The sequence below is a fragment of the Flavobacterium cupreum genome (genome assembly GCF_003996965.1).
GTDB classification, from domain to species: Bacteria; Bacteroidota; Bacteroidia; order Flavobacteriales; family Flavobacteriaceae; genus Flavobacterium; species Flavobacterium cupreum.
In genome coordinates this window covers 1-57671 of sequence record NZ_QWDM01000002.1, presented here as the reverse complement: position 1 = coordinate 57671, position 57671 = coordinate 1, and the positions used below count along the sequence as shown (strand labels likewise).

The window sequence follows — 57671 nt, the reverse complement described above, 5'->3', positions numbered from 1 at the left end:
ATTATCTAAAATTCCGTTGATAAAAATACTGCTTTTTGGCGTAGAATACTCTTTAGCAATTTCTAAATATTCGTTCAGTGTTACTTTTACCGGAATAGAAGGGAATTTTAAAAATTCGCAAATTGCCATTTTTAAAATAATCGTATCAATCTCTGCAATACGATCGCTGTCCCAGTTTGGTGTTTTGTCTTCGTATTCTTTGGCAAAGAGCGTTTCGTTTAAAACCGTTCTTCTGAACAAATCTTTCGCAAAATCCTTATCTTCCACATCTTTGTACAATTTCGGCACTCTGAAATCGTCCGGATCTTCCGTTTTGATAGCTTTCAATTGTTTGATAATATGCGTGTTTACAACCGGAATATCATCAACCCAGGTTAACTTATCGTCCTCCAGGTATTCATACAATTTATCATTCGGAACAATAACATCAGCAAACAGATCTACAATAAATTGTCTGTCTTCCTGAAAAGTATTGACAGAAGTCTTCATGTAGTTGGCATACAATTCGCTTGACTTGATATCATTTAAAAGCAATAAAATATAATCATCATTTAATGACCAGTTATTGATTTTACGATTTTCCAAAGCGATACTAAGGGAGTTGCTTTCGGCAAGCAGCTGAAAAATTTTGTTTTTGACAAATTTTTCATTTGGATTACGTTCTGCGGCAGTGGCAAGATGTTTTTTACTTGAAAGATGTAAAAAAACAGATTCTTTTTTACAAATCTCTATCAGTGAAGATAGCATTATTAAATATAAATCCTGAATATTATCAATACTGTAAAAAAGAAATTTCTCCTCTTTTTCCATATTGTCAGAACCGCTTTGATGCATTGCATAAATGGATTGCATTACCTTAACGCGTATGTGTCTTCTATTTACCACCTTGTAAGAACATTTAAAAATTAGTCTGCAAAAATAAGTATTTAAGACCTGATATTAAAATTTAAACCAATTATTTTTCCAAGAAATCAGTCGCAGCGTATAGTATAAAAAAAGTCTCAGTCGCAGTCGCAGTTTTCGCTATAAGTTGAAAACGTGACTGAGACTGAGACTGAGACTCTAAACTGAGACTCTAAAAAATTACTTCTTAGCTGCGTTTTCGATTTTTCTCAAATCGATACGATTCTGAGCAATGGTAAGCGCTGCTTTATGCGTGGTCATTCCGTTTTTCACGGCATAGTCGATAATTTCTAAAGTAGTATTATAGATATTTTCGGTTTTACGCATGATTTCTGCTTTGCCATAATGCTCTAATTCAGCATAAACATTGATAATTCCACCAGCGTTGATCAGAAAGTCTGGTGCATATAAGATACCTCTTTCTGACAATCTTGCACCGTGAATATTTTCATCTGCCAATTGATTGTTGGCAGCACCGGCAATCACTTTCGCTTTTATTTTGTTTACTGTATCATCGTTGATTGTAGCTCCCATGGCACATGGTGCATAAATATCAACGTCAGCGGCATATATATCTTCACCTGTAAATATTGTCGCGTTGTATTTTTGAGCTACTTCATATAATTTTTCTTCGTTGATGTCGGTAATAAAAACCTTTGCTCCTTCTTTGGTTAAGTATTCCACCAAAGCTTCACCAACGTGTCCAATTCCCTGAACCAAAACTTTTTTTCCTTCTAAAACATCAGAACCAAACTGGCTTTTTGCAGCGGCTTTCATTCCCAGGTAAACACCATAAGCGGTTACCGGAGAAGGATTTCCTGAACCACCTCTTTCTTCTGAGATACCCGTAACATAAGGCGTTACATCTCTCACAGTGTCCATATCTTTAGTTTCCATTCCGACATCTTCAGCTGTAATATATCTTCCGCTTAGCGAGTGCACAAATTCACCGAATTTACGCATTAGCTCCGGTGTTTTTTGTGTTTTGGCATCACCAATGATTACTGCTTTTCCACCACCAATATTAAGTCCGGTAATTGCAGATTTATAAGTCATACCTCTTGAAAGACGCAAAACATCGTTTAAAGCTTCCCATTCCGTATTATAATTCCACATTCTAGTACCTCCTAAAGCTGGCCCCATAACTGAATTATGAATACCAATAATTGCTTTTAAACCTGTATCTTTGTCATTGCAAAATACAATTTGTTCGTGATCGTTAAAAGATAACTGACCAAAAACAGGATCCATTTTTTGAAGTTCCTTTCCAGTTGCGAAAGTTGCATCCATAGCGTTACTATTTATTTGTTAAAATTATGAATTTGTCAAAAAGACATCTCAAACATAAACAAAAAATACACATGTGCTAATATTTTATCTTTATAATAACAAATTAACAATCGATTTATATTGAGCAAATTACACTTTCTATTGCTTTTAATTGAAAGTAATTTATAAAATCAATATCATTTCAACATTGAATATCTTAAAAAAATGAAAGAATTACGCTATTTAAACAAATATTTCATTAAATATAAATATAGTTTTTCACTTGGAATTTTAATCACCATAATCGCACAAATATTTTCATTATTTACTCCAAAGCTGATTAGCAAGTCGTTAAATGCCATCGAAAAGTTTGACAAACTACCCAAAGCCGATCAGACATCGAAAGTAATTATCGCATCTTACCATCAGGATTTAATTCATAACGTATTGCTAATCATAGCTACTACCATTGTTGCGGGTTTCCTGACTTTCCTAATGCGCCAGACTTTGATCGTGATGTCGCGTCATGTGGAATTTGACCTGAAAAACGAAGTTTTCAGGCAATATGAAAATCTGTCCCAAAATTTCTACAAACAAAACAGGACGGGTGATTTAATGAACAGAATCAGCGAAGACGTTTCAAAAGTCCGCATGTATGTTGGTCCTGCGGTTATGTATACCATCAATACCTTTATTCGTTTTGCGATTGTGATCATCTATATGTACAATGTATCGCCCTTACTGACCCTATATACGATATTGCCGTTGCCGATACTTTCGTATTGTATTTTTAAACTGAGTTCAGAAATCAACAAAAGAAGTACTATTTTCCAACAATACTTATCTAAAGTTTCCAGTTTCTCTCAGGAAATATTTTCGGGAATTCGTGTAATTAAAGCCTATTCTTTAGAAAATCAGCATCAAAATAACATGATCGCCCTTGCCGATGAAAGCAAAAGCAAAAGTCTGAACCTGGCAAAAGTGCAGTCGCTGTTTGGTCCATTGATGATTGCGTTAATCGGAATCAGCAATCTGGTGGTAATATACTTTGGAGGGATGATGTACATCAACGGAACAATTCAGAATATCGGAACAATTGCAGAGTTTATTTTATATGTAAACATGTTAACGTGGCCTGTAGCCTCCCTGGGGTGGGTTTCTTCAATGGTACAGGAGGCAGAAGCTTCTCAAAAACGTCTGAATGAATTTTTGAAAATTGAACCGGAAATCACAAATAATAATGAAAATGCCTCCGATATCCAGGGCTCTATTTCTTTCGAAAATGTAAGTTACAGATATGAAGACACCAATATTGAGGCTTTAAAAAATGTAACTTTTACCGTCAAAAAAGGAGAAACTTTAGCGATTCTCGGAAAAACAGGTTCCGGAAAATCGACCATATTGTCCCTTATCTCGCGTTTGTATGATGTTACGGAAGGACGAATTACCATTGACCAGAATGAAATAAGCACTTTAAACCTGAATGACTTGAGAAACAACATCGGAATTGTGCCTCAGGATGCTTTTCTATTTTCGGATACAATTAAAAACAACATCAAATTCGGCAACCGGAACGCCACTGATGAACAAGTAATTGAAGCAGCACAAAATGCTGTAGTGCATGACAATATCATGGCTTTCAACAAACAATACGACACCATTTTAGGAGAAAGAGGTATCACCCTTTCCGGTGGCCAGAAGCAGCGTGTATCGATTGCAAGGGCCATTATTAAAAATCCGGCCATTTTACTTTTTGACGATTGCCTGTCTGCGGTGGATACAGAAACAGAGGAAACGATCCTGAATAATTTGTTCGAAATCTGTAAAGACAAAACTACGATAATAGTAAGCCATCGGGTGTCTTCCGCCAAAAATGCCGACAAAATAATCATCTTAGAAGACGGTAAAATCATTCAACAAGGCTCTCATAATCAATTAATAAATCAGGACGGTTATTATGCCGCGTTATATTTAAAACAACTTTCGGAAAAAGAATTACTTTAATTGTTGCGTAATAGATAAATTTTTATGATTTTTGAGTACTATTAATTCCAAAAATGATAGAACGTATTATGAGAGAAAATGACATGTTAGAAAAAGAAGAGATCTTTTCTAAAGTATTACGAGCAGGGAGAAGAACGTATTTCTTTGATGTGAGAGCTACTAAGGCTGACGATTATTATATCACGATTACTGAAAGCAAAAAATTTACTGAAGAAGACGGTTCTTTTCACTTTAAAAAACACAAAATTTACTTATACAAAGAAGATTTTGGTGCTTTTGCCGAAATACTCGAAGAAATGACTTCGTATGTCCTGAATCACAAGGGCGAGGAAGTAATTTCTGAAAGACATCAGAAAGATTTTAAAAAAGAATACGGTTCTGATAAACCGGAAGGACAAAGATCCAGCTTTACTGATATCGATTTTGACGATATTTAGTCCTACATAACTTTTTAAAAAGTACGAGTCCAACATGTCCTGCATTTTGGACTTTTTTTATATATTTAAGTTTAGATTTTCAGATTTTAGACTATTCGATTTTTAGAATCCTGCTACAACCGCCATTACTGGTTAATACCTTATAAAAATGAAAAAAATATTTCTTTTACTTAGTTTCTTCTTATTTGCAATTTCTTCTTTTGCTCAAAAATCAACATATGAAACCAAACTAAATATTCAATATTATAATGCGGCTGTCAATAAATCTGATGCTTATATTAGCGAACGCTGTGTTCTGGACATTTATTACCCAACGAATACTAAAAATTTCGCCACTATTATCTGGTTTCATGGCGGAGGGCTGACCGGAGGAAACAAGGAAATTCCGGAAGCCTTAAAAAATAAAGGTTTCGCTGTTATTGGCGTAAATTACAGATTATCCCCCAAAGCTAAGGCTGCCAAAAGTATCGAAGATGCCGCAGCAGCAGTTGCATGGGCTTTTAATAACATTCCGAATTACGGAGGTGATCCTTCGCTGATTTTTGTTTCCGGGCACTCCGCAGGAGCCTATTTAGGTTTAATGATTGGCCTGGACAAAAAATGGCTGCAAAAAGAAGGCATTGACGCGAATAAAATTGCAGGTCTTATTCCGTTTAGTGCCCAATGCATCACCCATTTTGAAATCAGAAGAGAAAACGGAATTCCGGATACACAGCCTACAATTGATGCTTTTGCACCACTTTTTTATGTACGTGCTGATGCTCCGCCCTTATTACTGATAACGGGAGACCGTGAACTCGAAATGTTAGGCCGTTACGAAGAAAACGCCTATCTGGCGCGCATGATGAAACTTGTCGGCCACAAACAAACCAAACTTTTTGAACTGGACGGCTACGGTCACGGAATGACTGAACCTGCTTTTCCGTTACTTGAAAACGAGATAAACCGAATTATAAAAGAACACCAGAAATTAAACTAAACTTAAAATCCACGGCAATGGAAACCAATTTATTAATACTACCGGGACTCGGAAACTCAGGCGAAAAGCACTGGCAAACTTTCTGGCATGAAAAATTCAAAAACTCCAAAAGGATTGTTCAGGACAATTGGGATGAGCCCATCAGAGAAGAATGGCTTGAAAGATTAAACGAAGAAATTTCAAAATTAGACGGTCCGACGATTCTTGTGGCGCATAGTTTAGCTGTTTCGCTGGTTTTACACTGGGCAGCTTCACATACCAATAAAAACATTGTGGGAGCGCTATTGGTCGCTCCGGCCGATGTAGATTCCCCTCAGCATACTCCTGAATCGGTTCGGAATTTTTCACCTATCCCAACTTCAAGGTTACCTTTTCCCTCAATTGTTGTCGCAAGTGAAAACGATCCCTACGCCTCTTTCGAGAGAAAAAAATATCTGGCAGAACAATGGGGAAGCGATTTCATCAATGTGGGACAGCAAGGGCACATCAATTCCGACTCCGATTTAAAATACTGGGATGAAGGGCAGTTGATCTTACAACAATTAGTTGCAAAAATTAATACTCTCTAGTTTAGTTTACAGTCACAATTTACAGTCGCAGTCTCAGTTTACAGTCGCTGCGACTGAGACTGCGACTGAGACTGCGACTGTGACTGAGACTGAGACTGAGACTGAGACTGAGACTAAACACTGTGACTAAAAACTACCCAATCCGCAGCCCATTCTCTATTTTAAAATCGGGAGCCAGTAAAATAACGTCTCCTTCTTCGCCGACTGCACCCAGAACCAGACATTCACTCATGAATTTTCCGATTTGTTTTTTGGGGAAGTTGACGACCGCAACTATTTGTCTGTTTAGCAAATCTTCTTTTTGGTAGCGTTTCGTAATTTGGGCCGATGATTTTCGGATACCTATTTCGGAACCGAAATCAATCGTAAGCTGATAGGCCGGTTTTCGGGCTTCGGGAAAATCGTTAACTTCGAGTATTGTTCCGACACGCATGTCAGTTCTTTCAAATTCATTCCAGGACAAATTCATAGTACACTTTTTTTAGTATTTACAAACCTATTAATTTTGTAAGTATTGCCACTAATTCTATAACCCTTTTTTTAGTGTAGCTTCTAAATTTACATTACAGATTATCATGCTAACGTTAAAAAAGATAAAAATGGAAAATAATGTCATCAACTCAACACTTTCAGAGAAAAATTTTGAGTCAAACCTAAAACAAGTTCATACCGATAAATATATAGAAACAGCCCAAAACGTAAGACTTTATGTAAAAGATTACGGTCAGGGTAAACCTATAATTCTTATTCACGGCTGGCCGCTTTCTAATGAAATGTGGGAATATCAGATTGAATTCCTGGTTCAGAATGGTTTCAGGGTGATTGCCTATGACCGTCGTGGATTTGGTAAATCATCACAACCCTGGGATGGTTACGATTACGACACTTTATCTGATGACTTGCAGGAAATTATCGAACAATTAGAATTAACTGATGCTACACTTGTCGGTTTCTCAATGGGTGGTGGTGAAGTAGTTCGTTATTTTAGCCGTCATGGCGGAAAAGGAGTTACAAAAGCTGCCCTGATCTCGTCTATTATTCCTTTTTTATTAAAAACGAATGACAATCCTGACGGACATCCGAGAGAAAAAAGTGAAAATACGGCAAACGCTATCAAGGAAGACCGAATTGCTTTTATAGATAATTTCGGAAAAACCTTCTTTGGCGTAAACATTATCAACAAGCCTTTAAGTACTCCTTTATTGGAATATTACAGAAATCTTTGTTCTGTTGCATCTCCAAGAGCGACTTTAAAATGTGCTGAATCTTTTTCGTTTACGGATTTCAGGGATGAACTGAATTTTGTAAAGGTTCCAACTTTAATTATTCATGGTGATGATGACAAAATAGTTCCAATTGATCTGACGTCAAAAAAAGCAGCTGAAGGTATTCGCGATAATACTTACATCGTTTATGAAGGCGCACCGCACGGCTTATTTTACACCGAAAGAGAAAAACTAAACAATGATTTACTGAATTTCCTTAATTCATAATCTACATATAACAATATCCAAAGCGCCTTTTAAGTTTCTTCTTAAACGCTTTGGATATTTTTTTTTAAACCTCTTCTGCTTTTTTTTAAAGAATATTAAGGTTATTTTTGAGTAATCAATTCTTTATAAAAATGTCACAAACTTCTTCAAACATGCTGGCTCTTGGAACGACTGCTCCGGAATTCAGGCTGCAAGACACCAATTCTAATTATACCTATTCGTTTGAAGATCTGAAAGGATCGAAAGGGACTCTTGTGATTTTTATGTGCAATCACTGTCCTTATGTACTTCATGTAATCAATGAAATCGTTATGATTGCGAATGATTACCGTGTACAGGGAATCGGTGTAATGGCCATTTCAAGTAATGATATTGAAAAATTTCCTCAGGACGCACCCGAAATGATGACTGAATTTGCTTTTCAGAACAAGATTGATTTTCCGTATTTATTTGACGAGACCCAGGAAACAGCCAAAGCTTTTGATGCTGCCTGTACTCCGGATTTCTTTTTATTTGACAATAGAGACCGTTTATTTTATCGGGGACAATTAGATGATTCAAGACCCAATAACGGTATTCCTTTAAACGGAAGTGATTTACGCAGCGCGATAGATGCGCTTATTTACAACAGGTCCTTAAAAGATCCTCAAAAACCAAGTGTGGGCTGTAATATCAAATGGAAATAACATTTTGTACACCTCATCTGTGAGATTATTTTTTCTACTTTATTATAAAAAAAAAAGCATCCTGATTCAGAATGCTTCTTCTATTTTTTTTTTACAATTGCGAATTAATGTAGTTCGTAATCGATGTCATTTGTGCAGCATCTAAATGTGCTTTTTTACCCATTCTGACAAGAATTGGTGTCCATTCTTCTCGTGTGAATTTTTTCGGCTCAAACAATTTGTGGCATTTTGCACAATTGTTTTCGTATAAATTCTGACCCTCTGCAAGTTCAGGCGTTAGTGTTACAGCTTTAGCAGTTTCAGTAGCCGTTGGTGCTGCTGGCTCAGCTGCTGCAACCGGAGCTGCCTTTTGAGTACCGCAGGAAACCACGAATAAGGCTGCCGTTGCAAGAGTAATAATTTTTGATTTCATTCCGCTTTGTTTTGGAGTAAATATAAAAAAAAACCCATTCGGCAAGCGAATGGGATTCATTATTTAAGACTATTTAGACGTTGTCTAATTACTTATTTTACTTCCATTAATTCAACATCAAAAATCAAAGTTGCGTTTGGCGGAATAACTCCTCCTGCACCGGCAGATCCGTAAGCTAAATGTGACGGAATAACAAAACGTGCTTTGTCTCCAACCTGCAATAAAGCGATACCTTCGTCCCATCCTTCGATAACCTGACCCTGACCTAATCTGAATTCGATTGGTTTTTTACGTGGGTAAGAAGAATCGAAAACTTTTCCGGTTTCTAAAGATCCCTCGTAATGAACCGCAACTGTTTTACCGGCTTCAGCTCTTTTACCATCTCCTTTTTGAATCATTTTGTAACGTAAACCACTTTCTGTTTTATCAAAACCGGCAGCAAGTTCTTCCATTTTAGCTTCAGCGACAGCTTTTTCAGCAGCTTCACGTTTGGCACGGGAACCTTCAAAAACCCTGAAAGCTTCGATAGCATTCCATTTTTCAGCTTCTTCTCCTACTCTTACGATTTCAACAGTTTCAAGAGCATCGCCCTGAGCAATTGCATCAACGATATCCTGTCCTTCCACTACGTGACCAAAAACAGTATGTTTTCCGTCTAACCATGAAGTTGGAACGTGTGTAATATAAAACTGAGAACCGTTTGTTCCCACACCTGAATTCGCCATGGCTAAGACTCCCGGACGATCGTGTTTCAGACTTGGGTGGAATTCATCATCAAATTTGTAGCCAGGACCACCTGTTCCTGTTCCCTGAGGACAACCTCCCTGGATCATGAAATCAGGAATTACACGGTGAAATGATAATCCGTCGTAATATTTGTTTCCTTGTGGTTTAATTTTATTTTCTAAGTTTCCTTCAGCCAGTCCTACGAAGTTACCCACTGTACCCGGTGTTAAGTCGTGTGCCAATTTTACTAAAATAGATCCTTTGCTAGTATTGAATTTAGCGTATATTCCGTTTTCCATTGTTGTTATTTTTAATTTTGAATGCAAATTTACAAATTAATTTTATATCAATTTGTGCTTTCTATTTTTTAGATTTTGATTTATAAGTAAGTCCGTAAACCAGCAATGCCAGTACCGCCAGAATCGCGCATCCAATCGTAACGCCATGCCATCCGCCTAACTTCCAAAGTAATAATCCGTAGGCAGATCCGGCAGCTGTCCCTAAAAAACTAAAGGACATGAATACCGTATTAAGCCTGTTTCGGGCTTCCGGTAAAAGCGAATATACCCTCGTCTGGTTGGAGATATGCACCCCCTGAATTCCGATATCGATAAAAACGATACCTATCACTACTCCGATTACACTTTCGATTGAAAAGTAAAAAGTAATGAAACTGATCAGCATCAGTAAACAGCCGTAACCCACTGCAACCCTTGGATTTCCTTTATCTCCCATTTTACCAACCAACGGTGCTGCCAAAGCTCCTGAAGCGCCTACAATTCCAAAAAGGCCAATTGTCGCGCTATTGAAATTAAACGGTTCTCCTGAAAGCAACAATACCATCGTGGTCCAGAAAGCACCAAACTGTGCAAAACAAAACACATTGATTAAAGTGGCTTCACGCAAAACTGGCTGGGTTTTGATGAGGGTAAAAAGTGATTTTATAAGCTGACCGTAAGAACCCTGAAATTGCGGTTTATTGACCGGGAATTTCTTCTGAATGGCAAAAAAGATTAAAAGGCAGATTCCGGCTGCAATCCAAAACATGGAGCGCCATCCAAAAAGCTGACCGATAAATCCGCTTAACGTTCTGGAAAGTAAAATCCCTACCAGCAAACCGCTCATAATAGTTCCTACTACTTTTCCCCTTTGTTCCGGGGCTGTTAATGAAGCTGCCAAAGGCAAAATAAGCTGGGGTACTATCGAAGTAATTCCTAAAAGTAACGAAGCAATCTGCAATATAAGAAAGCTTTTGGCCGTAGCGGCAATAATTAAAGCGATTACTGAGGCAAAAGTGGTCATCAGGATTTGTTTTTTACGTTCGATCTTATCACCAAGCGGCACCATAAAAAACAAACCAATCGCATAACCTGCCTGGGTAAGATAAGTAATCGTACCGGCATTGGCTTCCGGAATTTTAAATTCGTTGGCGATTAAAACAATAAGGGGCTGGCAGTAATACAGATTGGCAACTATAAGTCCAGTGCAGGCTGCCATAAATAAGACATTCGTTTTGGATAGATTCATTTTGCAAAAATACTATTCTAATTGTAACCTAAACTTTAAAAAAAGCATAATTTTCTCAAATTTAAGATCAAATCAGCTGCTTCATTTATCAATTCTATTGCGATTCAAAACGTTATAGTTTCAAAAAATCCTCACGCATCGGACTGAAAACATCGGTCAAAGTACCGCTTTTCAGGCATAAGACCCCATGAATTGCATGCGGCGGAATATAGAAACTGTCTCCTTCTTTTAAGGTCTCTGTAACCCCACTGATCGTCACATCAAATGCACCACTGGAAATATAAGTGACCTGCGTAGATAATGTTCGTGCAAAACACCGATGGCGCCTTTTTCAAAATGAACATTCACCAGCATGGCCTGATCGTTATACGCCAGAATTTTTCGTTTAATGCCTTCTCCGACAACTTCCCACTCTATTTCGTCTCCTTTTATAAATTCTTTGCTTGTCCCTGAACTTTGCATATCTTTTTATTTTAATTTAACTTCCCGATTTCTTTTTCAAAATTACTGATGAATACTATAAGATCATGTAACGTTTTTTCATCTGTAATAGTTCCTTCAGCATTTAATTTTCCTCTGATTCCCTGTATTAAAAGTTGGGTCTTATCCGTAAATTTAGCTTCAATGGTTTTCATGATTAAACCTAATTGCTCGTGCCCTTTTTCCCCTGATGCCGAAGCCGTAATCAAACCCACTTTTTTATTCGAAAAAACCGTTGTTGAAACACACCATTCCAATGCATTTTTCAGGCTTCCCGGCAAACTGAAAACATATTCGGGCGTGCAAATCAATACACCTGCTGCCTTGTCAATTTTATCCCTGAAAGCCCTTACTTCTTCCGGTGGATGTTCGGTATCTAAGTCAGGATTAAAATGCGGAAGCTTTTCGAGCTCTTCAAATAGTTCAATCTCAAATTCCTTATTCATATTTTCAGAAATAAACTTCAGAATTTTAAAATTGCTGGAATCCTTTCGCGTACTTCCTGAAATAGCCAGTATTTTTTTCTTTTGCTCCGTCATTTCGATTTACTCTGCTGAAACAGCAAAATCTACGGCTGCCTCTGAATGAATTTTAGTGGTATCAAAAACCGGAACCGAAACATCTTCCTGACTGATTAACAACGGAATTTCAGTACAGCCCAGAATAATTCCCTCAGCACCGTTCTCAATAAGTTTTTCAATAATAGAAAGGTAAGCTCTTTTGGTTTGCTCCTTGATGATTCCGCGTCCTAATTCTTCTTTCAGGGTCTGCTGAATAAAATCTCTTTCGTCCTGAAGAATAGGAACAATGGCCTCTATATTGTTTTCTGCCAGTTTTTTGATGTAAAACTCCATTTCCATGGTGAATTTTGTTCCCAGCAAACCTACTTTTTTTAGTCCCTGTTTATTAATGGCGTTTGCCGTTGCGGTCGCTACGTGAATAACAGGCAATTTAATTTCCTTTTCCAGCCGGTCTGAAACCGCATGGGCCGTGTTGGCGCATAAAACAATGGCATCAGCACCGCTTTTTTCCAGGCTTTTACAGGCATTTAAAAGCAATTCAAAAGTGGCATCCCAATTTCCATTGGTGTTATTTCTTTGAAAATCATCAAAATTTAAAGAATAAATAAGGCATTCGGCAAAATTAAGCCCTCCTAATTTTTCGTTGATTCCTTCATTTATAAATCGATAATAATCAATGGTCGAAACCCAGCTGATTCCTCCTACAAGTCCTAGTTTTTTCATATTTCTGTCCTCTGTTACGAGTTTTATTTTACATTATTTTGTCTTGCTTTCTGGCCACTTACTATCATTTTCAGCCCCTAAAAAATCGCTGAAATGGTAGATCAAATAATAACGATTGCTTCAGGTGTTATTTTTTTTTTGAAAATTTTATTATTGACGGATTAGGTTATTCGAAATAAAATCACAGCTTTTCTTTATGGAATCGAAAGAATTACCAGCAAAATTATTCTCCTGTTCTACAAAAAAATATTTCATTCCTGCCCGTTTAGCTTCCTTAAAAATGGATTTAAAATCAATAGATCCGGAACCAACTCCTGTATTCAAAGCCGGATTAAGTTTATCCATGTCTTTTACATGCCACATGGTAAACCGCCCCGGATTTTCCCTGAACAGCTGCAACGGATCTTTTCCGGAACGCACCACCCAGTATAAATCCATTTCGAAATGTACGAGGTCCTTATCAGTTTCTTTTAGCAGAATTTCATAACCTGTAACTCCGTTATGACTTTCAAATTCGAAATCATGATTGTGATAGGCTAATTTCAGACCTGCCTCCCGGCACATTTTTCCGGCTTCGTTTAAGCGTCCTGCAATCTTTTTGTAATCATCACTGTTTTTTCTAAAAGGCGGATCGACCCACGGAATGGTGAGATAGGCACTTTCTAAGGTTTTCGAAGCAGCAATGGCGGCTTTAAGTTCTGTTGTATCTCCGTCATCCAGAAAAGAACCTATCCCATAATGACCACTCACTGCTTTTAAATCGTTTGCGTCCAGTATTGCTTTGAACTCAGCGGCTGATACTCCCCAAAACTGATCCCTGATTGAAAAACCATAGGTCTCGACAGTCGTAAATCCGGCTGAAGAAACTTTTGCCAAAGTTGCTTTGATATCTTTTGGAAGTTCTTCCCGCAAGGTATACAATTGCAGACCAATTTCTTTTTTGTTCATCGCAAAAGCGAATGACGGCATAGCTAAAACCGCCGCAGCAGCGAGGCTGCTATTGATTATAAAGGTGCGTCTGGAAGTCATTTGTTGTTTTGTAATTCAGAAAGTAAAGCTAGCTTTATTTATTAGATTTTGAATCATCAAAATTATCGAAGTATGTAAAATCTTTCGTTATTTTTCCGTCCTCAATCGTAAAGATGGTACAAATGGGCAGCTTAAATTTCGAGCCGTCCGAAGCTGTTCCGGTGGAAACAAACTCAACAATGATATGTTTCTCATCTGAAGGATAGATATTGACAATTTCATCATGAAGGTCCGGAAAAACAGTCTGAAGTGATGTATATTTATCAATAGTCTGTTTTCTGGTCTGCGTAATCATTTCTTTTCCGAAAGACGGATCTTTAAAATCGGATACCGGAGCATACATAGCTGCCAGTTCTTTCCATTGGTGTTTATTGAAATATTCAAAATACTGTTTTACTATTTTTTCTTTTTGAGTTGGATCTAAATTGGGTGATTTTACCTGATTATTACAGGACGCAACTAATAGTGCTGTGCTTAATACCAAAAATATTTTCTTCATCATTTCAGGAGTAGAGGAATTTATATGTGATCCTAAATTAAGTAAAAAAAACAAATCATTCAGCAGAATATTTTTTTCATTTGGCACTAATTGAATTTGTCAAATTTAGTAAGGTGGCATCAATTTGCTGTGGTGGAAAATTTTGCTTTTCATTTCTCAGGGACGTGACTTTTCCTTCGCTATTTATATACACAAACAGATATTCCCAATAGTTTGAGGCAGTCATTGGGGATCCATTTGTATTATCTGCTTTTTTATAAATCTGATCGGCATAAATAAGTATCTCTCCGTCATCATTACGAAAGGTACGAACAGGCGGTCCGGAATCCTTAATAAAAGTTTGTTTTGTTTTTCCGACCCAGCTATCCATGGAATTTTTAGTACTGGTACAGGCTGCAGTAATCAGCAACATAACGGACAATAAGTATAGCTTTTTCATGGGTGATACTGATTTTTTAGTGAAATTCCGGTTTTCTTACGTAAAAGTAATATTTTTTCGGCAATCAAAATACAACACAATGTTTATCAACCTGTTAATTTTTAATTAAAAAGACGTTTCTCACAAAAAAAAGATATTCTGTTACATCTAAAAATGCCTTTTTATCTGTTATTCCCCGAATTTTCAAAACTTTAAAATTCACAAATATTTACTTTGTATCTTTGCCGCTTACACTATTGAAGAGAAAAAATGCGAATTGACATCATCACTATTTTACCTGAATTATTAAAAAGCCCGTTTGAGGCTTCGATCATGAAACGTGCCATTGACAAAGGCCTGGTAGAAGTTCATTTTCATAATTTAAGGGATTATACGACCAACAAACAAAAAAGTGTCGACGATTATCCGTTTGGCGGCGGTGCCGGAATGGTCATGACCGTTCAGCCTATTGATGCCTGCATCACGCACCTGAAAAGCGAGCGGGAGTATGACGAAATCATCTATATGTCACCAGATGGGGAAACACTGAACCAAAAAATGGCCAATACCATGTCGATGTATGAAAATATAATCATTTTATGCGGTCATTATAAAGGTGTGGATCAGCGTGTTCGCGATCATTTTATTACCAAAGAAATCTCGATTGGCGATTATGTATTATCGGGCGGCGAATTAGGCGCTTTGGTTTTATCTGATGCCCTAATCCGATTAATTCCGGGTGTTCTAAGCGATGAAACCTCAGCTTTGACGGATAGTTTCCAGGATAATTTACTTTCAGGACCTATATACACAAGACCCGCAGACTATAAAGGATGGAAAGTCCCGGAAGTTTTAACCAGCGGCCACTTTGCCAAAATCGATAAATGGCGTGAAGATATGGCGTATGAACATACCAAGAACAGGCGACCGGACTTGTTGGAGGGACAGGAGTAGTTTTCAGTCGCAATGAGTTCAGTCGCAGTCTCAGTTGTAGGAATGTGAAAACCGAGAATGAAAACGAGACTGAAAACCGAGGCTAACAATCACCAAAAAGTCAGCTAGTTAACAAATTGGGATTTGGAATTTAAATTTATTGGAATTTAACTTTTTTTAATTACATTTGCACCCGAATTAGACTAACCTCTGGCGAGATCCGTGAATGTTGCTCTATAATAAAAACCATAATTAAAGATATCATGGCAGATTTAATGAAATTCGTTCAAACCGAATTAGTTGCTAAAAAAGATTTCCCTGTTTTTGGAGCTGGAGATACTATCACAGTTTTCTACGAAATTAAAGAGGGTGAAAAAACAAGAACTCAGTTTTTTAAAGGAGTTGTTATTCAAAGAAGAGGTTCTGGTAACACAGAAACTTTTACTATTCGTAAAATGTCTGGTGCTATCGGAGTTGAGCGTATCTTCCCTGTAAACTTACCAGCTTTACAAAAAATTGAAATCAACAAAAAAGGAGCTGTTCGTAGAGCGAGAATTTTCTACTTCAGAGAACTTACTGGTAAAAAAGCTAAGATTAAAGATAAAAGAAGATAATCAATTATCTCTTTGTTATAAAAAAGCTCGTTTCATTTATTTGAAACGAGCTTTTTTTGTGCCTGTTTGTGAATAAAAACTCTCCTTGAATGCTTTTATTTTACACCAAATAGAAATTTGAATTAATTGCCTCCAGCTTTAGCTGGAGGTAAAAATGAATTCCTTTGAAGGCTTTAGCCAAATTACAATACAGATTTGAATCCCTTTTCGAAAATTTGGCTAAAGCCAGTGCACTGGCTTTATTATTATAACCTCCAGCTAAAGCTGGAGGCAATTTATTTTATAGAACACTGATAATTAAACATTATATCCCAAAAAAAATAGTTGTAAAAATGAATTTACACAACCGAAAAGCTTTCTCTTTTTCAAAATCGACGACTTTTATCTGTGATTCATCAAAACTGTAATTTTTTAATACCAAAATCATCGATTTGATAATTAAATGAGTTCGAAATAACAATCTGATAATTTCGGTAATTCTTGGTAAAACTATACCGTTTTCGCAGTGATTTTATTATATTTGCTCCGCTCATTCTGAGCCGAATATATCTTTTACATCACCATCCCTTGGCGATACGATTATAAAAAAAAAAAAAAAATGACACAGAATTCAAAAATTTTTTACACCTTAACTGATGAGGCGCCATTATTAGCGACCTATTCTTTGTTACCAATTGTTCAGGCTTTTACTGCTACTGCCGGTATCGCTATTGAAACCAGAGATATCTCTTTGGCTGGTAGAATTTTATCTAACTTTCCTGAAGTTCTTACCGATGCTCAGAAAACGGGAGATGCATTGGCAGAATTGGGTCAGTTAGCGACACAACCTGAAGCTAATATCATCAAATTACCAAACGTTTCAGCATCAGTACCACAATTAAAGGCTGCTATTACTGAATTGCAATCGCACGGATACAATATCCCGAATTTCCCGGAAGATCCACAAAACGATGCCGAAAAGGAAATTAAAGCAAAATATGCTAAAGTTTTAGGTTCTGCCGTTAATCCGGTTTTACGTGAAGGGAACTCAGATCGTAGAGCTCCAAGAGCGGTTAAGAATTTTGCAAAAGCAAATCCACATTCGATGGGTGCCTGGTCTGCTGACTCAAAAACTAAAGTAGCTTCAATGCCAAACGGTGATTTCTACGGAAGTGAAAAATCGCTTACTTTGAATGAAGCAGATGATGTAAAAATCGAATTCGTAGCCAAAGACGGTACTACCACTGTTTTAAAAGCAAGTACCCCTCTAAAAGCCGGTGAAATTATTGACAGCTCTGTTTTGAGTGTAAAAAAATTAAAATCTTTTGCTGCTGAAGCTATCGCTGATGCAAAAAAAGAAGGACTTTTACTTTCTGTGCACCTAAAAGCTACTATGATGAAAGTTTCAGATCCAATTATCTTTGGCGCTATCGTTGAAGTTTATTTTGCTGACCTTTTCAAAAAATATGAAACTTTATTTACTGAATTAAATATTGATACCCGTAATGGTTTAGGTGATATCTATGCAAAAATTGCAGGAAGACCGGAACAGGCTGAAGTTGAAGCTGACATTACGAAAGCAATCGAAAACGGACCGGCTTTGGCAATGGTAAATTCTGATAAAGGAATTACTAACTTACACGTTCCGTCTGATGTTATTGTTGACGCTTCTATGCCGGCAATGATTCGTACTTCGGGACAGATGTACAACAAAGAAGGAAAACAGCAAGATACTATCGCTGTTATCCCGGATCGTTCTTACGCCGGAATTTATACCGCTACTATCGACTTCTGCAAAAAACATGGTGCTTTTGACCCTAAAACAATGGGAAGTGTTCCTAACGTAGGTTTAATGGCTCAAAAGGCAGAAGAATACGGATCTCACGACAAAACTTTCCAACTGAGTGCTGACGGAGTTGTTCGTGTAGTAGACAATAAAGGAACTGTTTTAATGGAACAAGACGTTGAAGCGAATGACATTTTCAGAATGTGTCAGGCAAAAGATGCTCCGATTCAGGACTGGGTTAAACTGGCTGTAAACAGAGCACGTTTATCTGATACTCCTGCGGTTTTCTGGTTAGACGAAAACAGAGCCCACGATAGAGAATTAATCGTAAAAGTTCAAAAATACCTTAAAGATTACAATACTGTAAACTTAGATATCCGTATTTTAAACCCTGTTGCTGCCACTGAATTTACTTTAGACAGAATCATTAAAGGTTTAGACACTATCTCTGTAACAGGAAACGTTTTACGTGATTACCTGACTGATTTATTCCCGATTTTAGAATTAGGAACTTCAGCTAAAATGCTTTCTATCGTTCCTTTGATGAATGGCGGTGGCTTGTTCGAAACCGGTGCAGGAGGTTCTGCTCCAAAACACGTAGAGCAATTTACAGAAGAAGGATACTTACGTTGGGATTCATTGGGAGAGTTTTTAGCGCTTGGTGCTTCTCTGGAGCATTTAGGACAGACTTTAGACAATTCTAAAGCTATTATCTTATCTGAAACTTTAGATCAGGCCAACGATAAATTCCTCGCAAATGACAAATCCCCGGCTCGTAAAGTAGGACAGATTGACAACCGTGGTTCTCATTTCTACCTTGCTTTCTATTGGGCTCAGGCTTTGGCTGCTCAGGATAAAGATGCTGAATTAAAAGCTATTTTTACTCCTATTGCTGCTCAGTTTGAGGCGAATGAAGCTAAAATTAACGAGGAATTAATCGGAGCTCAGGGAAAACCACAAACTCTTGGCGGTTACTATCAGCCAACTCCTGAGTTAGTGAGCAAAGCAATGCGCCCTAGTGCAACATTCAATGCAATCCTTGCTGAAATTAAATAATACCCTAGTATTTTTTACTTATATATTTAAGGCAGCCCTCATCGGCTGCCTTTTTTTCTTAACTAATGTTTAACAATCGTTCCGCAGTAATATTTCGTAAGAATTCCTAACTATGTAATTCAAAACCAATACAATGATTTCAAAAAATAGTTTCATATTTCTTATCATTATCCTATCTTCACTTACCTCATTTTCCCAGGAAAAATTCACACTAAGCGGCACTATTACGGACCATAAAAACAACGAAACCCTAATTGGCGTCAACATTTATGTTCCGGCATTAAAAATAGGAACTACCACAAACGAATATGGTTTTTATTCGTTAACTATTCCTGCCGGGGAACAACAAATTGAAATCAGTTATGTGGGTTACCAATCTATTCAGGAAACAATTCTTTTAAATCAGAATACCAAAAATAATTTCTCCCTGAATGAAGGCGGAGAAGAACTTCAGGAAGTAGTCATTACCGATAACAAAGGAAAAGCCAATATCAAGTCTCCTGAAATGAGTACTAACAAACTCTCTATTGCAACCATCAAAAAGATGCCGGTGGTTTTAGGAGAAGTCGACGTTTTAAAATCAATTTTATTACTTCCGGGTGTTACGAATGCGGGTGAAGGCGCTTCCGGATTTAATGTTCGTGGCGGCGGTGCCGATCAGAATTTGATTTTACTGGATGAAGCGACCATATTTAACTCTTCCCACGTATTTGGCTTTTTCTCGGTTTTTAATCCGGACGCTATTAAAGATTTGAAATTGTATAAAGGCGGGATTCCTGCGCGTTACGGAGGAAGAGCATCCTCTGTTTTGGATATTTACCAGAAAGACGGAAGCAGCAAAGATTTTCATATGAATGGCGGAATCGGATTAATCTCCAGCCGTCTTCTGGCGGAAGGACCACTCGTAAAAGACAAAGGTTCCTTTTTAATTGGCGGAAGAGCTTCCTACGCTCATTTATTTTTAAAATTATCCGAGGACAACAAAGATAATGCGGCCTATTTTTATGATTTAAACACCAAATTAAGTTACAAGGTAAACGACAATAACAGTTTATACCTGTCCGGCTATTTTGGCCGTGATGTTTTCAGTATCAACAAAAGTTTTTCCAATACTTACGGAAATGCCACACTGAACCTGCGCTGGAATCATTTGTATTCTGATAAATTATTCTCCAATTTATCGCTGATTTTCAGCGACTACTATTATGGACTGGATCTGGATTTCGTGGGTTTCAAATGGGATTCCGGAATCAAGAATTACAATATTAAATATGATTTCAAACATTATATTTCAGACAAATTCAAACTCAATTACGGGTTAAGCGGTATTTATTACGAATTCAATCCGGGAACGATCAAACCAACCGGAGAGGTTTCGGGGATTAATCCGGATCAGTTGGATAAAAAATATGCTTTTGAACCTTCTGTCTATCTCGATGCCGAAAGTCAGCTTTCTAAAAAAATAACCGTTTCGTATGGATTGCGCTATAGTTTATTTTATCGCCTGGGTTCTTCCACGGTTAATTATTATGCGAATAACAATCCTGTTGTTTTTAATAGCAACACAGAAATTTACGAAAAAGGCAAGCCCAATTCGACAGCCTATTTTGGCAAAAACAAAGTAATTCAGGATTACAATAATTTAGAGCCGAGGTTTGCTGTTTCCTATCAGTTAAATGATGATGAATCTTTTAAAGCAAGTTATAACAGGATGGCACAATATCTTCAGTTAATTTCGAATACCTCATCCCCCACTCCGCTGGACGTCTGGATGCCGAGTGACAAATACATAAAACCTCAGATCGCAGATCAGGTCGCGCTGGGTTATTTCAGAAACCTCAATAACGGGGCTTATTCGCTTGAAGTGGAAACGTATTACAAGGAAATTCAAAACAGACTGGATTATATTGACGGTGCCGATTTAATTGCCAACGATGCTATCGAACAGGTACTCCTAAACGGACAAATGAGAGCTTACGGTCTGGAAGTTATGTTTAAGAAAAATGAAGGCAAATTTAACGGCTGGATCTCGTACACCCTCTCAAAATCAGAACAGCAAACTCCGGGAAGAACTCCTGAAGAAACCGGAATCAACAACGGGCAATGGTACAGTTCTGCTTATGACAAAACACATAATTTAGCCGTTACATCTGCCTACAACTTAAACGACAAATGGTCCTTTGGCGCTAATTTCGCCTTGCAGTCGGGACAACCGGTCACCTATCCGAATTCGCAATATGAATATTTGGGAATCAAAGTTCCGAACTACGGATTAAGGAATGAAGACCGTCTTCCGGCTTATCATCATCTGGATGTCTCCGCTACTTTGACTTCAAGAAAAAACAAAAACAGAAATTGGAAAGGCGAATGGGTTTTCAGCATTTACAATTTGTACAATCGCCAAAACGCTGCTTCGATAAATTTCAGGCAAAATGTGGATAGCGGAGCAAATGAAGCCGTACAGACCTCCATTTTCGGAATTGTACCGGCAGTTAGTTATAATTTTAAATTTTAAAAAAATTCTTCCGTAAGAAGAAAGAAAAAATACAGCATGAAAAAAGCAACCTTATTAATCGTATTTTTTATCTCCCTATTCTTTACTAGTTGTGAAGAAGTAGTCGATGTCGATCTGGATACTGCTCCTCCTAAATTGGTTATTGAAGCAGCAATCAACTGGCGAAAAGGAACAAATGGTGCACAGCAATCCATCAAATTAACCACAACTACCGGTTATTTTGAAAATAAGATTCCGGTTGTTTCAGGCGCAGTTGTTTTTATAAGAAACAGCCAGAACGAACAATTCAATTTTACTGAGGTTTCTAAAACCGGACGTTATGTCTGCAATAATTTCAAACCTGTAATCAACGCACTATATACATTGACCGTAGTGACAAACGGCCTAACCTATACGGCAAGTGAAACCATGAAATCGGTAGCACCGATTAGCCGAATTGAACAAAACAACGAAGGCGGTTTTACCGGAAAAGACATTGAAGTCAAAGCGTTTTATAATGATCCGGGAAATGAAGATAATTTCTATTTATTCAAATACACCTATTCCAGTAAAGTGACCTCTACTTTTTATGCCACTGAAGATAAATTTTATCAGGGAAACGAAATCTACAGCAGTTCCGATGATGAGGACTTAAAAGCAGGCGATCAGATTGAGATCATCCATTATGGCATATCTGAACAATATTACAATTATATGAATATCTTAGTAAGTATTGCAGGAAACAATGTTGGCGGTCCATTTCAGTCCCCTCCGGCAACTGTAAAAGGCAATATTATAAACAGTACTGATAAAGCCAATTATCCGCTGGGGTACTTTTCCCTTAGCGAAACTGATGTCAGAAAATATATTATAGAATAATACAAACAAAAAAGAGTTATGTTAATCGAAACCTTAAAATCGCTTTTTGACCGCGATCTTACCAAATTGAAGCTGGAGATTGCGTCGTATCAAAATGAAACCCAAATCTGGGCAATTGATAAAAACATTTCCAATTCGGCCGGAAATCTTTGCCTGCACTTAATCGGAAACATCAATACGTACATTGGGGCAGAAATCGGCAAAACCGGTTATATCAGAAATCGTGAACTGGAATTTTCGTTGAAAGATATTCCGAAAGCCGAATTGATTCAAAAAATTGAGGACACTATTTTAGTAGTCCGTCAGGCACTTGACACACTGACCGAGGCTGATCTGGACGCTGTTTATCCGTTAATTGTTTTCGAAAAAGAAATGACAACAGAATTTTTCCTGGTACATCTTTCCACCCATTTAGCCTATCATTTAGGGCAGATCACCTATCACAGGAGATTATTAGATTAGCCTTTCACGGACTAAGTTTCCGGGATTCCATATCTTTGAATTCAAAATTAAAATTAAATTAAAAAATGTCTTCACACCATATCGTACGCGACGACCAGGAACCTGCTTTAATCATTGCCAACGGAGCCGCCTGCGATCCGGAATTATTAGGTCAGTTACTCGAATGGTCACCCCTGGTCATCGTTCTCGATTCGGCTATCGAAAGAGTTATTGATCTCGGGATAAAGGTTGACGTGCTTCTGGGCGATTTCGATCATGGCTTTGATCCTGAAAGCTACAAAACAGCCCAATATCCGATTGAAATTGTATATGCACCGGATCAAAACAAAACCGATTTAGAGAAGGCTTTTGATTATTTGATTGATCGCAAAATTCCCGCTGCCAACGTGGTTTGGGCCACCGGAAGACGTGCCGATCACACGATAACGAATTTAACAAACATCGTTCGTTACCGAAATTTACTTAAAATTGTCATTCTCGACGATCATTCGAAAATATTTTTGCTTCCCCGTAAATTCGAAAAGTGGTATACGGCCAAAACACCGATTTCATTAATTCCGATTGGAGTGGTAAACGGTATTTTCTCTACCAATTTAGAGTATCCGCTGGAAAACGACACGCTTACCATTGGCTACAGAACCGGCAGCAGCAATTCGGTGAAAAACGATGGTCTCGTCACAATTACACATACTGACGGCGATTTACTGCTGATGGAGTGTATGGATTAGTCAAGGGACATTTATCGAGTTTGGAATTTGGAATTTGGAATTTGGAGTTTGGAATTTGGAGTTTGGAATTTGGAATTTGGAATTTAAAAAAATTGGATTTTCAATAACCCCCATTCCTCCAAAAGGAATGCCTATCTTTGCACCCAAATTCACAAAATGAAAGCAACAGACAATTCCGAAAAAAACAGTTTACATCCCAGAAATCTGCATCGTTTCCGCTATGATTTCGAACTTCTTATTTCGAATTGTCCGGAATTAAAGAACCATGTCGCGATAAACGTTCATGGTATCGAAACTATTGACTTTAGTGATCCAAAAGCTGTAAAAACGCTTAACAAAGCCTTATTACAAACCTATTATGACATTCAGGGCTGGGATATTCCGGCTAATTATCTTTGCCCGCCGATTCCCGGACGCACCGACTATATCCATTATCTCGCCGATTTATTAGCAGAAACCAACAACGGAATTATTCCACAGGGAAATTCTGTTTTAGGCCTTGATATCGGAACAGGCGCTAATTGCATCTATCCGATATTAGGAAATGCGATTTATGACTGGAGTTTTGTAGGGACAGATATTGATGCGAAAGCAATTGAAAACTGCAGCAAAATTATTGAAGCCAACCCGAAACTAATTGATGCGATAAGTCTGCAACAGCAAACCGAAGCACGTTTTATTTTCAAAAATATCATAACGCCCGAAGATCGTTTTACGTTTACCATCTGTAATCCGCCTTTCCATGCCTCGGCTGAAGATGCCAATCAAAGTACGGTAAGAAAAGTTTCCAACCTGAATCCAAAAGAAAAGAAAAAAACAAATCCTGTTTTAAACTTCGGAGGCCACAATGCCGAATTGTGGTGTGACGGTGGTGAAATTGGTTTTGTAACCCAAATGATTTACGAAAGCGCCAAATACCCAATGCAGTGTTTGTGGTTCACTACCCTGGTTTCCAAAAGAGAAAATCTTTCGAGTATTTATAAAACTTTAAACAAAGTAAATGCTGCTTCCATAAAAACGATTGACATGGCCCAGGGCCAAAAAACAAGCCGGATTATAGCATGGACTTTCTTAACAGAAGCCCAGCAAAAAAGCTGGAAAATTTAAATTATCTCGTTGTGGTCATTTAAAATTGGTGTCAGGCTGAGCGAAGTCGAAGCCCTTTACTATAACAAGCCTTCGACTTCGCTCAGGATTACATTCATTAAAAAAAATAAGAGTTTTCAGTGAATTATATCCGACACTTTAAATGGTCAAATTTTTAAACTACACAACATTGTAATTTTGATACTTTAAAATAAAATTCTAATACTAATTCAGACCCTTTCGAAGTACCTTTAGTGTAAATTGAATTTTATGAATATTTCAAAATTACTCTTCAGGTTACTTTTTTTTCTTGTGCTGGCTGGCTGTTCTTCAACAAAACAGGCAAAATTTGACGATTACATTTTTCAAACCAGAAAAGACAGAAACGCCTACATTACTACCTACGACAAGTCCCTGAAACTTTGGGGAATTCCGTATACAGAAGAAAATATAAAAACCTCGTACGGCACCGCCCATGTTGTAATGGCGGGCCCAAAAAACGGTAAAGACCTGGTTTTGCTTCACGGTATGGACGCCAGTTCTACGATGTGGTATCCCAATATTAAAGCTTTAGCCAAAACCTACCGCGTCTACGCCATTGACTTTCTAATGGAACCCGGAAAATCAACGATGACCTCAAAACCGCTTTCATCAGAAGAAATTGCAATTTGGTACAATGAGATATTCAAGTATTATAAGTTAAAAAACTTTGATATTATAGGCGCTTCAAGAGGCGGCTGGATTGCGACTTTACTGGCGACTCAAAAAACAAATTCAATAGACAAAGTAGTTTTACTAAGTCCGGCGCAAACCTTTAAATTTATCGATAAAGTCGGTAAAACCTCTTCTGCCCTAATGCTCAAATTGTTTCCGAGTGAAAAGAAATTCGGAAAAACATTAAAAACTTTTGCTACGCATCCTGAAAAAATTAGTCCGGTTTATAAAAGACAATTTTATCTGGCCAATAAATATGCAAAATCGAATTCGAGCATGCTTAAAATGCATCCTTTTTCAGGCGATGAACTCAAGTCTATTTCAAATCCGGTTTTAGTTTTAATTGGCGATACGGATGTTATCAATTCTGAGGAAAGCCTCGAAAGAGCCCAAAAATACTTGGTTAACGGTAAAACAAAAACAATAAAAGATGCGGGACATTTTTTAACCATAGATCAACCCAAAATTGTAAACGATGCGATTGTTGATTTTTTGAAATAGTCTGAATTTTTAATTTCAACTCACTATTTTATAGGATTCAAACTTTGTATCTTTACAAAACTAAAATTTTCATCCCTCAAAAATGGAGTTTCAAGTTTCCTCAGATTATAGTCCAAAAGGCGATCAGCCGCAAGCCATTCAAAAATTAGCACAAGGAGTTGTTGATGGTGAAAAATACCAAACCTTACTCGGTGTAACGGGTTCCGGTAAAACATTTACGGTAGCCAACGTTATTCAGGAAGTGCAGAAACCAACTTTGGTTTTAGCACACAACAAGACTTTGGCCGCGCAGCTGTACTCGGAGTTCAAACAGTTTTTTCCGAATAATGCGGTAGAGTATTTTGTTTCGTATTACGACTATTATCAACCGGAAGCTTTTATGCCGGTAACAGGGGTTTTCATCGAAAAAGATTTATCGATCAATGAAGAACTTGAAAAGATGCGTTTAAGCACTACTTCTTCCCTGCTTTCCGGTCGCCGTGACATTTTGGTGGTTGCCTCTGTTTCCTGTTTGTACGGTATCGGAAATCCGGTAGAGTTTCAGAAAAACGTAATCGCCATCGAAAAAGATCAGGTTATTTCAAGAACGAAATTATTACACAGTCTGGTGCAAAGTTTATATGCGAGAACAGAAGCCGATTTTACACCTGGAACTTTCAGAATCAAGGGAGACACGGTTGAAGTCTATCCAAGTTACGCTGATGATGCTTTCAGGATTCACTTTTTTGGAGATGAAATTGAAGAAATAGAATCTTTTGATGCCAAGACTTCACAGGTTATTGAGAAATTCAAAAAGCTGACCATTTATCCTGCCAATATGTTCGTCACTTCTCCGGAAGTTTTACAGGGCGCCATCTGGGACATCCAGCAGGATCTCGTCAAACAAGTCGATTATTTTAAAGAAACAGGCAAACATCTGGAAGCAAAACGTCTGGAAGAACGCACCAATTTTGACTTAGAAATGATTCGTGAACTGGGATATTGCTCGGGAATCGAGAATTACTCAAGATACCTTGACGGAAGATTACCCGGCACGAGACCTTTCTGTCTCTTAGATTATTTCCCTAAAGATTATTTGATGGTCGTTGACGAAAGTCACGTAACCGTTTCGCAGGTTCATGCCATGTACGGAGGTGACCGCAGCCGAAAAGAAAACCTGGTAGAATACGGTTTCCGTTTGCCTGCCGCAATGGACAACAGACCTCTGAAATTTGAAGAGTTTGAAGCATTGCAAAATCAGGTAATCTATGTATCTGCAACACCGGCCGATTATGAATTAGAAAAAACCGATGGCGTTTACGTCGAACAGGTGATTCGTCCGACGGGATTATTGGATCCGATTATAGAAATCCGTCCGAGTTTAAATCAGATTGATGATTTAATTGAAGAAATACAGGTGCGTTGCGAATTGGATGAAAGGGTTTTGGTAACTACTTTAACCAAAAGGATGGCCGAAGAATTAGCCAAGTATTTAACGAAAGTAAATATCCGCTGTCGCTATATTCATTCTGATGTCGATACACTAGAACGTATCGAAATCATGCAGGATTTACGAAAAGGTCTTTTTGATGTTTTGATTGGTGTGAATTTACTTCGTGAAGGTTTGGATTTACCAGAGGTTTCCCTTGTTGCGATTCTCGATGCCGATAAAGAAGGTTTCCTTCGAAGCCACAGATCTTTAACCCAAACCATTGGTCGTGCGGCGAGAAACCTGAATGGAAAAGCGATTTTGTATGCCGACAAAATTACGGCCAGTATGCAAAAAACGATTGACGAGACTGATTATAGAAGAACCAAGCAAATCAATTACAATACAGAACACAATATTACACCGCAGGCCCTAAACAAAAAAATTGAAAGTGCCTTTACCAAAAACCCTTTGGTGGACTATGAATTGGGACATACTTTGACAGCAGCTGCCGAACCGGATACCAAATACATGTCTAAGCCGGATCTGGAGAAAATGATTCGCGAGAAACGAAAATCTATGGAAAAAGCTGCTAAAGATTTGGACTTTTTACAGGCCGCGAAATTACGTGATGATATTAAAAAACTACAGGAACAATTGCCTTAAAAACATCATTTTAAAACAATTGAATAAAAAACAAAGAGGAATTTATTCTTAAATTTGTCTGTGAAATATTTTATAAAGAATTTCAAATTCATTAGTTTTAACAAAATTTAAAACTCTGAAATGAAGCATTCTTTACTCCTTTTTATTTTTTTTGTTTTTAGCTGCCACGCCATAGCACAATCTGATAACAACGATTTTTGGAATAAAGAAATGGAAAATTCTTCAGACATTATAAAGCCTTATATACTTTCTACTCATCCATTTGGAATTTATATTTCCAGATTAAATCACAATTTTAATGTTCGGTCTCCTGATAAATATTTTTTTTTATTTGAGGTTTCAAGTGGAAATATTGTTCTTCCTTATGTAAAATCATACGAACTAACAGATCCAAACGATCAAAAAACAGCCGAAAATTTACCGTGGCATGATCGTGAATATTCATTTGATTTAAATAAAGTTCCTTCTAAAATTAAAGAATTTGCAGCAGACGGAGTTATTCGATCGTATCGATTCACTTTTACATTGCCTATTACGGTTCACCACGAACTTAATTTCAGTTTGCGTGCTAATTCTCTTGATGGTGGAAAATATCCTTATTCTATTTTTACTTCAGATGAAACAATAGAATGGTTTCATCGCAACATTGCCGGTGGAAAAGATCCATTTTCGAGACAATATTATGGTCTAAATAAAGCTGGAATATCCTATAAAGATGAAAACGATAAAGTTTTGACAATGAATAATGGTAATTTTACGATTCCCGGAATTGATATCAATTACAACTATTATCCTAAATTAGAGATGAATGAAAAACATTATATTTATCTAAATTTTGGTGCTCAGCTTGGTATTAATACTTCTCGATATAATCCTGTTGCTGATTTTGGAATTTCTTCTTCTATTCTTAAAAAAATGATTATCAAAGATAAAAACATTCTAAGTTTTGGTGCCAGTGGAGGAATTTTACGTCAGCATTTTATAGAATACGGAGATCGGGTAAATATAAGCAATCAGGATTTTTTATACAGCTTTGAAGCCCTTGTTCAGTACAAAATAAAACTCAAAAACAAGAACCATCTTTCGTATGGCATTAATTATAATTTTCAAACTTCCTATTTTAAAAAGAAAGATATCGATCATATTGTGCTAACGGGAGAAAGAATAAATACACATTGGCAAAAAACGATATCTCATTTGTATGACAATTTAGAAGGATGGAATTTTATCTGTACGTACTCAACAAGAAAATTTTCTTATTTTGTCTATTTCAGAGAAGATTTAAATTTAGATAATGCTCCCGATTTTCAAACAGGAATAGGCTTAAAAATGGCTATAAAAAAAGGTTAATCTGAGTTATACTACGCCAATTAATTGTGTTGTTCCTGAAAAACTTTCAATAATAATTTAGGGTTAATCATTGCATTTGGTGCTTTGTGCATCAGATCTAAAATCCGTTTGGTAGCATTGGGATTCAATCCCATTTCTATCGCGATTTGTTGTATCGCTTTGGCTTCTTTTTCATGCAGGACACCATCACAGTGCATAATCAAAGCCAGTCTGTAGAATTGCTGAATGCGCTGAAATTCCGATTTTATCCTTATCGGAGCGCTTTCCTGATGAAATAAATCCTGGAAATCTTTCTTCTCAATATTCAATTCCTGGGCCACCAGCCATAAAAATTCCAATTCTCTTTTATGCAGCTGACCATCGACTGTTGAGAAAGCAATCATTTCTAAAAGTAAACTTCTCTTTTGTGCTTCGGTATCCATCAATTTATTATTTTTAGCTAAAATATTGTTTTTAAATCTAAAACACAATAGAGCATATGAATCGGGTATTCTTCTTTTTTATCTTTTCAGTTCTAATCTTTAGTGTAAGGGCTCAGGAAAGTACCGCCTCCAAAAACGTTTCTACTTTTATCCTTGAAGCCCCGCAACTTAAAACCACAAAACAAATCTGGGTTTACTTACCCGAAAATTATAGCGCTTCAGACCAAAGATACTCCGTGATCTACATGCACGACGCGCAGAATTTGTTTGATGCCAAAACTTCTTACGTAGGCGAATGGAATGTTGACGAAAAACTGGACAGTCTGAAAGCAAAGGTAATTGTTGTCGGAATAGCACATGGAAACGAAAAACGAATCGATGAATTAACACCCTTCAAAAATGAAAAATACGGTGGCGGAAATGCAGATAATTATCTCGATTTTATCGTAAAGACAGTAAAACCATACATAGATAAAAACTACAGGACCAAAACAAAAGCCAAAAACACCCTTATCATGGGCAGCTCACTTGGCGGACTGGTTTCGTATTATGCCATTTTAAAACACCCTGAAGTTTTTGGCAAAGCCGCCGTATTTTCCCCTTCTTTCTGGTTCTCGAAAGACATTTACACCTTAACGGAAAAAACGCCAAAAATTAAAACCAAAATTTACTTTTTATGCGGTGACAAAGAAGATGAGAACATGGTGCAGGATATGACCAAAATGGAACGTTTATTAGATACAAAACGTTGTTACTGTCTTCACCTTACTAAATCGAAAATTGTAAAAGGCGGCCAACATAATGAAAAACTCTGGCGTGACAGCTTTGTTGGCGCACTTTCATGGCTGAAATATTAAATTAAAACACACATTATGGAATTGATTTTAAGAGCATACAATCTACAACTAAAACACACTTTTACCATTTCCAGGGAATCTATTGATTTTCAGCCTTCGTTGATTGTTGAACTCAAAAGTGATGGTTTTTCCGGTTTTGGAGAAGCCACCTCTAATCCGTATTACAAAACAACGGTTCCGGTCATGATGCAGGATTTAGAAGCCACCAGAAATCTTATTGAAAGTACTGAAAACGAAACTCCCGAAGCTTTTTGGGCCAAAATATATCCTTATTTACAACACGACATGTTTGCGTTATGCGCTTTGGATTTGGCTTATAACGATTGGTATGCCCGCAAAAAAGGGAAAAAACTATATGAATTATGGGGCTATTCTCCTGACAAAAATCCAATGACCGATTACACCATTGGAATTGCTTCCATAGAAAAAATGGTCTCTAAAATGCAGGAACTGCCGTGGCCGATTTATAAAATTAAACTGGGAACCCAGGAAGATATTGCCATTGTAAAAGAGTTACGAAAACATACGGATGCCATTTTCAGAATCGATGCCAATTGCGGCTGGGGAGTTGAAGAAACCATTAACAATGCCGTTGAATTAAAAAAATTAGGCGTTGAGTTTCTGGAACAACCTATTAGAGCAGACGACTGGAAAGCCCACAAAGAAGTCTATAAACATTCCGTTTTGCCGGTTATTGCCGATGAAAGCTGTATTATTGAAGAAGACGTTGCAAAATGCCATCACTATTTTCATGGTGTAAATGTCAAATTGGTTAAGTGCGGCGGACTGACCCCCGGGAAACGCATGATCGAAGAGGCCAAAAAACTGGGTCTTAGAACCATGGTGGGCTGTATGACAGAATCTACCGTGGGAATCTCGGCAATCGCCCATTTATTACCGCAACTGGATTATGTTGACATGGACGGTGCATTGCTTTTGGCACAGGATATCGCAACCGGAGTAACGATAAAAAATGGCATAATTCACTATTCAGAACTAAACGGAACGGGTGTAACTTTAATTTAGCTGTAATGAATGTCAATCAATTTCCGGATCGAATGATCGAAATAGACCAGGAACAGTATTTGTATTTTGGCGGAACAGCATATTTGGGTTTGTCAACAAATAGAGCTTTTCAGGAATTGGTCGTAAAAAATATTCTGAAATGGGGAACGACATATGGAAGTTCGAGAAATGCAAATGTGAAAGTTACAGCATATGAAAACGGAGAAATTTTTTTGGCAAATTATAGTAAAGTAGAAGCTGTAGCTACCGTTTCCTCCGGAATGTTGGCCGGAAAACTGGTAATCGACGAATTGAAAAAACAAACTGATACTTTTTTTCATTTTGGTGATGTTCACACGGCGATTCAAACTAACAACAGCTTACCGGTTTTTATTGCCGGTAAAATAAATTCAACGTTACTTGATGACAAAGAAGAAAAAATTACAATCCTAACGGACGGAGTTCCTTCTTTTGAAACCAATCCGGTTGAGTTAAATATTTTGAGAGAAATTTCGAAAAAAAAAGAAATCACGCTTCTTATCGATGAATCTCATTCTCTGGGAATTTTAGGAAAAAATGGCTGTGGAATTTATTCTGAAATCAATCTTCCGATAAAAAGAAAGATTATGGTTTCTTCTTTAGGCAAAGCTTTTGGCTTAACGGGAGGTGTAATTGCAAGCGATGCTTCTTTTATCGATCAAATAAAAAAATCAGAAATCTTCGCTTCTGCAGCCGGAATGAATCCTGCTTTCGTACAAACTTTAGCTGATGCTGCTGAAATATATCCCAAACAACATCAAAAATTACTTGAGAACCTGAAGTACATCGATGAGAAACTAATCAAAAATGACTTCATTAAATTTGATAAAAATTATCCTCTAATTTATCTGAAAGACAAAAATGTTATTGACGTATTAGCAGAAAATAAGATTATAATCGCCAGTTTTAAATACAAACAAAATGCAGATAATCTAAACAGAATTGTAGTGACAGCCAATCACCTGCCGGAAGATTTAGATAAATTAATAATGATATTAAATGACTATAATTTAAAATAATAAAAAAAAAGGTTGCCACGAATTTCACTAATTTTCACGAATTGTATTGTGGTCAAATTTTATTTAATTCGTGAAATTCGTGGCAAAAAACTTTGAGCAAGTTCTGTTACCTAATTGCTTTTAAAATGTACCTTTGTAAAAAATTAAACGATGACGAACAACGATATCCTAAAAAAACTTCGCGTGGCTTTGATGCTCCGTGACGACCAAATAGTTGAGATTTTAGAATTAGTAGATTTTAGAATTACAAAATCAGAATTAGGAGCTTTTTTCAGAGCCGAAGATCATGAAAACTACATGGAATGCGGTGATCAGGTTTTACGCAACTTCCTGAATGGATTGGTAATTCATTTAAGAGGCACTAAAGAAAACCCTAAAAATCCGAATGAGGTTTTAGCGAAGCATAAAGCTGAAATTCCGAAAAAAGACAGCACCAAAGAAAGACCTGAATTTAAAGCAAGTGCCAAAGATGCCGAAAAAGGAAGAGGCGACAAAGCACCTTCTAAAACTGCTCCTGCAGCTAAAAAACCTTTCAAGAAAAACAACACAAAAACGGCACCTAAAGTACAGGTGGTAGAAAAAGTTGTTTATAAAAACGGGAAGAATAAAAAGTAATTTAACCGCAAAGGGCGCTAAAATTTACGCAAAGTTCGCAAAGCTTTAATTGATATAGCTTTGCGAACTTTGCTGTTTAAAAAAGATCTTAATTTTAAATATAGTCTGCGGTTTCAATCGCGGGATCAGAAGATTGTATCATATCAGATTGTGTACCCGTGGTTGAAACCGCGGGTTATATTCGCGAAAATTCGCAAATCCTTATGCAGATAGCTTGCGGACTTTGCTGTTTAAAAAAGATCATAATCTTAAATATTACCCGCGGTTTCAACCGCGGGGATGTTCAGAAGATTGTATCATATCAAATTGTGTACCGTGGTTGAAACCGCGGGTTATATTCGCGAAAATTCGCAAACCCTTATGTAGATAGCTTGCGAACTTTGCTGTTTAAAAAAGATCATAATTTTAAATATAGCCCGCGGTTTCAACCGCGGGGATGTTCAGAAGATTGTATCATATCACATTGCGTACCCGCGGTTTCAACCGCGGGGATACTCAGAAGATTGTATCATATAACATTGTGTATCCGTGGTTGAAACCGCGGACAATATTCGCGAAAATTCGCAAATCCTTATGCAGATAGCTTGCGAACTTTGCTGTTTAAAAAAGATCATAATCTTAAATATAACCCGCGGTTTCAACCGCGGGGATGCTCAGAAGGTTATATCATATCACATTGCGCACTCGCGGTTGAAACCGCGGGCCATATTCGCTAAAATTCGCAAATCATTATACAGATAGCTTTGCGAGCTTTGCTGTTTAAAAAAGATCATAATTTTAAATATAGCCCGCGGTTTCAACCGCGGGGATGCTCAGAAGATTCTATCATATCAGATTGTGTACCCGCGGTTGAAACCGCGGGCAATATTCGCAATCTTATGCACATAGCTTTGCGAACTTTGCGTTTATATAAACTCCTATAAATAAAAACCCTCGCGCGCCTTGCGGTTAAATAACTCCAAAAAAAAAATCCCTCCGAATATCGAAGGGATTTTTTATATAATTGATTTCTTATGTGATTAAGATAACGCAGCTTTAACCTGATCAGCAGCTTCCTGAAACTGAACAGCTGATAAAATTGGCATACCTGAATTGTCAATTAATTCTTTTGCAATTTCAGCATTTGTTCCCTGCAAACGAACAATAATTGGCACTTTAATAGCATCACCCATATTTTTGTAAGCATCAACAACTCCCTGAGCCACACGGTCACAACGAACGATTCCACCAAAAATATTGATTAGAATAGCTTTTACGTTAGGATCTTTTAAGATAATACGGAAAGCCGTTTCAACACGTTTTGCATCAGCAGTTCCACCAACATCAAGGAAGTTAGCAGGCTCAAAACCAGCGTATTTAATTAAATCCATAGTTGCCATTGCAAGACCTGCTCCGTTTACCATACATCCTACAGTACCGTCAAGATCTACATAGTTCAAACCTACTTCTTTAGCTTCAACTTCGATTGGGTTCTCCTCACGGATATCACGCATCTCAGCATATTTTGGTTGTCTGTATAAAGCATTATCATCGATATTTACTTTAGCATCAACAGCCATAATTTTGTTATCCGAAGTTTTCAAAACCGGGTTGATTTCAAACATAGAAGCATCAGAACCAATGTAAGCATTGTACAATGAATCGATAAATTTCACCATTTCTTTGAAAGCATTTCCTGAAAGACCTAAGTTAAAAGCAATTCTTCTTGCCTGAAAACCTTGTAATCCAACAGTAGGATCAACTTCTTCAGTAAAAATTAAGTGTGGTGTGTGTTCAGCAACTTCTTCAATATCCATTCCACCTTCAGTAGAATACATAATCATGTTACGACCAGTAGCTCTATTTAATAAAACAGAAACATAAAATTCAGAAGTTTCACTTTCACCAGGATAGTAAACATCTTCTGCTACTAAAATTTTGTTTACTTTTTTACCTTCAGCAGAAGTCTGAGGCGTAATCAATTGCATTCCGATAATTTGTCCTGCAATTTCTTCAACTTGTTGTAAGTTTTTAGCAAGCTTCACTCCACCACCTTTTCCACGGCCACCTGCGTGAATTTGTGCTTTAATTACGTGCCATCCTGTACCGGTTTCGGCAGTTAATTGTTTTGCAGCAGCTACAGCTTCAACTGCATTGTTAGCCACAATTCCGCGTTGAATGCGTACTCCGTAACTCGCTAAAATTTCTTTTCCTTGATATTCGTGTATGTTCATAATATAGAATTTGTCTGGTTCTGAATTTATTTCAGAATAAAAGTGCGACAAAAATAGCAAAATTCAACTGAATAGTAAAATCTTTTTTCAATTAAAAAATGCCATAAAACCGACATTAAACCGTTATTGATTTTGAAAGAAAAGGAATCGTTAAACTATCGCTTCTAAAATGTTAACTAAAAACCGTAAAATAGTTTGATATTTAACAAAAACTTCACTGATTTCAAAGCCTTACACGCAATTTCATTTCATATATTACAATGTAAATTGTGATTTTGTCATTTCACAATGCGTTCTGTAATATTATTATCATTTAAGAATCATTTTTCTAATATTACAACAAAAATGTAAGCGAAATTAGATTTTCAATACATTATGTTTAACGAAATCTTTATTTTTGTAGAAAAAATATCAAGAATGAGAGTTAAAGAACAAGGGCTTTATTTGCCTGAATTTGAACACGACAATTGTGGTGCAGGATTTATTTGTAATTTGAATGGTATTAAATCTAATGACATCATTCACAAAGCATTGGACATCTTAATAAAACTGGAACATCGTGGCGCAGTTAGTTCTGATGGAAGAACTGGAGATGGAGCTGGAATTTTATTTGATATCCCACATGACTTTTTCAAAAAAGTATGTGATTTTGAAATCCCTGAAACACGTGAGTATGCAGTAGGAATGGTTTTTTTACCAAAAAGCAAAAACCAGGTTACTTTTTGCATGAATGCTTTCGAATCAACAATCAAAGACCAGAATTTAAAGGTCCTAGGCTGGAGAGACGTACCCGTTGACGTAGAAAATTTAGGGCAGATTGCCGCAGAAAAAGAACCATCGGTTAAACAGGTTTTTGTTAGCAAAAACGGTCAGGATTTAACGGAACAAGAATTTAATGCAAAACTTTTTGCAGCTAGAAAAATTGCCGAACACGCGATTAGAGGATCCAAAACCTCCGAAAGTCACATGTTTTATTTTACTAGTTTATCGACCACTACTATAATATATAAAGGCTTATTGATGCCGGAAGACATCAGCCGATATTATATCGACTTAAAAGATCCCGATTTAGTGACGCGTCTGGCATTAGTACACCAGCGTTTCTCTACCAATACTTTCCCTTCATGGGACTTAGCACAGCCATTCCGATACATGTGTCATAATGGTGAAATCAATACGCTTCGCGGAAACGTAAGCAGAATGCGTGCCCGTGAAGAATTAATGGAAAGCAAAATTTTTGGTGATGATATCAAAAAATTATTCCCGATTATTTTAGAAGGAAAATCAGATTCTGCTTCTATGGACATGGTTATTGAACTTTTATTAATGACCGGCCGATCCTTGCCTGAAGCGATGATGATGGTTGTTCCGGAAGCCTGGGAAAAACACCAGACGATGTCGGCAGAAAAGAAAGCATTCTACGAATTCAACTCCTGCATCATGGAGCCGTGGGATGGTCCGGCTTCGATTCCGTTTACAGACGGAAACGTAATTGGTGCGTTACTGGACAGAAACGGATTGCGTCCTTCCCGTTACACGTTGACAAAAAGCGGTTTTGTAATCATGTCATCAGAAATTGGTGTACTGGATATCGAACCGGAAGATGTAATTCAGCACGGTCGTCTAGAACCGGGGAAAATGTTTCTGGTAGATATGAACGAAGGCCGTATTATTGAAGATGAAGAAATAAAAAAAGCAATTGTAACCAAGCGTCCTTACAAAGAATGGGTTGAAGCAAACTTGTTACCCTTGGCTAAAGTTCCTTACACCAACAATCCTGTTCCTGTTGAAAAACTTGATTTTCAGACCAGACAGCGTTTGTTCGGTTATACGATCGAAGATTTAAAAACAATTATCAATCCAATGGGATCAGATGGTGCTGAAGCCATCAGTTCTATGGGGAATGATACGCCACTGGCCGTTTTATCAGATCAGCCACAATTATTATACAACTATTTCAAACAATTATTTGCTCAGGTTACCAATCCTCCTTTGGATGGTATTCGTGAGGAGATCATTACCGACATCAGTTTAGCCATTGGAGGAGATTTTAATATTTTCGAAATTGAAGCAAAACAATGTAAAAAATTAAAAATCCAGAATCCGGTTATTTCTAATGAAGATTTAGATAAAATCAGAAACATTGACCACGAAGATTTCAAATCGGCTACCATTTCTACTTTATACAAAATAGAAAAAGGAGTTAACGGTCTGGAGCGTGCGTTGGAGAAATGTGTTCAGGCTACGTTCAAAGCGGTTTCTGAAGGCTGCAATATTATCATCCTTTCAGACAGAGGCGTAAGCGAGCAAATGGCTCCAATCCCGATGTTACTGGCTTGTTCTTACATCCACCACTCCTTAAACATCCTGAAAGTTCGTTCTAAATTCGGAATCATAATCGAATCTGCAGAGCCACGCGAACCGCATCATTTTGCTTTATTGTTCGGATATGGTGCCAGTGCCATTAATCCATACATGGTAAACGAGATCATTCACGATCAGGTGAACCAGGGATTCATTACCAAGGTTAAAGCAGATTACGCTATTATCAATTATAACAAGGCGATTGCAAAAGGTATCCTTAAAATTATGAACAAAATTGGTATCTCTACCTTACATTCGTACAGAGCTGCCCAAATTTTCGAGATTTTAGGTTTAAATAAAACATTCACCTCTAAATATTTCCCTTACACGCCTTCCAGAATCGAAGGAATTGGTTTGATAGAAGTAGAAAAAGAAGTAAAGAAACGTTTCCAGAAAGCCTTTCCAAATTCAAAAATCGCCAACTTACTGCCTTTGGAAATCGGAGGTATTTACAGATGGAGAAGAGGCGGAGAAAAACACATGTTCAACCCGACTACGATTTCTAAATTACAACAGGCCGTTCGTCTGAACAGCCCGGAAAGCTATAAAGAATACTCAGACATGGTCAATGAGCAAAGCTCAAACCTAATGACGATCAGAGGTTTATTTGAATTCAACAATTTAGATCCGATTTCTATCGACGAAGTAGAACCATGGACCGAAATCGTGAAGAAATTCAAAACCGGTGCAATGTCTTACGGATCGATCAGTAGAGAAGCGCATGAGAATTTAGCGATTGCCATGAACAGAATTGGCGGAAAAAGTAATTCCGGAGAAGGTGGAGAAGATCCAAAACGTTTCCAGAAAGAAATCAACGGCGATTCCAGAAACAGTGCCATCAAACAAGTAGCTTCGGGACGTTTTGGTGTTTCGATCAACTATTTGACAAATGCAAAAGAGATTCAGATTAAAATGGCTCAGGGTGCTAAGCCAGGAGAAGGCGGACAGCTTCCGGGAGAAAAAGTAGTGCCGTGGATTGCTGAAACCAGAAACTCTACGCCTTATGTAGGTTTGATTTCGCCTCCACCGCATCATGATATTTACTCTATTGAGGATTTATCCCAGTTGATTTTTGATTTGAAAAATGCCAATCGTGATGCACGCGTCAACGTAAAATTAGTTTCCGAAGTAGGCGTTGGAACCATTGCTGCCGGTGTTGCCAAAGCAAAAGCCGACGTGATCCTGATTTCAGGTTATGACGGAGGAACCGGTGCTGCACCATTGACTTCTTTGCAACACACCGGTATTCCATGGGAACTTGGTTTAGCCGAAGCACAGCAAACTTTAATATTAAATGATTTAAGAAGCCGTGTCGTTTTAGAGTGCGACGGCCAATTGAAAACAGGTCGTGACGTAGCTATTGCTGCCTTATTAGGCGCTGAAGAATTTGGTTTTGCTACTGCTCCGCTTGTCGCTTCAGGCTGTATCATGATGAGAGCCTGTCACTTAAATACCTGCCCTGTTGGTATTGCCACTCAGGATCCTGAATTGAGAAAAAACTTTAAAGGAACTCCGGAGCACGTGATCAACTTCATGTATTTTATTGCCGAAGAGTTAAGAGGAATCATGGCACAGTTAGGTTTCAGAACTTTGAAAGAAATGGTGGGTCAGTCACAAAAATTAAATGTGAACAAAGCGATCAAACATTACAAAGCCAATGGTTTAGATTTATCATCAATTCTGTACAAACCGGAAAAAGCAAAAACAGTTCCGAACCATAATACAACAGAACAGGATCACAACCTGGAAAATGTATTGGATTTCGAAATTATCAAAGAAGCGATTCCTTCTATTTACAGAAAAGAAAAAACAAGAGTTACGTTTAAAATTAAAAATACAGACCGTTCTGTAGGTGCCATTTTGAGTAATGAAATCTCAAAAATATATGGCGCACAAGGTTTACCTGAAGACACTATTTTAGTTGATTTTGAAGGTTCTGCCGGACAAAGTTTTGGTGCATTTGCTACCAATGGATTGTCGTTTAAAATTCACGGAAACTGTAATGATTATTTAGGAAAAGGACTTTCAGGAGGAAAATTAATTATCAAGGTACCTCCTACCGCCACCTTCAAACCTGAAGAAAATATCATTATCGGGAACGTTGCCCTTTACGGAGCTATTACCGGAGAGGCGTATATTAATGGAATGGCCGGAGAGCGTTTCTGTGTGAGAAATTCCGGAGCAACCGCGGTTGTTGAGGGAATTGGAGATCACGGATGCGAGTACATGACCGGTGGTACAGTTGTAGTTTTAGGAAAAACAGGAAGAAACTTCGCAGCCGGAATGAGCGGTGGGGTGGCTTATGTGTACGATCCTAAACAACAATTCGATGCAACAGTGTGCAACATGGAAATGGTTGCCTTTGATCCTATCGAGGAAGAAGACGTAACCAAACTACGAAAACTGATCAAAAACCACTCTTTGTACACCAACAGTCCATTAGCAAAAAGAATTTTAGCAGACTGGGAAAACCAACAAAGCAATTTCGTAAAAGTAATGCCAACCGATTACAAAAAAGCATTACAACGAATTGCAGAAGAGAAAAAAATAGAAGAATTAATAGCTGGATAAATGATTTTAGAATTCAGATTTTAGATTTTAGATTAATACTTAACCACAAAGCTTTGCGAACTTAAAACACTCAAAAAAGCAAAAAAAAGACCTTGCGTTCTTTGCGGTTAAAAAACTGAGATTTGGAATTTTTTAAAATTGGAATTTAAAAACATCATTTAGATTTAATTAAAATGTCATGGGTAAAATAGGCGGATTTAAAGAGTATAGCAGAGCCGACGAAAGTAATTTAGCAGTAGCAGAACGTGTTTCGAACTACAACGAATTTACCATTCCGTTAGCAGAAGATAAGAAAAAAGAACAAGGTTCAAGATGCATGGATTGTGGTATTCCTTTTTGCCACAGTGCCTGTCCGTTAGGAAATTTAATTCCTGACTTCAACGACATGGTGCATCAGGAAGAATGGCAAAGTGCTTTAGCGATTTTACAATCGACCAATAACTTTCCGGAATTTACAGGCCGCTTATGCCCTGCTCCATGTGAGAAATCATGTGTTCTGGGTATTATCAAAGAACCGGTTGCGATCGAAAACATCGAGAAAAACATCATCGAAAGAGGTTTTGCCGAAGGATGGATCAAACCACAAACACCATTAACCCGAACAGGAAAAACCGTAGCCGTTATTGGTTCGGGTCCTGCAGGTCTCGCAGCTGCCCAGCAATTGAACAGAGCGGGTCATACCGTTACCGTTTTTGAAAGAGACAATGCTATTGGAGGTTTATTGCGCTACGGAATTCCGAATTTCAAATTAGAAAAAGGAATTATCGACAGACGTGTAGCCATCCTTGAAGCTGAAGGAATTACTTTCAAAACCAATGTAAATGTGGGTGTTAACTTTAGCGTTGCAGAACTGAATGCTTTCGATTCTATCGTATTATGTGGTGGAGCAACAGAAAGAAGAAGTTTGCCAACTAAAGGAATCGAAAGTAAAGGCGTTGTTCAGGCAATGGATTTCTTAACACAACAGACCAAAGTTTTATACGGAGAGTCCATTCCTGACCAGGTTAAGGCAACCGGAAAAGACGTCATCGTAATTGGTGGTGGAGATACAGGTTCTGACTGTGTGGGAACATCGAACAGACACGGAGCAAAATCGGTGACTAACTTTGAAATTTTACCAAAACCTCCGGTTGGAAGAAGCGAATCAACACCTTGGCCTTTCTGGCCGTTGCAGTTGAAAACGTCTTCTTCACACGAAGAAGGCTGCGACAGAAACTGGTTAATCAATACAAAAGAATTCTTATCTAATGATAAAGGAGAACTTGTGGGATTAAAAACGGTGGAAGTACAATGGAAAATGACTCCGGGTCAACGTCCTGAATTAATTGAAAAAGAAGGTTCCGAAAAAATCTGGCCTTGCGATTTAGCTTTACTGGCTTTAGGATTTACAGGACCTGAAAAAACGTTAAGCGAGCAATTAGGACTTGAAATTGATATGAGAAGTAATTATAAAGCTAAAAATTATCAAACAAACGTTCCTCACATCTTCACTGCAGGTGATATGCGAAGAGGACAATCCTTAATTGTATGGGCTATTTCTGAAGGTCGCGAAGCAGCAAGAGAAGTAGATTTGTTCTTAATGGGTTCAACCAACCTGCCAACTAAAGGAAACGGGGATTTACCGAGTTTGTAATTTTTAAGGTTCTGAGATACTAAGATGCTAAGGGACTGAGTTTTTTCTTTGCATTTTATTTAATCTTTATTCCGATAAACAACATAACTACTAACAAACCCCTGAATTTATATTCAGGGGTTTTGTTTTTTTGCCACAGATTATTTTTTTTGCCACAGTTTAACAGATTAATACAAATTACACGAATTTCCACGAATTTTTATTTTGAATTTCCGAAAAATGCATAAAGCATAGCCTGTGGTTTCAACCACGGTAAACGTTGTGGATTAGATTTAATCCTATATTGTGTCCGCGTGGTTGAAACCACGGGCTATATTTTGAAATAGAAAACAGCCAGAAAAGAAATTAGAATAATTCGTGATTGCTTCGACTGTTCGCTATTGCTCTGGTCGTGGCAGTAAAAAACTTAGTATCTTAACATCTCAGAACCTTACCATCTTAGCAAAGGTTATAAAATTCGAAAACAAGCTACTTTTTGTTTAAAAACAAACAATTTGTTACAATTTGTTATTTTTCTACAAATAATTTGCTGTTAGTCAAAAGTGTAATAACTTTGCTCAAAATAGTTTAAAAATGCAAGCAAAAGATTTACTGCAGTTAGCAGACCAATTTGGAAGTCCATTATATGTTTATGATGCCGAAAAAATCCAGTCACAGTACAACAGGTTAACCAAAGCTTTCTCTAAGGTAGAAAACTTGAGAGTTAATTACGCCATGAAGGCATTGTCTAACGTTGCGATTCTTCAGTTATTAAAGAACATGGGGTCTGGTTTAGATACTGTATCAATTCAGGAAGTTTTATTGGGACTTCATGCTGGCTATGATCCTGACAAAATCTTTTTTACACCAAATGGAGTTTCCCTCGAAGAAATCGAAGAAGTTGCTGCAATGGGAGTACAAATCAATATTGACAACTTATCTATTCTGGAGCAATTCGGAACAAAATATCCTCAGATTCCGGTATGTATTCGTATCAATCCGCACGTAATGGCGGGCGGAAATGCTAATATTTCGGTAGGACATATCGATAGCAAATTCGGAATTTCGGTACATCAAATTCCGCACATATTGCGAATTGTAGAGAATACAAAAATGAGTATTGTTGGAATTCACATGCATACAGGATCTGATATTCTTGATATCGAAGTATTCCTTTATGCTGCTGAAATCCTTTTTGATACCGCTAAACACTTTAAAGATTTGGAGTTTTTAGATTTCGGAAGCGGATTCAAAGTGCCATACAAAAAAGACGATATCGAAACCGACATCGAAGAATTAGGTAAAAAATTATCCAAAAGATTCAATTCTTTCTGTGCCGAATATGGCCGGGATTTAACCTTGATTTTCGAGCCAGGTAAATTTTTGGTGAGTGAAGCAGGTTTCTTCTTAGCCAAAGTAAACGTGGTAAAACAAACAACCTCAACGGTTTTCGCCGGAGTTGACAGTGGTTTCAATCACTTAATCCGTCCTATGTTTTACGGTTCACAACACTATATCGAAAACATCTCGAACCCAAAAGGAAAAGAGCGTTTTTACTCTGTGGTGGGATACATTTGCGAAACGGATACTTTTGCCAACAACCGCAGAATTTCAGAAATTACTGAAGGTGATATTTTAGCTTTCAGAAACGCCGGAGCCTATTGTTTCTCGATGTCTTCGAATTACAATTCAAGGTACAAACCAGCCGAAGTTTTATGGAAAGATGGAAAAGGAATTCTGATCCGCCAACACGAAACATTCGAAGATTTACTTAAAAATCAAATTCCGTTGCCAGAAGAAGTTGCTGCAACAGTTTAAAATAAAAAAAAAGAGAATATTGTTAAGTCCCGTTTCATTTTGAAGCGGGATTTTTTTTACTGTAGACTTCAGATTTTAGATTGGAAAACGTCTGTCCGGCTGAGCGAAGTCGAAGCCCACGCAAAGTAACCATAATGTTTGTCATTCGACGAAAGAGAAATCGCATACTTTACGCACAACAAACCCGACAGGTTTTAAAAACCTGTCGGGTTTACCAAACTTAAAAATTAAAAATTTAACATATCTCTGACACAGTCAGGTTTTCACCAGAAGCTAAACATTCATTTTGATATAAAAATATTATATTTGAAAATGAAACAAACCGAAGATAAAAAGCAAATCTATTTTAACCAGGTTTATGATACTATAAAAAACACTGGCTATCATACAACAGCAGTAATGGAGGCTGAAAACTTCACTCCTTTTGCATACTCCACAGGAATATTTGAAAATTTCAAAATTCCTGAATTGTTTATTTCCGGCCTCGGCCCTAACCTATCCGGAGAAATAATTAAAAACTACGCAGAAAAATATAAAAACAGTACGATTCCAGTAAATAAAAAAATAGACGATTTAACAGATCGCTTTTCAATTTACTTCCTAAAAGTTCATAATGAAAACTTACAAGAATATGTCCTCACATCAATCAAATTTTATGAAAATCGTCCCTATGAATACTTACAATTGATATTTCCTGACCTAAATGGAAATTTCCCCAATGAACTTAATTATAACTACGACCAAAAAATAATTGGAGAGTTAAATCTATAAATTAGCCCAATTCGAAACCTATCAATTCAAAAAATGAAAACAAAAATCCTAATCACATTCCTCTTGTTAAGTTTAACAGCATGTAAGAATTCTAATAAAATAGAAAGGGAAAACCAGCCTACAATCTACAGTGTTGAAAATGAAGATAAAGAAATGGCTGAAGCAATAGAAAAAGCAAATCAGACATTAACTGATTTTAATGCTGTTTTATCAAATCCGAAAATTGAAGTTAAGTCATTGAAAGTCAAATTTTAAACTTCGGACGGAGGCGGCGAACATATCTGGCTGACGGATGTTCAATATAAAAACGGAAAATATTCAGGAATTTTAGATAATGAACCTGAATATATTACGGAGTACAAAATTGGAGAAAAAATCGAAGTCGATAATTCAAAAATTAGTGACTGGATGTATATTGAAAACGGAAAACTATTCGGTGGTTATACCATGAAACTTTTGAGAGCCAGAATGACTGAAGCTGAAAGAGAACAATTTGATGCAGAAAGCGGAATGCAAATAGATTAGAGTTCTGATAAATAAAAATATTATTTTAGCTCTATAAACCAAACCTACAACCCATGAAAATCACGATTCCCCTATCGCTATTATTCCTATTACTCACTACTACTATTTTCAGTCAGACCCTTGCTGATTTAAAACTAAAAGCTAAAGAAATCCCCAAAGGTTATACTTTAAGCGACGGTCACATTTGTGTTTCTCCTCAGGCCTGCACTTTTTATACTGATATTGAAACGTACAGCAATATGACGGGAGTCTTAAAAAGTAAAGCCGTTCAAAGTTTCAAAAATAAAACCGACAGCGGTTCTATCATGTATTTTGAATTTGAAAACAGATTCAAAGGAGATCGATTCCTGCAGGGAATGCTCTGGGGAAAAGACGGGGAACCAACAGACGAGCATCCGGAAGAATATCTTGCAGAAGGAAAATTTCTGATCATCTGGAGTTTTCGTCCCAACAGCAAGATCAAAGAAAAATCGGAAGCCAAAATTGATGCGATTTTGCAATAAAGAATAAAATTATAAAAGCCGCCGGCTGAATTAAAAGACAATTTCAAGAAGTATCTGATCGTAGAAAGAATACAAAAGTAAATATCAAAAACCATTTCTAATACATTTAAACTTCAAAGAAAATGAAAAGAGAAAATTCAATTGATATAGTTCGCGGAATTGTGATGATTATCATGGCATTAGACCATGTTCGTGACTTAATGCATATAGATTCTATCACACAAAGTCCAACCGATTTAACAACCACAACCCCTTTCTTGTTTTTTACGCGCTGGATTACACATTTATGCGCGCCTACCTTTGTTTTTCTGGCAGGAACTTCTGTTTATCTTTCGTTAAAAAGAAAAAACAATTTTACAGCAACAAGACAACATTTAATCAAAAGAGGTTTATGGTTGCTATTGCTCGAATTTACGGTTGTTAATTTTGGATTATTTTTTGATATTGGATTTCACACGCTTTTATTTCAGGTGATAGCCGCAATAGGTTTCGGATTTATTCTTTTGGGTTTATTGCTGAAAATCCCGGCCAAGCAATTAGGAATTATAGGCTTAATTATTATTTTTGGTCATAATCTTCTGCCCCTTATTCCGTTTGCGGAAGGCTCTGTTGTAAAAGCCGTTCTATCGCCATTTTTTAGTCCGGCAGTAATTCCGTTTGGCGATCGTGCCTTTATCATGGGCTATCCTCCCATTCCCTGGCTCGGCATTATGCTCACCGGATTTGGATTTGCACGTTATTTTGAAATGGCTTTCGAGCAACGCAAAAAACTCTTTATCAAACTTGGTTTTGGTTCATTAGCCTTATTTGTTCTTCTTCGGTTTATAAATATTTACGGCGATCCGGTACAATGGTCTCTTCAAAAAGATAGTACACTTACATTTATATCGTTTATGAATGTGACGAAATATCCGCCTTCGCTTTTATATTGTTTGCCTACGTTAGGCATCACGGTTTTGCTGCTCGCTTTTGCGGAACAATTTACGAACGGTTTAAAAAAAGTGACTATCGTTTACGGAAAAGTACCTTTGTTTTACTTTGTTCTGCATTTTTACCTGATTCATATGTTAACGCTTGCTATGCTGTTTTTGCAGGGATTTAACTGGTCACAATTAGAATTTGCAACCGGATCTTTTGGAAGACCAAAAGGCGTAGAAAGCGGTCTGCCTCTTTGGACGATTTATTTAATCTGGATCGCCGTAGTTGCGTTACTTTATAAACCCTGCATTTGGTTTGGTGAATATAAAGCTAAAAACAAACAGTGGTGGTTGCCATATATTTAATTCATTTTAGCACTGAAAGACAAGCTGTTGTGGAAAAATAAAAGATGAAAAAAAAACTTAAAATCAACAGTAGGTTATAGTGAGGAGTATGTTGTAAGGGAAAATTCTGATCATCCTAACAGCAAGTGAAGATATGTTTTAAAACCAAGCTTTATTCTTTTTAAGTAACTTTACCAAAAAATATCAAAATGAAACTACAAATCCGATTCCTGATCTATTCCATATTATTTCTTACTTATAGTTTTTCGACTTCATTTTTACTCTTGCTGGGTGAAAAATTAAAAGACCACCGATTTATAACCTTAGGTTGTGGATTTTTCCTGATCAATATTGCTTTTTCTTTTCTTGTCTTAAAATGGACACCATTACTAAATATCGTTTGCTCTTTTTTAATTGCAGCTTTAGCCTTATTTCTGGCTTTAAAGTTTGGTGATTTACATTTGTTTTCACAATATGATGCCTATGGCGTTAAAACCGCTTTGATGGCAAACGCTGTTTTTTCGGTTCTGCTTTGGGAAATTGCGTATCAGATAAAAAGCAGGAAATAATGAAACTAAAATTGTCATTATTAATTCTGGTTATACTTCAATTTTCTTGTAAAGACAAAACGGAAAAACAAATTGAAAACACAAATTCCAAAAGTTCAAAAGTTGAATTACACATAAAGGAAACTAATCGATTTGATTTTGAAAAATTTAAAATATCAAAAGGACAGGTAGGAGAAATCAAAGTCGGAATGGATCTTAGTGAGGCTGAAAAATTGCTAAAACAATTAACAAAAAAAGAGGCAGAAGCCTATGATTTTGGTTTTGATGGCGGTGGAAAAGCGTATCTATATTCATTAGATGATGAATTTATTATCGGTCTTATCCCTAAAGCGGATTCTAAAGAAATACTGGCTATAGTTGCCTTAAGTAAGAACTTAAAGACCTCTAATGGACTAAATCCAAAATCTGCCGTTTCAGAAATACAAAAAAAATACCCAACTGCTAAAATTGTTCAAAATTTAATGATGGACTGGCAATTTATAGAAGATGAAAAAAATAATTGGGACTTTATACTTATGACTGGTGAAAATGAACCAATTGGAGAATTTAATGATTCAAATACAGAAATAAAATCAGATTGGATTACTATTAAATAAAAACTCCCAATCTAAAGTTCTGGTAAAAACCAAACCTCCTACCCTAGCCCCGATAGAGCCGGTATCCTCGTAATGAAATGGAGAGATAAAGGCGAAAGCGGGACAGATGGTTGTGGTGAAAACAAAAATTACTGCTTCGTAAATTTAAAAGCTGCAGGGGCTGAATTTAGCTAAAAACAGATATATTTACACCTTCAAAAGCAAGCCTTATGCAAAAAATTACTTTATTCGTTTCTATCCTGTTTCTGGCATTTTCGTGTGGCGTAAAAACTACGCAGTCCCTGTTAAGCGATGGCAATTATGATGGTGCCATAGACCGTGCCGTAGAAGCATTGAAAACAAAAAAAGACTCCAAAGGAAAACAGGATTATGTGTATTTGCTCGAAGAAGCTTTCGCCAAAGCCAAAGACCGCGATTTAAGAAGTCTTGAGCTAATGGAAAAGGAAAAAAATCCGGCCAATCTCGAACGTATCTACAATACGTATGTGCAGCTTGAAAACCGTCAGGAAAAAATCAGGCCTTTATTGCCTCTTCAGTTATTAAAACAAGGCAAAAATGCGCAGTTTCCGTTTGACAATTATACAGACAAGATTATAAGCAGTAAAAATGCATTATCCAAATATTTGTACGATAATGCAGGAGTGCTTTTAAAGTCAACAAACAAACTCGATTCCAGAAAAGCATACGATGATCTGGCGTATATCGAAAGCATTAATCCGAATTATAAGAATGCCAAAAAACTGATGGACGACGCGCTGTTTAAAGGAACTGACTTTGTGAATGTGTATGCCACAAACGAAACAGAAATGATCATTCCGAAGCAATTGCAGAATGATTTATTAGATTTCAGCACCTACGGATTAAATGATAAATGGACAGTTTACCACAGCATCAAACAAAAAAATGTCAAATATGATTATGGTTTAATTCTCAATTTCAGGGAAATCTACATTTCACCGGAACAAATTAAAGAGAAGGAATTCATTAAGGAAAAACAAATTAAATATGGCGTAAAAACACTTTTCGACAGCAGGGGAAATCCGGTGAAAGACAGTTTGGGGCGTCCTGTAAAAGTGGATAATTTTAAGACCATCAAAATCAATATTTACGAATACAGACAATACAAAGCCTGTCAGATAACGGCCAAAGTAGATTATCTGGATTTAAAAACCAATCAGTTACTACAATCTTTTCCTGTCGCCAGCGAGTTTGTTTTTGAAAACGTTTATTCGACCTATCGTGGTGACAGAAACGCTTCCGACGAAAGTTATCTGGACTATTTTAACAAACGCGCCGTTCCGTTTCCGAACAACGAACAGATGGTTTTTGATACCGGAGAAGATTTAAAAGCCAAACTGAAGGACATCATTGTCAGAAACAGATTCAGGTAAGATACAAACACATTACTTTCCTCCCATTTGCCACAAGCAGGTGGTTTTTTTTTGCCTGTTATAAAAAAAATCAAAAAAACACGACGCGAAACCAAAAAGTTGCATATATTTGCAACTGATTGATTGCGCATTAAAATAAAAGCAAAATGAAACGAGATATTTTTCAGGCCATAGCCGACCCGACACGTAGGGCTATTTTAGTATTGATTTCGTCTACTGCACTGACACCGAATGCCATCGCAGAACAATTTGACACTACTCGTCAGGCGATTTCAAAACACATTAAAATCCTTAACGAGTGCGAATTACTGCAGGAAAAAAAGATGGGAAGAGAAATTTACTATCAACTTAAAATTGACAAAATGAAAGAAATAGATCAATGGCTGCAACAATTTAAACAAATTTGGGAAAGCCGTTTCAGTCAACTGGATCAAGTATTAATGAATTTAAAAGCTAAAGAAAATGGAAACTAATCTTTTAATGGATTTTACCGTAGACAAAGAAAACAGCACGGTACACATCAAACGGGAGTTCAACGCATCACTTGACCATGTCTGGTCGGCCTGGACCGAACCTGAGCTATTAGACCAATGGTGGGCTCCTGCCCCATTCACGTCTAAAACAAAAAGCATGGAATTTAAAGTTGGCGGAAGAAGATTTTATGCCATGGTTGGGCCTGAAGGTCAGGAAAGATGGAGTTTTTTTGAGTACAGTTCCATTTCTCCGAAAACTAATTTTAAACATTCCTCTACTTTTTGCGATTCGGAAGCGAATCCGGATCCTAATATCGGAAGTTCTTACTGGGATCTGAGTTTTTCCGAACAAGGCGATTTGACCATTGTTGCTATTGCCATTAAACGAAACAGCCTGGCGGAATTAGAAAAAATAATTGAAACAGGTTTCAAAGAAGGATTTGCACTTATCCTTAAAAACCTGGATACATTGCTGGAAGAAAAAAGTAACTAATCTCTCCTGTAAATCGGTCTTGCCACTATTTATAAATTTAAAAGCGAACTAAAATGAAAAATAATCTTTTAATGAATTTTACGGTAGACAAAGAAAACAGTACCGTTAATGTGAAACGAGAATTTAATGCTCCGGTTGCAAACGTTTGGTCAGCCTGGACAGAACCTGAAATCCTGGATCAATGGTGGGCTCCCGCTCCCTGGAAATCTAAAACAAAAAGCATGGATTTTAAAGTGGGCGGAAGAAGACTGTATGCGATGCTTGGGCCGCAGGGCGAAGAACACTGGGCAATAGCCGACTTCACTTCTATCAGTCCGAAAACGAACTTTAAATACCTGGATGCCTTTTCTGATGCCGAAGGAAATTTAAATACAGACTTTCCACGTTCGGACTGGAATGTTACTTTTTCTGAGCAGGGCGGTGCTACTATTGTTGATGTGGCCATTAAACATGATAACTTATCCGATCTGGAAAAGATTATCGAAATGGGCTTCAAAGAAGGATTTACCATTGCAATGGAAGGTCTGGATAAAATTTTTGAAGAGGCAAAGTAACTTTTTGCCAAATCAAATATAAATAATACTTTTAATGAAATATAGGGCCGTCCTGAATAGTGACGGCTTTATATTAATTAGAAAAGAACAATTTTATGAATTCGAAATTAGTTAAACTCTTTTTACGCCTTGCCATATCGGCTGGCTTCCTCTCTGCTGTTGCAGACCGTTTTGGATTTTGGAGTAAAGAAAATTCCGCCTGGGGAAACTGGGAAAACTTTCTTGCCTATACAAAAGTCCTGAATCCTCTCGTTCCTGAAAGCCTGTTAGAACCCGTTGCCATCATTGCCACGGCTCTTGAAATCATTTTTGCGGTTTTTCTTTTAGCAGGTTTCAAAACCGAATTGTTTGCAAAGCTTAGCGGTTACCTCTTATTGCTTTTTGGTCTTTCCATGACATTTACTATCGGAATAAAAGCACCTCTTGATTACTCGGTTTTTACAGGTGCGGCAGCCTGCTTTGCTTTGAGTGTGTTAAAAGAAAAGTACCTCGAAATTGATACCCTAATTGCTAAAAACTAAAATAAATACTATTTTTCTGAAGCTTGTAAAACTGCCTAAACCGCATTTTTTGCTGGCTTTAGAAAACATTTGTATATTTGCAGTCGTAAAAACGAAACAATTAATTGTATGTGAAATGTAATTTCTTCCCGAAAATAGATAGTAAATCCAATGTGGTTTGCTATGATTATTCACTCCTAAAGAAGAAATTATGCTTACTTTACAAAACATTTCATACCTGCATTCCAACAGGGAATTACTGTTTGATGCCCTTACTTTTACTGCCCATCATCAGGATAAAATTGCCTTAATTGGCAATAACGGCGTTGGAAAATCCACTTTATTAAAAATCATTGCGGGAGAATTACAACCCTCAGCCGGTGTACTGAAATCCGATTCCGGGCCTTATTATGTGCCTCAGATTTTTGGACAGTTCAATCATCTCACTATTGCGCAGGCTTTAAAAATTGAAGATAAACTCACCGCTCTCCAGGGGATTCTGGACGGAAACGTGACAGAAACCAATCTCCAAATCCTGAATGATGACTGGACAATTGAAGAACGATGCCGGGAAGCATTACAATACTGGCAATTAGAAAATTTAGATCTGACCCAAAAGCTCGAAAATTTAAGTGGCGGCCAGAAAACCAAAATTTTCCTTGCCGGAATTTCAATTCACCAGCCTGACCTTATTTTACTGGATGAACCCAGTAATCATCTGGATATAGCCGGAAGATTACTACTGTACGATTTTATTCGAAACACCTCCGGCACCCTGATTATCGTGAGCCACGACAGAAAATTACTGAATCTTCTGAATGTGGTCTACGAATTATCCAAACGGGGAATTACCATTTACGGCGGTAATTACGACTTTTATGCGGAACAAAAACAGATCGAAAAAAATGCTTTAAGCCAGGATATTCACAGCAGAGAGAAAGCCTTGCGAAAAGCCAGAGAAAAGGAACGCGAAACGCTGGAACGTCAGCAAAAGTTAGATGCACGCGGCAAAAAGAAACAGGAGAAAGCAGGTGTTTCCAGAATAATGATGAATACTTTACGAAACAATGCCGAAAACAGTACTTCGAAAACCAAAAGTATGCATGCTGAAAAAATTGGCGGAATTTCTCAGGAACTACAGGAATTGCGTTCGGGATTGCCGGAAACCGATCAGATGAAGTTTGGCTTCGACAATACTAATTTGCATAAAGGCAAAACACTGTTTACAGCAACCCATATCAACTATACCTATAAAGAACAATTTCTTTGGAAAGAAAATCTCAGCTTCCAGGTCCTAAGTGGTGAACGCCTTGCCCTGAAAGGAGCAAACGGTTCCGGCAAGACAACACTGATCAAAATAATGACCGGCCTTTTGGAACCACAGCGGGGAACGATATACAGAGCGGAAACAAAACTGGTTTATATCGATCAGGACTATTCGCTAATCGACAACCGGCTTTCAGTTTATGAACAGGCGGAGAAATTCAATACGTCGGGGCTTCAGGTACACGATATCCGCATGAGGCTGAATCGTTTTTTGTTTTCTCAAAACGAATTGGAGAAACCCTGCAGCGCTTTAAGTGGCGGTGAAAAAATGCGGCTGATGCTTTGCTGCCTGACGTTAAACAAACAGTCACCGGATCTTATTATCCTCGATGAACCTACGAATAATTTAGACCTTCAGAATATCGAAATCCTGACTGCTGCTATCAATGAATATCAGGGAACTTTAATCGTAATTTCACATGATGAATCTTTTCTGGAGCAAATAAACATTCAAAATATTATGAATCTTAATAATTAAAACGTTCCCATTAATTTTTTAAATTTGAATGGAAAACTATAAGAACCGAAATTTAATCGCAAATTATTTTGATTATGAGTGTAAATAAAGAGACCGTAGAAGAATATATGGCTGCTTTCAGGCTAAGTGATCACGAAAGAGTGCTAGCCTGTTTAACGGACGATGTGATCTGGGAGATGCCCGGAATTTACCAGCATGTTGGAAAAGAGGCCTTTGATAAGGAAATTGAAAATGAAAATTTCATAGGCAGTCCGACGATTCAGATTATAAAACTGGTCGAAGAAAACGATGTGGTTATTGCCGAAGGCGCCGTACAGGGCAATATGAAAAATGGAAACCTATTAGACGCTGTATTTTGCGATGTTTTTGAAATGAAAAACGGCAAAATCAAAAAACTGACTTCTTATCTGATGTCCAGAAATGCTTCTCTCAAATTTGAATGATTTCAAAAGCAGATACTTCCTTTATAAAATCCCGATTCAACAGAATTGGGATTTTTTTTGGAATAGATAATTGCGACTACATAGAAAAGTCAGCTGTGTTATAAATTTATCCCGTTCTTGAGTCACTCCATCTTTAATTACAATTTTAAGTTGTATTTTCGATACTTAAAAGTCCGCCAGAAAAAAATAAACCTAAAGGATCTAAGAACAAATGATTAAAAATTTACTCCCCTTTGAAGAATTAACCTATCATTCCACATTAAAAAAAGAAGCCCTTTTAGCGCGTCTTCAAAATGAAATTGAAGCTGAAAAGTCTTTTGGTTTTGGCATTCAGAGAATATCCTATTCCAAACCTTATATTGGTAAAATTAGTAATCCAACATTTGAACTCAAAAGAGCCATAAGCTACCGAAATTCGTTTTTACCCATTATAAAAGGAGAAATTAAAGAAGATATCAGCGGTTCGAAAATAAATGTAAAAATGGGGCTTCCTGATCTTGTTAAAATATTTATGTGCATTTGGCTGGGAATCGTTTTTTTGGCCAGCTTAGGAACATTGTACACTTTACTATACAATAACGGCCTTAAAGAAGGACCTTTTATATTTATTCCTTTCGTAATGCTTTTTGGAGGTGTAGCCATGGTTGTTCTCGGTTTTAAGACAGAAAGCAAAAAAAGTATAACCGATCTGGAAGAACTGCTACAGGCAAAAAGAATACAAAACAACAGCAGTCATTAAATACCAAAAAATGAATAAATTTTTTACAGTCATCTTTTTACTTTTTACCTCTGTTTTGCTCTTTAGCCAAACCGGCAAACCCTTTGTCCTGGGTGTTATAGAGGAAATACAGTCGAAAGAATTAGGCGAAAATCGAATACTGAACATTTACCTGCCCGAAGGTTATAAAGCTGAAGAAGCCACAAAATATCCGGTAATTTATCTGCTGGATGGTTCTGCCGATGAAGACTTTATACACATTGCAGGTTTGGTACAATTTAATAGTTTTGAATGGATCAATCAGGTTCCGAAATCAATTGTGGTGGGAATTGCCACTGTGGACCGCAGAAGAGATTTTACGTTTCCAACCAGCATCGAAAAAGATCAGAAACGTTTTGCATCCTCTGGGCATTCCGATAAGTTTATTGCTTTTATAGAAAAAGAATTACAGCCTTTTATTGATAAAAAATACAAAACAACGGCTTCCAAAACCATCATGGGACAATCTTTAGGCGGATTGCTGGAAACCGAAATCCTATTGAAAAAACCAACGCTTTTTAATCATTATGTTATCGTTAGTCCAAGTATATGGTGGAATAATGGTTCGATCTTACGTCAGGACAGTCCGATATTTCAGCAGAATTTCATGCAGGAAACGGCTGTTTACATTGCAGTAGGGAAAGAAGGATTAACGCCAACCGAAATACCAAGAGTGATGGAAGTAGATGCCAATCTGCTGGCCGAAAAAATCAAAACTTCCAAAAGTAAAAACATAAAAGTATTCTTTGATTATCTTCCTCAGGAAAATCATGGGACCATTTTACATCCTGCGGTTTCCAATGCCTTTAAATTCTTTTATCCGAAAGTGCAGGAATAGATAACCTTTTATAAATCCGATAAAATGAAAACTACAGAACATCCATTAGATAATCCGGTTTGGAATGCATTAGCAGAAACCCATCAAGAATTTGCCATCGCTTACGATGGTGTGAAATTTTACAATCCAGCGTATTGTCCCTTCGGTGGTTTTGTAAAACCGGAAAACACTGCCGAGGCCGTAAAGCAATATTCGGAATTGACAGAGAATTTCTTTATCGTTGGCGAAAAACCGCTTCTTCCCCCTTCCCTAAAAATTAATAAAGAGCTGATTTGCCTTCAAATGGTGATTAATCAGAAAATTGATTTGCCGATTGACCTGGAAATTGTGAAACTTACTGCAGGACATAACGAAGCATTATGCGAACTGGTCAATCTGGTGCAGCCCGGATATTTCAAAAATAAAACTTTTTTACTGGGCGATTACTTTGGAATTTTCCAAGAAGGCCAATTAGTCGCAATTACCGGAGAGCGCATGAAAATGAATGACTTCACAGAGATCAGCGCCATTATCACACATCCCGATCATACCGGAAAAGGATATGCCAAACAATTGATAACGCATGTGGTAAACGCCGTTTTTGATCAGCATAAAATTCCTTTTCTACATGTAGCCGAAAGTAATACCGGAGCCATTTATCTCTATGAAAAACTTGGTTTTGTAACCCGACGAAAAATGAGTTTATGGAATATTGTTTAAATGAAATTCCAATCCTGAAGCTTCGGGATAAATTCCAAATTTTCAACTTCGCTAAAAAAGAAATTCCAAATTCCAACAATCCACATTCTACAGTCTAAAATCCAATCCTTCGACTCCGCTCAGAAAGACATCCTACCCAAATCTAAATACTACATTCTATATTCTAAAATCTATATTCTATATTCTAAAATCTAAAATCTAAAATCTAAAATCTAAAAATCAAAACTCACCCCAGCCACCCATCCCGGTCTAAACTTCGGTACTGAATTGCCTCCGCAATATGCGAGGTAATAATCTGCGGAGCATCATCTAAATCGGCAATTGTACGGGCTACTTTTAAGATCCTGTCGTAAGCACGGGCGGAAAGATTGAGTCGTTCCATTGCGGTTTTGAGCAATTCTTTTGATTGTTCGTCCAGTCCGCAAAACTCCCGGATGAGCTTGCTGCTCATTTGTGCGTTGTAATGAATATTTTCTATTTCTTCGAATCGGCTGGTCTGAATTTCACGGGCTTTAGTCACCCGTTTTCGGATCTCAACACTGCTTTCGGCTTTTCGATCATCGGCTAATTTTTCGAAAGGAACCGGCGTCACTTCAATATGAATATCGATCCGGTCCAGTAAAGGTCCTGAGATTTTGCTCATATACCGCTGCATCTCGTGAGGCGAGGAAGTATTCGGCATACTTGGATCGTTAAAAAAACCACTCGGACTCGGATTCATACTCGCCACCAGCATAAACGAGGACGGATACGTGACCGTAAACTTGGCTCGTGAGATAGTGACCTCCCGATCCTCCAGCGGCTGACGCATTACCTCGAGAACATCCCGTTTGAATTCCGGCAGTTCGTCTAAAAATAAAACGCCATTATGTGCCATCGAAATTTCTCCAGGCTGCGGATAACTCTGTTATATTTGACTGATAATGAGACCGGAAAGACCATTTTGCATCATATGTAATGAGAATATTTTGCTTTATTTAGCCTTTTCGCATCAAAAGACATCACTCATGTTGCGAATATTAAAAAAAAGAGTACGAGAAATTGGACCAAAATATAGTTCATTGTCAGGATATTTCATAAGTAAAAAACAAGACAGTGAACTTATTCAATTTGAGTCCTCTTTGGAGAGAGATTATATATATTTATTGGAGTTTGATACATCTGTCTATTTATATTTAGAGCAACCTTTATCAATCACATACTTTGATAGTAACAACAAAAGGCATAAATACACACCCGATTTTTTAGTTCGTTATTCAGACAAAAATATTTGTGACAAGTTAGTAGAAATTAAGTATCACGACGACTTAATTCGTAACTCATTGAAATACAGTGAAAAATTTAATGCAGCACGAGAATATTGTAAAAAAAATAACTTAACTTTCGTCATATTATCTGAAAAGGAAATTCGCAATTCAAATATAGAATATTTAACTAGTGTAAAATTTCTCTCTTCATATCGAGATGCTTTCGAAATATTTGAGAAAAACGGCCATAAAGTGGAAAAACCGGTCAATTTGACCACCTAATTCCGGAGTAAATTGACCACCCGTTCCGGAGCAAACTGACCACCTAATTCCGGAGCAAATTGACCACCAGGTTTTGTGGTGAATTAAGTATTAAAAAC

At 37.2% G+C, this 57671-nt stretch carries 55 protein-coding genes and 2 pseudogenes (1 of these 57 running past the window's edge); 42 read left to right on the top strand and 15 right to left on the bottom strand.

Annotated elements, in window-relative coordinates:
* Positions 1 to 852, bottom strand: the 5' portion of a protein-coding gene (gene nusB / locus D0817_RS02860; RefSeq protein ID WP_127337272.1) for a transcription antitermination factor NusB. The gene continues 60 nt to the left of window position 1, outside the view; only the first 852 of its 912 coding nucleotides appear in the window; it begins with the start codon at positions 850 to 852; its stop codon lies off the left edge, out of view.
* Positions 853 to 1083: 231 nt separating this feature from the next.
* On the bottom strand, positions 1084 to 2193 hold the full coding sequence (locus D0817_RS02855; RefSeq protein ID WP_127336893.1) for a Glu/Leu/Phe/Val family dehydrogenase: 1110 nt from the start codon (positions 2191 to 2193) through the stop codon (positions 1084 to 1086).
* A gap of 204 nt (positions 2194 to 2397) precedes the next feature.
* On the opposite strand from D0817_RS02855, the gene D0817_RS02850 reads away from it, so the two are divergent.
* The 4 genes from D0817_RS02850 (at position 2398) to D0817_RS02835 (ending at position 6161) form a co-directional block, all read left to right on the top strand.
* Positions 2398 to 4176 carry an ABC transporter ATP-binding protein gene (locus tag D0817_RS02850; RefSeq protein WP_127336892.1) on the top strand — a complete coding sequence of 593 codons (1779 nt, stop codon included), beginning with the start codon at positions 2398 to 2400 and terminating at the stop codon, positions 4174 to 4176.
* A gap of 68 nt (positions 4177 to 4244) precedes the next feature.
* The gene (locus tag D0817_RS02845; RefSeq protein ID WP_026981839.1) at positions 4245 to 4613 is read left to right on the top strand and encodes a PUR family DNA/RNA-binding protein; all 369 of its coding nucleotides are present in this window, start codon (positions 4245 to 4247) and stop codon (positions 4611 to 4613) included.
* A 148-nt stretch (positions 4614 to 4761) separates the two neighbouring features.
* Complete coding sequence (locus tag D0817_RS02840) at positions 4762 to 5592, top strand: alpha/beta hydrolase (protein ID WP_127336891.1); 831 nt, start codon at positions 4762 to 4764, stop codon at positions 5590 to 5592.
* A gap of 17 nt (positions 5593 to 5609) precedes the next feature.
* Positions 5610 to 6161, top strand: a complete 552-nt coding sequence (locus D0817_RS02835) for an RBBP9/YdeN family alpha/beta hydrolase (RefSeq protein ID WP_127336890.1) — start codon at positions 5610 to 5612, stop codon at positions 6159 to 6161.
* Positions 6162 to 6294: 133 nt separating this feature from the next.
* Here the strand turns inward: D0817_RS02835 and D0817_RS02825 are convergent, their stop codons facing one another.
* A complete protein-coding gene (locus D0817_RS02825) occupies positions 6295 to 6630 on the bottom strand; it encodes a tRNA-binding protein (RefSeq protein ID WP_127336889.1) in 336 nt (111 codons plus the stop codon).
* Between the two features lie 130 nt (positions 6631 to 6760).
* Here D0817_RS02825 and D0817_RS02820 point away from each other — a divergent pair, with 130 nt between their 5' ends.
* Both D0817_RS02820 and D0817_RS02815 read left to right on the top strand, forming a co-directional pair.
* Positions 6761 to 7654, top strand: coding sequence for an alpha/beta fold hydrolase (locus D0817_RS02820; RefSeq protein ID WP_127336888.1), 894 nt, complete (start codon positions 6761 to 6763; stop codon positions 7652 to 7654).
* Positions 7655 to 7785: 131 nt separating this feature from the next.
* Entirely contained in the window at positions 7786 to 8340 is a 555-nt protein-coding gene (locus tag D0817_RS02815; protein ID WP_127336887.1) for a thioredoxin family protein, read from the top strand.
* A gap of 91 nt (positions 8341 to 8431) precedes the next feature.
* Here D0817_RS02815 and D0817_RS02810 read toward each other — a convergent pair whose 3' ends face one another.
* From D0817_RS02810 to D0817_RS02770, 9 genes and pseudogenes are all read right to left on the bottom strand, one after another.
* Positions 8432 to 8752, bottom strand: coding sequence for a c-type cytochrome (locus D0817_RS02810; RefSeq protein WP_127336886.1), 321 nt, complete (start codon positions 8750 to 8752; stop codon positions 8432 to 8434).
* Between the two features lie 92 nt (positions 8753 to 8844).
* A complete protein-coding gene (locus D0817_RS02805; protein ID WP_127336885.1) occupies positions 8845 to 9777 on the bottom strand; it encodes a peptidylprolyl isomerase in 933 nt (310 codons plus the stop codon).
* Between the two features lie 61 nt (positions 9778 to 9838).
* Positions 9839 to 10975 (bottom strand): MFS transporter, encoded by a 1137-nt coding sequence (locus tag D0817_RS02800; protein WP_230702049.1) that lies wholly within the window; start codon positions 10973 to 10975, stop codon positions 9839 to 9841.
* Positions 10976 to 11117: 142 nt separating this feature from the next.
* A pseudogene (locus D0817_RS02795) lies at positions 11118 to 11467 on the bottom strand (cupin domain-containing protein).
* A gap of 11 nt (positions 11468 to 11478) precedes the next feature.
* Positions 11479 to 12024: an NADPH-dependent FMN reductase gene (locus D0817_RS02790; protein ID WP_127336883.1), complete on the bottom strand. Its 546-nt coding sequence runs from the start codon at positions 12022 to 12024 to the stop codon at positions 11479 to 11481.
* A gap of 6 nt (positions 12025 to 12030) precedes the next feature.
* Positions 12031 to 12729, bottom strand: coding sequence for an aspartate/glutamate racemase family protein (locus tag D0817_RS02785; protein WP_127336882.1), 699 nt, complete (start codon positions 12727 to 12729; stop codon positions 12031 to 12033).
* A gap of 150 nt (positions 12730 to 12879) precedes the next feature.
* Positions 12880 to 13758, bottom strand: a complete 879-nt coding sequence (locus tag D0817_RS02780) for a sugar phosphate isomerase/epimerase family protein (RefSeq protein ID WP_127336881.1) — start codon at positions 13756 to 13758, stop codon at positions 12880 to 12882.
* Positions 13759 to 13792: 34 nt separating this feature from the next.
* Positions 13793 to 14260 (bottom strand): nuclear transport factor 2 family protein, encoded by a 468-nt coding sequence (locus tag D0817_RS02775; protein WP_238160809.1) that lies wholly within the window; start codon positions 14258 to 14260, stop codon positions 13793 to 13795.
* Positions 14261 to 14333: 73 nt separating this feature from the next.
* Positions 14334 to 14696: a hypothetical protein gene (locus tag D0817_RS02770; RefSeq protein ID WP_127336880.1), complete on the bottom strand. Its 363-nt coding sequence runs from the start codon at positions 14694 to 14696 to the stop codon at positions 14334 to 14336.
* 249 nt (positions 14697 to 14945) lie between these two features.
* Between D0817_RS02770 and trmD the strand changes: the two genes are divergently transcribed.
* From trmD to D0817_RS02715, 11 genes are all read left to right on the top strand, one after another.
* Positions 14946 to 15629 carry a tRNA (guanosine(37)-N1)-methyltransferase TrmD gene (trmD, locus tag D0817_RS02765; protein ID WP_127336879.1) on the top strand — a complete coding sequence of 228 codons (684 nt, stop codon included), beginning with the start codon at positions 14946 to 14948 and terminating at the stop codon, positions 15627 to 15629.
* Positions 15630 to 15871: 242 nt separating this feature from the next.
* Positions 15872 to 16222 (top strand): 50S ribosomal protein L19, encoded by a 351-nt coding sequence (gene rplS, locus D0817_RS02760; protein ID WP_007804248.1) that lies wholly within the window; start codon positions 15872 to 15874, stop codon positions 16220 to 16222.
* Between the two features lie 598 nt (positions 16223 to 16820).
* On the top strand, positions 16821 to 19043 hold the full coding sequence (locus tag D0817_RS02755) for an NADP-dependent isocitrate dehydrogenase (protein ID WP_127336878.1): 2223 nt from the start codon (positions 16821 to 16823) through the stop codon (positions 19041 to 19043).
* 133 nt (positions 19044 to 19176) lie between these two features.
* On the top strand, positions 19177 to 21558 hold the full coding sequence (locus D0817_RS02750) for a TonB-dependent receptor (RefSeq protein ID WP_127336877.1): 2382 nt from the start codon (positions 19177 to 19179) through the stop codon (positions 21556 to 21558).
* A gap of 36 nt (positions 21559 to 21594) precedes the next feature.
* Complete coding sequence (locus D0817_RS02745; protein ID WP_127336876.1) at positions 21595 to 22416, top strand: DUF4249 domain-containing protein; 822 nt, start codon at positions 21595 to 21597, stop codon at positions 22414 to 22416.
* Positions 22417 to 22434: 18 nt separating this feature from the next.
* Positions 22435 to 22878, top strand: coding sequence for a DinB family protein (locus tag D0817_RS02740; protein ID WP_127336875.1), 444 nt, complete (start codon positions 22435 to 22437; stop codon positions 22876 to 22878).
* A gap of 65 nt (positions 22879 to 22943) precedes the next feature.
* Positions 22944 to 23606, top strand: a complete 663-nt coding sequence (locus D0817_RS02735) for a thiamine diphosphokinase (RefSeq protein ID WP_127336874.1) — start codon at positions 22944 to 22946, stop codon at positions 23604 to 23606.
* 156 nt (positions 23607 to 23762) lie between these two features.
* Entirely contained in the window at positions 23763 to 24713 is a 951-nt protein-coding gene (rlmF, locus tag D0817_RS02730) for a 23S rRNA (adenine(1618)-N(6))-methyltransferase RlmF (protein ID WP_127336873.1), read from the top strand.
* Positions 24714 to 24962: 249 nt separating this feature from the next.
* Positions 24963 to 25907: an alpha/beta fold hydrolase gene (locus D0817_RS02725; protein WP_127336872.1), complete on the top strand. Its 945-nt coding sequence runs from the start codon at positions 24963 to 24965 to the stop codon at positions 25905 to 25907.
* An 82-nt stretch (positions 25908 to 25989) separates the two neighbouring features.
* Positions 25990 to 27981 (top strand): excinuclease ABC subunit UvrB, encoded by a 1992-nt coding sequence (gene uvrB, locus D0817_RS02720; protein WP_127336871.1) that lies wholly within the window; start codon positions 25990 to 25992, stop codon positions 27979 to 27981.
* A 120-nt stretch (positions 27982 to 28101) separates the two neighbouring features.
* Positions 28102 to 29331, top strand: a complete 1230-nt coding sequence (locus tag D0817_RS02715) for a hypothetical protein (protein WP_127336870.1) — start codon at positions 28102 to 28104, stop codon at positions 29329 to 29331.
* 20 nt (positions 29332 to 29351) lie between these two features.
* Here the strand turns inward: D0817_RS02715 and D0817_RS02710 are convergent, their stop codons facing one another.
* A complete protein-coding gene (locus D0817_RS02710) occupies positions 29352 to 29753 on the bottom strand; it encodes a TerB family tellurite resistance protein (RefSeq protein ID WP_127336869.1) in 402 nt (133 codons plus the stop codon).
* A 56-nt stretch (positions 29754 to 29809) separates the two neighbouring features.
* Between D0817_RS02710 and D0817_RS02705 the strand changes: the two genes are divergently transcribed.
* From D0817_RS02705 to D0817_RS02690, 4 genes are all read left to right on the top strand, one after another.
* Positions 29810 to 30610 carry an alpha/beta hydrolase gene (locus tag D0817_RS02705; RefSeq protein ID WP_127336868.1) on the top strand — a complete coding sequence of 267 codons (801 nt, stop codon included), beginning with the start codon at positions 29810 to 29812 and terminating at the stop codon, positions 30608 to 30610.
* A gap of 15 nt (positions 30611 to 30625) precedes the next feature.
* Entirely contained in the window at positions 30626 to 31636 is a 1011-nt protein-coding gene (locus D0817_RS02700; RefSeq protein WP_127336867.1) for a dipeptide epimerase, read from the top strand.
* Positions 31637 to 31641: 5 nt separating this feature from the next.
* Positions 31642 to 32673, top strand: a complete 1032-nt coding sequence (locus D0817_RS02695) for an aminotransferase class I/II-fold pyridoxal phosphate-dependent enzyme (protein WP_127336866.1) — start codon at positions 31642 to 31644, stop codon at positions 32671 to 32673.
* 150 nt (positions 32674 to 32823) lie between these two features.
* Complete coding sequence (locus tag D0817_RS02690; RefSeq protein WP_127336865.1) at positions 32824 to 33288, top strand: DUF1456 family protein; 465 nt, start codon at positions 32824 to 32826, stop codon at positions 33286 to 33288.
* A 1019-nt stretch (positions 33289 to 34307) separates the two neighbouring features.
* Here D0817_RS02690 and sucC read toward each other — a convergent pair.
* Entirely contained in the window at positions 34308 to 35501 is a 1194-nt protein-coding gene (sucC, locus tag D0817_RS02685) for an ADP-forming succinate--CoA ligase subunit beta (RefSeq protein WP_127336864.1), read from the bottom strand.
* 417 nt (positions 35502 to 35918) lie between these two features.
* On the opposite strand from sucC, the gene gltB reads away from it, so the two are divergent.
* The 20 genes from gltB to D0817_RS02585 all read left to right on the top strand — a co-directional run bounded on the left by gltB (position 35919) and on the right by D0817_RS02585 (position 56044).
* Complete coding sequence (gene gltB, locus D0817_RS02680) at positions 35919 to 40436, top strand: glutamate synthase large subunit (RefSeq protein ID WP_127336863.1); 4518 nt, start codon at positions 35919 to 35921, stop codon at positions 40434 to 40436.
* A 178-nt stretch (positions 40437 to 40614) separates the two neighbouring features.
* Positions 40615 to 42069: a glutamate synthase subunit beta gene (locus D0817_RS02675; protein WP_127336862.1), complete on the top strand. Its 1455-nt coding sequence runs from the start codon at positions 40615 to 40617 to the stop codon at positions 42067 to 42069.
* 573 nt (positions 42070 to 42642) lie between these two features.
* Positions 42643 to 43866: a diaminopimelate decarboxylase gene (lysA, locus tag D0817_RS02670; protein ID WP_127336861.1), complete on the top strand. Its 1224-nt coding sequence runs from the start codon at positions 42643 to 42645 to the stop codon at positions 43864 to 43866.
* A 312-nt stretch (positions 43867 to 44178) separates the two neighbouring features.
* Entirely contained in the window at positions 44179 to 44637 is a 459-nt protein-coding gene (locus D0817_RS02665) for a DUF4262 domain-containing protein (RefSeq protein WP_127336860.1), read from the top strand.
* A gap of 33 nt (positions 44638 to 44670) precedes the next feature.
* The gene (locus tag D0817_RS02660; protein ID WP_127336859.1) at positions 44671 to 44892 is read left to right on the top strand and encodes a hypothetical protein; all 222 of its coding nucleotides are present in this window, start codon (positions 44671 to 44673) and stop codon (positions 44890 to 44892) included.
* Between the two features lie 24 nt (positions 44893 to 44916).
* Entirely contained in the window at positions 44917 to 45162 is a 246-nt protein-coding gene (locus D0817_RS02655) for a DUF2314 domain-containing protein (RefSeq protein ID WP_127336858.1), read from the top strand.
* 53 nt (positions 45163 to 45215) lie between these two features.
* Positions 45216 to 45665 carry a hypothetical protein gene (locus tag D0817_RS02650; RefSeq protein ID WP_127336857.1) on the top strand — a complete coding sequence of 150 codons (450 nt, stop codon included), beginning with the start codon at positions 45216 to 45218 and terminating at the stop codon, positions 45663 to 45665.
* Positions 45666 to 45787: 122 nt separating this feature from the next.
* Positions 45788 to 46948, top strand: coding sequence for an acetyltransferase domain-containing protein (locus D0817_RS02645; RefSeq protein ID WP_127336856.1), 1161 nt, complete (start codon positions 45788 to 45790; stop codon positions 46946 to 46948).
* A 188-nt stretch (positions 46949 to 47136) separates the two neighbouring features.
* Positions 47137 to 47496, top strand: a complete 360-nt coding sequence (locus D0817_RS02640) for a hypothetical protein (protein WP_127336855.1) — start codon at positions 47137 to 47139, stop codon at positions 47494 to 47496.
* The gene (locus D0817_RS02635; protein WP_127336854.1) at positions 47496 to 48092 is read left to right on the top strand and encodes a hypothetical protein; all 597 of its coding nucleotides are present in this window, start codon (positions 47496 to 47498) and stop codon (positions 48090 to 48092) included. Before D0817_RS02640 ends, D0817_RS02635 begins: the two co-directional genes overlap by 1 nt.
* Positions 48093 to 48301: 209 nt before the next feature.
* The gene (locus tag D0817_RS02630; protein WP_127336853.1) at positions 48302 to 49483 is read left to right on the top strand and encodes a hypothetical protein; all 1182 of its coding nucleotides are present in this window, start codon (positions 48302 to 48304) and stop codon (positions 49481 to 49483) included.
* Positions 49484 to 49629: 146 nt separating this feature from the next.
* Positions 49630 to 49956 carry an ArsR/SmtB family transcription factor gene (locus D0817_RS02625; protein ID WP_127336852.1) on the top strand — a complete coding sequence of 109 codons (327 nt, stop codon included), beginning with the start codon at positions 49630 to 49632 and terminating at the stop codon, positions 49954 to 49956.
* Entirely contained in the window at positions 49946 to 50449 is a 504-nt protein-coding gene (locus tag D0817_RS02620; protein ID WP_127336851.1) for an SRPBCC family protein, read from the top strand. Before D0817_RS02625 ends, D0817_RS02620 begins: the two co-directional genes overlap by 11 nt.
* 53 nt (positions 50450 to 50502) lie before the next feature.
* Positions 50503 to 51003 carry an SRPBCC family protein gene (locus tag D0817_RS02615; protein ID WP_127336850.1) on the top strand — a complete coding sequence of 167 codons (501 nt, stop codon included), beginning with the start codon at positions 50503 to 50505 and terminating at the stop codon, positions 51001 to 51003.
* Between the two features lie 95 nt (positions 51004 to 51098).
* Entirely contained in the window at positions 51099 to 51524 is a 426-nt protein-coding gene (locus D0817_RS02610; RefSeq protein ID WP_127336849.1) for a DoxX family protein, read from the top strand.
* A gap of 190 nt (positions 51525 to 51714) precedes the next feature.
* On the top strand, positions 51715 to 53307 hold the full coding sequence (gene abc-f, locus D0817_RS02605) for a ribosomal protection-like ABC-F family protein (protein WP_127336848.1): 1593 nt from the start codon (positions 51715 to 51717) through the stop codon (positions 53305 to 53307).
* A gap of 74 nt (positions 53308 to 53381) precedes the next feature.
* On the top strand, positions 53382 to 53750 hold the full coding sequence (locus D0817_RS02600; protein ID WP_127336847.1) for a nuclear transport factor 2 family protein: 369 nt from the start codon (positions 53382 to 53384) through the stop codon (positions 53748 to 53750).
* 211 nt (positions 53751 to 53961) lie between these two features.
* Entirely contained in the window at positions 53962 to 54489 is a 528-nt protein-coding gene (locus tag D0817_RS02595) for a hypothetical protein (protein ID WP_127336846.1), read from the top strand.
* Between the two features lie 10 nt (positions 54490 to 54499).
* Positions 54500 to 55345, top strand: coding sequence for an alpha/beta hydrolase (locus tag D0817_RS02590; protein WP_127336845.1), 846 nt, complete (start codon positions 54500 to 54502; stop codon positions 55343 to 55345).
* Between the two features lie 24 nt (positions 55346 to 55369).
* The gene (locus D0817_RS02585) at positions 55370 to 56044 is read left to right on the top strand and encodes a GNAT family N-acetyltransferase (RefSeq protein WP_127336844.1); all 675 of its coding nucleotides are present in this window, start codon (positions 55370 to 55372) and stop codon (positions 56042 to 56044) included.
* Positions 56045 to 56270: 226 nt separating this feature from the next.
* Here the strand turns inward: D0817_RS02585 and D0817_RS02580 are convergent.
* Positions 56271 to 56948, bottom strand: a pseudogene (locus D0817_RS02580) (YifB family Mg chelatase-like AAA ATPase); the annotation flags it as partial.
* Between the two features lie 103 nt (positions 56949 to 57051).
* On the opposite strand from D0817_RS02580, the gene D0817_RS02575 reads away from it, so the two are divergent.
* Positions 57052 to 57573, top strand: coding sequence for a TnsA endonuclease N-terminal domain-containing protein (locus D0817_RS02575; protein ID WP_161568412.1), 522 nt, complete (start codon positions 57052 to 57054; stop codon positions 57571 to 57573).
* The last annotated feature ends 98 nt before the right edge of the window (positions 57574 to 57671 follow it).

Bases quoted from the DNA above. Each gene is read 5' to 3' on its own strand.
- gltB (WP_127336863.1), top strand. From the start codon at position 35,919: ATGAGAGTTAAAGAACAAGGGCTTTATTTGCCTGAATTTGAACACGAC.
- trmD (WP_127336879.1), top strand. From the start codon at position 14,946: ATGCGAATTGACATCATCACTATTTTACCTGAATTATTAAAAAGCCCG.
- D0817_RS02740 (WP_127336875.1), top strand. From the start codon at position 22,435: ATGTTAATCGAAACCTTAAAATCGCTTTTTGACCGCGATCTTACCAAA.
- uvrB (WP_127336871.1), top strand. From the start codon at position 25,990: ATGGAGTTTCAAGTTTCCTCAGATTATAGTCCAAAAGGCGATCAGCCG.
- D0817_RS02585 (WP_127336844.1), top strand. From the start codon at position 55,370: ATGAAAACTACAGAACATCCATTAGATAATCCGGTTTGGAATGCATTA.
- D0817_RS02660 (WP_127336859.1), top strand. From the start codon at position 44,671: ATGAAAACAAAAATCCTAATCACATTCCTCTTGTTAAGTTTAACAGCA.
- D0817_RS02755 (WP_127336878.1), top strand. From the start codon at position 16,821: ATGACACAGAATTCAAAAATTTTTTACACCTTAACTGATGAGGCGCCA.
- D0817_RS02825 (WP_127336889.1), bottom strand. From the start codon at position 6,630: ATGAATTTGTCCTGGAATGAATTTGAAAGAACTGACATGCGTGTCGGA.
- D0817_RS02630 (WP_127336853.1), top strand. From the start codon at position 48,302: ATGCAAAAAATTACTTTATTCGTTTCTATCCTGTTTCTGGCATTTTCG.
- D0817_RS02705 (WP_127336868.1), top strand. From the start codon at position 29,810: ATGAATCGGGTATTCTTCTTTTTTATCTTTTCAGTTCTAATCTTTAGT.
- D0817_RS02700 (WP_127336867.1), top strand. From the start codon at position 30,626: ATGGAATTGATTTTAAGAGCATACAATCTACAACTAAAACACACTTTT.
- D0817_RS02820 (WP_127336888.1), top strand. From the start codon at position 6,761: ATGGAAAATAATGTCATCAACTCAACACTTTCAGAGAAAAATTTTGAG.
- D0817_RS02695 (WP_127336866.1), top strand. From the start codon at position 31,642: ATGAATGTCAATCAATTTCCGGATCGAATGATCGAAATAGACCAGGAA.
- D0817_RS02785 (WP_127336882.1), bottom strand. From the start codon at position 12,729: ATGAAAAAACTAGGACTTGTAGGAGGAATCAGCTGGGTTTCGACCATT.
- rplS (WP_007804248.1), top strand. From the start codon at position 15,872: ATGGCAGATTTAATGAAATTCGTTCAAACCGAATTAGTTGCTAAAAAA.
- D0817_RS02840 (WP_127336891.1), top strand. From the start codon at position 4,762: ATGAAAAAAATATTTCTTTTACTTAGTTTCTTCTTATTTGCAATTTCT.
- D0817_RS02775 (WP_238160809.1), bottom strand. From the start codon at position 14,260: ATGATGAAGAAAATATTTTTGGTATTAAGCACAGCACTATTAGTTGCG.
- D0817_RS02770 (WP_127336880.1), bottom strand. From the start codon at position 14,696: ATGAAAAAGCTATACTTATTGTCCGTTATGTTGCTGATTACTGCAGCC.
- D0817_RS02835 (WP_127336890.1), top strand. From the start codon at position 5,610: ATGGAAACCAATTTATTAATACTACCGGGACTCGGAAACTCAGGCGAA.
- D0817_RS02600 (WP_127336847.1), top strand. From the start codon at position 53,382: ATGAGTGTAAATAAAGAGACCGTAGAAGAATATATGGCTGCTTTCAGG.
- D0817_RS02665 (WP_127336860.1), top strand. From the start codon at position 44,179: ATGAAACAAACCGAAGATAAAAAGCAAATCTATTTTAACCAGGTTTAT.
- D0817_RS02675 (WP_127336862.1), top strand. From the start codon at position 40,615: ATGGGTAAAATAGGCGGATTTAAAGAGTATAGCAGAGCCGACGAAAGT.
- D0817_RS02635 (WP_127336854.1), top strand. From the start codon at position 47,496: ATGAAACTAAAATTGTCATTATTAATTCTGGTTATACTTCAATTTTCT.
- D0817_RS02710 (WP_127336869.1), bottom strand. From the start codon at position 29,753: ATGGATACCGAAGCACAAAAGAGAAGTTTACTTTTAGAAATGATTGCT.
- D0817_RS02750 (WP_127336877.1), top strand. From the start codon at position 19,177: ATGATTTCAAAAAATAGTTTCATATTTCTTATCATTATCCTATCTTCA.
- D0817_RS02805 (WP_127336885.1), bottom strand. From the start codon at position 9,777: ATGGAAAACGGAATATACGCTAAATTCAATACTAGCAAAGGATCTATT.
- D0817_RS02645 (WP_127336856.1), top strand. From the start codon at position 45,788: ATGAAAAGAGAAAATTCAATTGATATAGTTCGCGGAATTGTGATGATT.
- D0817_RS02620 (WP_127336851.1), top strand. From the start codon at position 49,946: ATGGAAACTAATCTTTTAATGGATTTTACCGTAGACAAAGAAAACAGC.
- lysA (WP_127336861.1), top strand. From the start codon at position 42,643: ATGCAAGCAAAAGATTTACTGCAGTTAGCAGACCAATTTGGAAGTCCA.
- D0817_RS02715 (WP_127336870.1), top strand. From the start codon at position 28,102: ATGAAGCATTCTTTACTCCTTTTTATTTTTTTTGTTTTTAGCTGCCAC.
- D0817_RS02640 (WP_127336855.1), top strand. From the start codon at position 47,137: ATGAAACTACAAATCCGATTCCTGATCTATTCCATATTATTTCTTACT.
- D0817_RS02735 (WP_127336874.1), top strand. From the start codon at position 22,944: ATGTCTTCACACCATATCGTACGCGACGACCAGGAACCTGCTTTAATC.
- D0817_RS02650 (WP_127336857.1), top strand. From the start codon at position 45,216: ATGAAAATCACGATTCCCCTATCGCTATTATTCCTATTACTCACTACT.
- D0817_RS02745 (WP_127336876.1), top strand. From the start codon at position 21,595: ATGAAAAAAGCAACCTTATTAATCGTATTTTTTATCTCCCTATTCTTT.
- D0817_RS02595 (WP_127336846.1), top strand. From the start codon at position 53,962: ATGATTAAAAATTTACTCCCCTTTGAAGAATTAACCTATCATTCCACA.
- D0817_RS02845 (WP_026981839.1), top strand. From the start codon at position 4,245: ATGAGAGAAAATGACATGTTAGAAAAAGAAGAGATCTTTTCTAAAGTA.
- D0817_RS02625 (WP_127336852.1), top strand. From the start codon at position 49,630: ATGAAACGAGATATTTTTCAGGCCATAGCCGACCCGACACGTAGGGCT.
- sucC (WP_127336864.1), bottom strand. From the start codon at position 35,501: ATGAACATACACGAATATCAAGGAAAAGAAATTTTAGCGAGTTACGGA.
- D0817_RS02780 (WP_127336881.1), bottom strand. From the start codon at position 13,758: ATGACTTCCAGACGCACCTTTATAATCAATAGCAGCCTCGCTGCTGCG.
- D0817_RS02725 (WP_127336872.1), top strand. From the start codon at position 24,963: ATGAATATTTCAAAATTACTCTTCAGGTTACTTTTTTTTCTTGTGCTG.
- D0817_RS02615 (WP_127336850.1), top strand. From the start codon at position 50,503: ATGAAAAATAATCTTTTAATGAATTTTACGGTAGACAAAGAAAACAGT.
- D0817_RS02855 (WP_127336893.1), bottom strand. From the start codon at position 2,193: ATGGATGCAACTTTCGCAACTGGAAAGGAACTTCAAAAAATGGATCCT.
- D0817_RS02575 (WP_161568412.1), top strand. From the start codon at position 57,052: ATGTTGCGAATATTAAAAAAAAGAGTACGAGAAATTGGACCAAAATAT.
- D0817_RS02590 (WP_127336845.1), top strand. From the start codon at position 54,500: ATGAATAAATTTTTTACAGTCATCTTTTTACTTTTTACCTCTGTTTTG.
- rlmF (WP_127336873.1), top strand. From the start codon at position 23,763: ATGAAAGCAACAGACAATTCCGAAAAAAACAGTTTACATCCCAGAAAT.
- D0817_RS02800 (WP_230702049.1), bottom strand. From the start codon at position 10,975: ATGGCAGCCTGCACTGGACTTATAGTTGCCAATCTGTATTACTGCCAG.
- D0817_RS02850 (WP_127336892.1), top strand. From the start codon at position 2,398: ATGAAAGAATTACGCTATTTAAACAAATATTTCATTAAATATAAATAT.
- D0817_RS02610 (WP_127336849.1), top strand. From the start codon at position 51,099: ATGAATTCGAAATTAGTTAAACTCTTTTTACGCCTTGCCATATCGGCT.
- D0817_RS02690 (WP_127336865.1), top strand. From the start codon at position 32,824: ATGACGAACAACGATATCCTAAAAAAACTTCGCGTGGCTTTGATGCTC.
- abc-f (WP_127336848.1), top strand. From the start codon at position 51,715: ATGCTTACTTTACAAAACATTTCATACCTGCATTCCAACAGGGAATTA.
- D0817_RS02790 (WP_127336883.1), bottom strand. From the start codon at position 12,024: ATGACGGAGCAAAAGAAAAAAATACTGGCTATTTCAGGAAGTACGCGA.
- D0817_RS02810 (WP_127336886.1), bottom strand. From the start codon at position 8,752: ATGAAATCAAAAATTATTACTCTTGCAACGGCAGCCTTATTCGTGGTT.
- D0817_RS02815 (WP_127336887.1), top strand. From the start codon at position 7,786: ATGTCACAAACTTCTTCAAACATGCTGGCTCTTGGAACGACTGCTCCG.